Here is a 57,671-nt window from a genome sequence, read left to right as displayed (position 1 = left end):
GTCCTCGATCGCCAACCAGGTCTCCTACTTCGGGGACTTCCGCGGCCCGAGCGTCGTGGTGGACACCGCGTGCTCGGCCTCCCTGGTGGCGCTGCACCAGGCCTGCGAGAGCATCCGGCGCGGCGAGTGCTCCTACGCCCTCGCGGGCGGCGTCAACGTGGCCGTCCACCCGGATAAGTACGTGCACCTCAGCAGCAAGTCGATGCTCTCCACCGACGGCCGGTGCCGGGCGTTCGGCGCGGGCGGCAGCGGCTACGTGCCCGGCGAGGGGGTCGGCGCGGTGCTGCTCAAGCGCCTCTCGGAGGCCGTCCGGGACGGCGACACCGTCCACGCGGTGATCCGTTCGACGGCCGTCAACCACGGCGGCCGCACCAGCGGCTACACCGTGCCCAACCCGCGCGCCCAGCAGGCCCTGGTGGAACAGGCGCTGGCCGCCGCCGGGGTGGACGCCCGCACCATCGGCTGCGTCGAGGCGCACGGCACCGGCACCGCGCTCGGCGACCCGATCGAGCACACCGCACTGGCGAAGGCCTTCGCCCGGCACACCTCCGACACCGGGTTCTGCGCGCTCGGCTCGGTGAAGTCCGGCATCGGCCACCTGGAGGGCGCCGCCGGCATCGCCGGCCTCACCAAGGCGGTGCTCCAGCTGCGGCACGGCACGCTGCTGCCCACCCTGCACGCCGAGGAGCTCAACCCGGCCATCGACTTCGGCCGCTCGCCGTTCACCGTGCAGCGCGAGACCGCCCCGTGGGCGCGCCCGCAGGACGCCGACGGGCGCCCGCTGCCGCGCCGGGCCGCCGTCAGCTCCTTCGGCGCCGGCGGGACCAACGCGCACGTCATCGTCGAGGAGTACCTGCCGCCGGAGCCGGCCCCGGCCGGGCCCGGGGGGCCTGAGCTGATCACCCTGTCCGCCCGCGACGAGGACCGGCTCCGCGCCTACGCGGCGCGGCTCGGCCGCGCGCTGACCGGCCCGGGGGAGGGCGCGCCGGCGCTGCGGCTGGCCGACGTGGCCCACACCCTGCGGGTCGGCCGGGAGCCGCTCGCCGAGCGGCTGGCGTTCGTCGCCGCCGACCTCGCCGACGCCGCCGCCAGGCTCACCGCGGTCGGGCGCGGCGACGGGGGCCAGTGGCTGCACCGCGGCCGGGTCGAGCAGCACCCGCCGCTCGCGGGCCTGTTCGCCGACGGCGTCGGGGGCGAGGAGTTCCTGGCCGCCCAGATCAGGGCGGGCGACGACGACCTGCTCGGGCGGATGTGGGTCTCCGGCATCACGCTCGACTGGGACCTGCTGCACCGGCTCCGCCCGGCCGCGCGCCGGCGGGTGCCGCTGCCGACGTACCCGTTCGCGCGGGTGCGGCACTGGCTGGACGCAGGCCCGGAGGTCTCGGCAACGGTCCCGGCCCCCGTCCCGGCCCCCCTCCCGGCGGCCCCGGCCCTGCCCGCCGGCCCGTACGGGCGGACGCTGCCGGCCGGTGCGCCGGAGCTGCGCGACCACGTCGTCGACGGGCGGCCGATCCTGCCGGGCGTCGGCCACCTCGACCTGGTCGCGCGGGCCTGCGGCGGGCTCACCGGCCGGGCGTTCGCGGACGTCCGCTGGGTCTCCCCGCTGGCCGTGGAGGGCGACGGCGCCAGGGTGTCGGTCGTCTTCGACGGCGACCGCTACGAGGTGCGCGGGCCCGACGACGCGGTCCGCTCGTACGGCCGGCTGACGGACGCCCCCGCGGCGCCCCCGGCGGTCGACCCGGCGGAGCTGACGGCCCGGCTGGAGCAGGGCCCCGGCCAGGACGCCTTCTACCGGCTGGTCGCGGACCAGGGGCTCGACTACGGGCCGTTCTTCCGCAGGGTCCGCCAGGTGTGGACCGGCGAGGACGAGGTGCTCGGCCGGCTCGGCGCCACCACCGCCGGCACCGACTCCGACATCGACACCACCACCACCACCGACACCACCGCCGAGGCCGACGCCGCGTACGCGCTGCACCCGGGCGTCCTGGACGCGGCCCTGCACACCGTCGCGGCGCTGCTGGCCCGGCGCCGGGGCGGGCGGCGCCGGCCGCTGCTGCCCTTCGCGGCGGACCGGGTCGAGGTCTTCGGCCCCGTCCCGGCGGCCGGCTGGTCGTACGTCCGGGAGACCGGCACCGACCGCTGCGACGTCCTGGTGCTCGACGCGGCGGGCGCGGTGCGGGTCCGGTTCACCGGGCTGACGTACCGGGAGGCGAAGCCGCCGACCGTGCTCGTCCACCGGCCGGTGTGGACCGCGCGGTCCGCCGAGGGCACCGCCGGGCCCGCCCGCCGGGTGCTGCTGGTCGGGCCGGCGACGGACGCCGCCCCCGCCGCGGCGATCGCCCGCGCGCACGGGGACGCGGAGGTGTGGCGGCTGTCCGTCGGGGCCGGCGGCCTCACCGACGCCGAGCTCGACCGGGCGCTGACCCGGTCCGGCGGCCCCGACCTGGTCTACTTCCTGGACGCCGGGCCGGAGCACGACCCCGCCGACCGGGCCGCCGTGCGCGCCGTCATGGACCGCGGCGTGGTCTCGCTCCACCGCCTGGTGCGGGCCCTGGACCGGCACGGGCTGCTCGACCGGGAGCTGCGGCTGAAGGTCGTCACGACGGACGGCCACCCGCTCGGCGCCGACGACGCCTCCGCCCCGTGGCCGGCCGGCCTCACCGGCCTGGCCATGGTGGCGGCCAAGGAGTGGCCGAACCTGAAGGTCGCGCTGGTCGACGTGAGGTCGGCGGAGGCCGCGGCGAGCGCCGGGGCGGTCGTCGCCGAGCCGTTCCCGGCCCGGCCGGTCCCGGTCTCCGTCCGGGCCGGCGTGCGGCGCGAGCGCGTGCTGGAGCGGGTCGAACTGCCCGCGGCCGCCACCCGGTTCCGGGAGGGCGGGGTCTACCTGATCGTCGGCGGGCTGGGCGCGGTCGGCCGGGACACCTGCCGCCACCTGGCGCGGACGTACCGGGCGAAGCTGGTCGTGGTCGGGCGTTCGCCGCTCGACGAGGCCCGGCGGCGGACCGTCGCCGAGCTGGAGGCGGCCGGGGCCGAGGTGCGCTACCTCGCGCTGGACGCCAACGACCCGGACGAGCTGGCCGGGGCCGTCCGCCTGGCCAAGCGCGAGTTCGGGGCCCTGCACGGGGTGATCAACGCCGCGATGGTGCTGGTCAACCGGGTGATGCGGGAGCTGCCTGAGGCGGAGCTGCGAGCGGCGCTGGAGTCCAAGGCCGACTCGGCCTGGAGCGTGCTGCGCGCGGTCCGCGAGGAGTCCCCCGACTTCGTGCTGTTCTACGGCTCCGGGGTCTCCTTCGAGGGCAACCACGGACAGGCCGGCTACGCGGCGGGCTCCACCTTCGCCGACGCCTACGCCCTGCACGCCGCCCGGACCCTGCCCTTCCCGGTGCAGGTGCTCAACCTGGGCTACTGGCACGCCGGCGGGGACGCGGAGCGCGCGCGGGTGCTGCGCCGCTTCGAGGCGGCCGGGCTGCGGCCGCTGACGGCCGAGCGGGGCATGGCCGTCGTCGAGCGGACGCTGGGCTCCGGAGTGCCCCAGGTGTTCGCCCTCGACGCCGACCGGCCCATCCTGGACGGGCTGGGCGTCGACCCGGACCGGACGACGACCGTGCGCGCCGGCCACGACCCGGTCCGGCTGCCCGAGGTGCAGGTCGCCCGGAGCTCGGCCGGCGACCGCGGACTGATGGCGTACCAGCTCGCCGTGGCGGAGGCGGAGGAACTGGCCCACCGCCTGCTGGCGGCCGTGCTGCGCCGGGCCGGCGTGTTCGAGCAGGCCCCGGGGAGCCACGACCGTGCGGAGCTGGCCGCCAGGGTGGGCGTCACGGCCGAGCACGCCCGGCTGTTCCAGGCGCAGCTCGACCTGCTCGTCGCCACCGGACACCTGCGGGTGGACGGTGACGGCCTTCGCCCGGCGGGCCGGCCGGCGGAGGACGAGGCCGCCGTGGTGCGGGAGCTGGAGGCGCTGATGGACCGCCACCCCGGCATCGTCCCGGTCGCCGCGCTGCTGCGGGACTGCCTGGCGGTGCTCCCGGAGGTGCTCACCGGCCGGACGGGCGCCATGGACGTCCTCTTCCCGCAGGGCTCCTCGGAGCGGGTCGCGGCCGTCTACCGGGGCGACCCGGTGACCGACCACTGCAACGCCGAGGTGGCCCGGCTCGTCGTCGGGCAGGTCGAGGCCCGGCGGTCCGCCGAGCCCGGCGCCAAGGTGCGCGTCCTGGAGGTGGGCGCGGGCACGGGCGGGACGACCGCGACCGTGCTGGCCGCCCTCGCCCCCTACGCGGACGCGGTCGAGTACGTGTTCACCGACGTGTCCCCGGCCTTCGTCCGCCGGGCCAGGCAGCGGTTCGCCGCGGACCACCCCTTCGTCCGCTTCGAGACGCTCGACATCGAGGCGGAGCAGCCCGGCCGGGGCACGCCGCCCGGCGTCCACGACGTGGTGCTCGGCACGAACGTGTTCCACGCCACCGGCCGGCTGGCCCACACGCTGACCCGGGCGAAGTCGCTGCTGCGGCGGGGCGGTGTCCTGCTGCTCACCGAGGGCACCCGGCCGCAGAGCCGGCTGGCGCTGGTCTTCGGCCTGACGGCCGGGTGGTGGCTGTTCGACGACGCCGACCACCGGATGCCGCACTCGCCGCTGGCGGGCGAGCGGCAGTGGCAGGACGTGCTGGCGGCCTGCGGCTTCCGGGACGTCAGCGTCGGGTCGCCGACGACGGAGGCCGGGCCGGCCTTCCAGAGCGTCATCGCGGCGGTGAGCGACGGCATCGTGCCCGTGATCCGCCCGGCCCGCACCGGGACGGCGGGCGCGGCGGGCACGGCGGTCGGGGTAGCGGCGGAGGCCCCGGCCCCGGCGGTGGTCGCGGCGGTGGTCGCGGTCCCGGCCGGGCCTGCTGCCGGGCCCGACGCGCTGGAGCAGGTGACGGCGGTCTTCGCCCGGGTGCTGGAGATGACCGCCGACCAGCTGGACCCCGACCTGACCTTCGAGAACTACGGGGTGGACTCGCTGGTCACGCTCGAACTGACCCGCGCGCTGGAGGTGTTGTACGGCCCCCAGCCGGCGACCCTGCTGTTCGAGCGGATCACCATCCGGAAGCTCGCCGAGCACTTCCGGACCGCGGCCCGGCCGGCCGCCCTGGTCGTTCCGGCTGCCCCGGCTGCCGCTGCTGTTCCTGTCGATCCAGCAAGCCCGCCGGCGCCGGTGGCCCCGGCCCCGGCCGAGGCTCCGGCCCACGTTCCGGATCCGGTCCCGGTCCGGTCCGACGCGACCGCGGTGTCCGGTGAGGCCGAGCGCCTGGTCGCCGGCCTGTCCGACGAGGCCGTCGACGAGCTGCTGGCCGAGCTGCTCTCCCCGCGTGGCGGGTCCGAAGGAGGCGCACGATGACGGCCGAGCCGTTCAGCTGTGTGGTGATCGGCGAGGAACCGCTCCTCGTCGAGTGCACGAGGCTGCTCCTCGCCCGGGGACACCGGGTGGCCGCCGTGGTGTCGCCCGCCGAGGAGCTGATCTCCTGGGCGGAGGGCGAGGGGCTGCCGGCCGTGCGGTTCGGCGGGGACCTCGCCGGCCGGCTGGCGCCCCTGGAGTTCGACTACCTGTTCAGCATCGCCAACCTCCGGATGCTCCCGGCGGAGGTGCTGGCCCTGCCCGCGCGGCTGCCGGTCAACTTCCACGACGGGCCGCTGCCCCGGCACGCCGGCCTCTTCGCCACCAGCTGGGCGATCCTGGACGGCGACAAGGAGCACGGCGTCACCTGGCACGTGATGACCGACGAGGCCGACACCGGTGACGTGCTCAAGCAGCGCGACGTCCCGGTCGGTCCGGCCGCCACGGTGCACGAGCTCGACGTCGCCTGCTTCGACGCGGCCGTCGAGTCCTTCGCGGAGCTCGTCGACGAGCTGGCCGCCGGCACGGCCACCCGGACGCCGCAGGACCTCGACCTGCGGACCTACCACGGGAAGTACGACGGACTGCCGCGCGGCGGGGTGGTCGACTGGCGGCGGCCGGCCGCCGAGCTGGACGCGCTGGTGCGCGCGACCGCGTTCGGGCACCGCCGCAACGACCTCGGGACCCCCCTGCTGGCCCTCGGCGGCCGGCTGCTGGCGGTCCGCGGCGCCGAGGTGTCCGACCGGCCCTCCACCGAGGCGCCCGGCACGGTCGTCGGCGCCGGCCCGGACGCCCTCACCGTGGCCACCGCCGACCGCGACGTCCGCCTCACCGACCTCACCGACCTGGCCGACCCGGCCGGCGAACGGCTCGACCCGGCGGCCGTCGCCGACCTCCTGGCCAGCGACCACGGGGGCCGCTTCCCGCACCCCGCGGACGACGCCGTGGCGGAGCTGGAGCAGGCCGGCCGGGCGGCCCACCGGCAGGAGCGGCACTGGCTCGGCGTCCTCGGAACGCTGGACCCGCTGCTCCCGCCGAGGATCGGCCGGCTCCCGGAGACCACGGCGGCGGCCGGCCCGGTCGCGCTGCCCGGGGCCCTGCGGGCCACCGGCGCCGAGCCCGCGGCGGTGGCCCTGGCCGCCGTGCTCGCCCTGCTGGCGCGGCTCACCCGCGGCGGCGAGCGGGACGTCGCCCTGACCACCGCCCAGACCACCGCCGGAACCACCGCCCCGGCCGACGGCCCGGCCCGGGGGCTGCTCGCCGCCGAGGTGCCGCTGCGCGGGCCGGAGGGGCTGCTCGACCGGACGCTGCCGGAGCTCGCCGGGACGGTCGCCGCCGCGGTCGCCGCCGTCCGGACCCGCTCGCCGTACCGGCGGGACGTCCTGCTGCGGCACCCGGGCCTGGCCACCGCCCGTGCCGGGCTGCCGGTCGCGGTCGTCCTCCCCGACGCCGACGCCGACACCGGTACCGGTATCGACACCGACGCCGGTACCAGTACCGCGGCCGGCACCGGCGCCGGGGCGGGCCAGGCCCGCGCGCTGACCGTCCGCATCGACGCGGAGGGCACCGTCGGCTTCGAGCCCGGCGCCGGGTTCACGGACCGCCAGGCCGCCTGGACCGCCGACCGCCTGCGGCTGCTCCTCGCCGCCGCCGCGGCCGAACCGGGCCGGCCGCTCGGCACCCTGGCCCTGCTCGGCGCCGAGGAGCAGCGGCTGCTCCGGGACCGGTGGAACGACACGGCCGAGGAGTACCCGAGGGAGACCACGGTCAGCCGGCTCGTCGCCGACCTGGCCTGCGCCGCCCCCGCCGCCACCGCCGTCCGCTTCGAGGACCGCACGCTCGGCTACGCCGAACTGGACCAGGCGGCCGACCGGCTGGCCCGGCGCCTCGTCGGCCTGGGCGCCGGCCCCGGCACCTTCGTCGGCGTCTACCTGGAGCGCTCCCCGGAGCTGCTGGTCGCCCTCCTCGCCGTGCTCAAGAGCGGCGCGGCGTACGTGCCGATCGACCCGATCTACCCGCCCGGCCGGATCCGCCACATGCTGGAGGACTCCGGTGCCGCCCTCGTGCTCACCGACGCCCGCCTCGGCGGCACCCTGGCGGACGTCCGGGTGACGGTCGTCCCGGTCACCCCGGCCGAGGCCGGCGGGGAGCCGCCGGCCGCCCCCCTCGACCGCTCGGACCCGGACGCGCCCGCGTACGTCATCTACACCTCGGGTTCCACCGGGCTGCCCAAGGGCGTCCAGGTCGGGCACCGCGCGCTGGTCAACTTCCTCTGGACGATGGCCCGGTACCCCGGCTTCGGGTCCGGGGACTCGCTGCTGGCGCTCACCACCGTCTGCTTCGACATCGCCGGGCTGGAGCTCTACCTGCCGCTGACCCGCGGCGGCACCGTGGAGCTCCTGCCGGAGGCGGTGGCCGCCGACGGCTTCGCCCTGCGGCAGCGGATCGAGCGGTCGCGCCCGACGGTGCTCCAGGCCACGCCCACCACCTGGCAGATGCTGCTGGCCGCCGGGTGGGAGGGGGACCGGGAGCTCCGGGCGCTGTGCGGCGGCGAGCCGCTGCCCGCCGAACTGGCCGACCGCCTCGCCGGCCGGGTCGGCGCCCTCTACAACATGTACGGCCCCACCGAGACCACCATCTGGTCCACCGTCGACCGGGTACGGGCCGGCGAGCCGGTCACGATCGGGCGGCCCATCGGCAACACCCGCTGCCACGTGCTCGACGAGCGCGGCCTCCCCGTCCCCCCGGGCCTCCCGGGGGAGCTGTACCTCTCCGGGGACGGCGTCGCCGACGGCTACCTGGGCCGCGCGGAGCTGACCGCCGAGCGCTTCGTCACCGCCCCCGCGCCCGGCGCCGGCCGCGCCTACCGCACCGGCGACCTGGTGCGGCACCTGCCGGACGGCCGCCTGGAGTACCTGGAGCGGATCGACGGCCAGATCAAGCTGAACGGCTACCGGATCGAACTGGGCGAGGTGGAGTCCGCGCTCCGCCGGCTGCCCGGTGTGACGGCCGCGGTGGCGCTGGTCCGCGAGGACCGGCCCGGCGAGCGCCGCCTGGCCGCCTACGTGGCCGGCGGGGACGGGCCGCTGCCGGAGCGCGCCGGACTGCGGGCCGCGCTGCGGGAGCGGCTGCCCGCCTACATGGTCCCGGCCGCGGTGACGGTGCTGCCGAAGCTCCCGCTCACCCCGAACGGCAAGATCGACCGCAAGGCGCTGCCCGCACCGGACCTCGCCGGCCCGGCGGGCGTGCCGGCCGGCACCGAGCTGGAGCGGCGGATCGCCGGCGTCTGGTGCGAGGTGCTGGGCCTGGAACGGGTCGGCGCCGAGGACAACTTCTTCGACGTGGGCGGGGACTCGCTGCGCCTCACGTCGGTCGCGGCGCTGCTGCGCGAGCGGCTCGGCCTGCCGGTCACCCGCCTCGGCATGTTCCGGCACCCGACCGTCCGCGCGATGGCCTCGGCCCTGGCCGGGCCCGCCGACGCCCCCGTGTCCGCCCCCGCCCCGGCCGGGACGCCGCAGCGGCGCTCCCGGGACGTGGCGGCGCTGGCGGAGCGGCGCAACCGAAGGGGGCGGCGGTCCTGACCGGTCCCGGCACCACCCGCAGCGCGGACTCCCGCACCGCGGACACCCGCACCGCAGACAGATCCCAGACGGCCACCACGGGGGTTCCCATGTCCACATGCCAGGTCTGCTCGCTCAAGGCCGACCACCCTGGAGTCGTCCTCGACGACCAGCAGGTCTGCAATCTGTGCAACATGGACTTCGCCGAGGACCTGCTGGTCAACTACCGCTACACCAGCGAGGTGTTCGCCGAGTTCCAGCAGGCGCCGCCGGCCTCCGGCGCGTACGACTGCCTGTTCATGTACAGCGGCGGCAAGGACAGCACGTACATGCTGGACAAGTTCGCCAACGAGTACGGCAAGCGGGTCCTGGCGTTCACCTTCGACGTCCCCTTCGAGAGCGTGCACGCGGCGCAGAACATCGCGCTCGCCCGGGAGAAGATCCCGGCCACCTTCGTCCTGGACTCCGATGATGACAACATCAAGCTGATGATGCGCGAGGTGTTCAACCGCCCCGCGCCCAGGAAGCCGGGCAAGTACCTCGACGAGAAGCTGCCGTGCGTCTCCTGCCGCACGTTCTTCGTGCTGCGGGCGATCCTGATGGCCTACCGCCAGAAGATCCCGTACATCGCGCTGTGCGCGGACCCGCAGCAGATCCTCACCATGGAGTCCAACGTCCGGGAGGTCGTGCGCGACTTCTACAAGACCTTCGGTGAGCGGCTCACCGACACCCTGTTCGGCGGACAGCTGGAGGAGCTGCTCTTCGAGGAGGAGGAGAACCTCCCGAAGATCGTCTTCCCGTTCATCGCGATGCGCCACGACTACGAGCCGGACCGCATCGTCGAGGAGCTGCGCGCCAAGGGCCTCTACCAGTCGTCGCCGCTGGAGACCCACTGCACCCTGCTGCCGCTGCTGAACTACTACTCGTTCAAGAACTGGGACTGCATGTTCTACAAGCTCAATGCGTCCAGTCACGTGCGGTCGGTGCGGCGCAACGCCGAGTACGACCGCAGCACGTTCAGCATCAAGTTCCCGCGCTCGCTCGAACTCGGCGAGGTGGAGGAGCGGTTGGGGAAGGTCGTGCTGGCGATCGCGGCCGGGGAGGGCGAACGGGCCGACCACGAGCGGGAGCTCGTCGACCTGTTCCAGCGCATGGGGGCCACCGGGGACGCCGCGGCCTTCGTCTCGCGCAGCTTCCTCGACATGCGCACCGTCGCCGCCGACCTCGGCATCCGCCTGAGCTGAGACCCGACCAGGGAGTACGTCATGACCTTTTCCGACTCCGACGTGGCCATCATCGGGATGGCATGCCGCTTCCCGGGCGCCGACTCCCCCGAGAAGTTCTGGGACGTGCTGCGCGAGGGCCGCGAGACCCTGGCCCGGTACACCGACGAGGAGCTGCTGGCGGCCGGCGTCCCGGCCGCGAGCCTGGCCGACCCGCACTACGTGAAGGCCGGGCAGGGCATCCCGGGCGTCGACCTGTTCGACTCCGAGCTGTTCCGGTTCACCCACGACGAGGCCGAGATCCTCGACCCGCAGCACCGGGTCTTCCTGGAGTGCGCCTTCGAGGCGCTGGAACGGGCCGGCTACGACCCCGACCGCGCCGACGGCCAGATCGGCGTCTACGCCGGCGCGGGCATGAACCACTACCTGCTGCACAACCTCGCCGAGCGCCACCGGACGGGCTCCACCGTCGACCGCTACCGGCTGATGCTCGCCAACGACAAGGACTTCCTCGCCACCCGGCTCTCCTACAAGCTGGACCTGCGCGGCCCCAGCATCAACGTCAACACGGCCTGCTCCACCTCGCTGGTCGCCGTCAACACGGCCTGCCTGGCGCTGCTCGGCGGCGAGTGCGACGTGGCCCTGGTGGGGGCGGTGCACCTCAACCCGCCGCAGCAGGGCTACCAGTACCGGGACGGCATGATCTTCTCGCCGGACGGCCACTGCCGGGCCTTCGACGCCGAGGCGCGCGGCACCGTGATCGGCAGCGGCGCCGGCGTGGTCGTCCTCAAGCGGCTCAAGGAGGCGCTGGCCGACGGCGACTGGATCCACGCCGTGATCAAGGGCTCGGCCGTCAACAACGACGGCTCCGGGAAGGCCGGTTACACCGCGCCCAGCATCACCGGGCAGGCCGCCGTCATCGCCGACGCGCAGGAGATCGCCGACGTCGAGCCGGACACCGTCGGCTACGTGGAGGCGCACGGCACGGGCACCCCGCTCGGCGACCCGATCGAGGTCGCCGCGCTCACCGAGGCGTTCCGGCAGGGCACGGACCGGACCGGGTACTGCGCGCTCGGCTCGGTGAAGTCCAACATCGGGCACCTGGACACCGCCGCCGGCATGGCCGGGCTGATCAAGACCGTGCTGATGCTGGAGCACCGCACCCTGGTGCCGAGCCTGCACTTCCGCACCCCCAACCCGGAGATCGACTTCGGGTCGAGCCCGTTCTTCGTCAACACCGGGACCACCGCGTGGGAGGAGGGCGACGCCCCCCGCCGGGCCGGCGTCAGCTCCTTCGGGATCGGCGGCACCAACGCCCACGTGATCCTCCAGGAGGCCCCGGCCAGAACGGCGGAGCCGGCCGGGCACGGCCCGGAGCTGCTGGTCGTCTCCGCCCGGACCAAGACCGCGCTGCGGCAGGCCGGCGCCGCGCTGGCCCGCCACCTCAAGCAGCAGCCGGGGCTGGACCTCGGCGCGGTCGCCCAGACCCTGAGCCTGGGCCGCCGGGCCTACCCGCACCGCTTCGCGCTGGTCGCCCGCAGCACCCGGGAGGCGGCGATGGCGCTCGCCCTCGGCGACGAGGAGCGGCTGCGGCCCGGGGTGGCCGGGGACGAGCCGAGCACCCCGGTGTTCGTGCTGACCGGCACCGTGCCCGACGCCGCCGACAGCGCCGAGCTCCTCCGGTCGGTGCCCGCCTACCGCGACGCCGTCGACGCCTGCGCCGCCGCCGTCGGCCTGGCCGGCGAGGCCGGGGCGCTGCTCGGATCCGGCGGCACGCGGGCCGCCTTCCTCCACGAGTACGCGCTCGCCACCACCCTGGCGGCCTGGGGCGTCACCCCGGCGGGGCTCGCGGCGAGCGGCACCGGCCTGGTCGTGGCGGCCGTGCTGGCCGGGGCCCTGCCGCTGGCCGACGCGCTCGCGCTGGCCGACGGCACCGCGCCGGCCCGGGTCGCACCGCCGCGGCTTCCGGTCCTCTCCGCGCGCACCGGCCGCTGGCTGACCGAGGAGGAGGGGCTGCAGGCGGCGAGCTGGGTCCCCGGCCCCGAGGAGCTGAGCGGCCTGGCCGGGCTGCTGGCGGGCACCGGCCGGCACCAGCTGCCGCTCGCCCCCGGGGAGGGGGAGCCGGCCGGCCCGGCCCACCTGCTCACGCTCGTCGCGGACCAGTGGCTGCTCGGTGCGGACGTCGACTTCGCGGCCGTCCACGCCGACGGCGGCCGGCGCCGCGTCCCGCTGCCCGTCCGCCCCTTCGAGCGGCGCCGGCATTGGGCCGAGCCCGCCGGCACCGCGCACGTCGCCGCCGCCACCGAGCGGCTGGTCGACCGCTTCGACCCGGCCGACCCGGGCCGCAGCGTCGAGCTGATCACGGACTACCTGGTCGAGGAGGTCGGGAAGGTGCTCGGCGGCCGGGACCAGGTCGGCCTGGACGCCCGCCTGTTCGACCTGGGCCTGGACTCGCTGGTGCTCATCGAGGTCGGGGCCAAGCTCGGCGAGGAGCTGGAGTTCGAGGTCCCGACCACGGCCTTCCTGGAGTTCCCCACCATCCGCTCCTTCGTCCACAACCTCGCCGAGCTGCTGGACCTGGCCCCGGCCCCCGGTCAGGGCCCCGACGACGCAGGCGCCGCCGCCGGGCGCACCTCCCGGCGGGCCCAGCGCGCCGCCGGGCGGCACGGCGGCACCGTCTGAGCCGACCGCCCGGCAACCGGCACCTCCCCACGGCAGTACGCCCCGGCCCGCAGCGGCCGCACCGATGACCTGTGAGAGAGAGAACCGTGGACGACAAGCGAAAGCTGCTGCTGAGCCTGCTGAGCCGGGCCGCCGCCCCCGCTCCGGCTCCGGCCCCGGGGAGCGCCGGCGTGGCCGTCGTCGGTGTCGCCGGCCGGTACCCGCTGGCGGGGACGGTCGACGAGCTGTGGGACAACCTGGCGGCCGGCCGGCACTGCATCCGGGAGGTGCCGGCCGACCGCTGGGACGCCGACGCGCACCACGATCCGCACGGGACGCACGGCGGTTACAGCAAGTGGGCCGGATTCGTCGACGACGTCGACCGGTTCGACCCGCTCTTCTTCCAGATCTCGCCCGCCGACGCCGAGGCCATGGACCCGCAGGAGCGGCTGTTCCTGCAGACCGCGGCCGCCGTCCTCGACGACGCGGGCATCCCGGCGGCCGAGCTCGCCGCGCGGGGGCCGGTCGGGGTGTTCGCCGGCGTGATGAACAACAACTACGAGTGGATGGGCGGCGAGGCCACCGCACGCGGGGTCCGCACGGACGCCCACTCCAACCACTGGTCGATCGCGAACCGGGTCTCCTACACCTTCGACTTCACCGGCCCGAGCCTGGCGGTGGACACCGCCTGCTCCGCCTCGCTCACCGCCGTGCACCTGGCCTGCGAGAGCATCAGATCGGGCGAGTGCCACGCCGCGATCGCCGGCGGCGTCAACCTGATCCTGCACCCCATGCACCTGCGCATGCTCGCGGACCGCGGGATGATCTCGCACGGCGACCGGCTGAAGAGCTTCGGCGCGGGCGCCGACGGCTTCGTCGACGGCGAGGGCGTGGGCGCCGTGCTGCTCCGCCCGCTGGAGGCGGCGGTCGCCGACGGGGACCGCATCCTCGGGGTGATCCGCGGCTCGGCCGTCAACGCGGGCGGCAAGACCGGCGGGTACACGGTGCCGAGCGCGGCCGCGCAGACCGAGGTGGTCCGCGCGGCCCTGCGCCGGGCCGGCGTCGCACCGGAGACCATCGGCTACGTGGAGGCGCACGGCACCGGCACGCCGCTCGGCGACCCGATCGAGATCGCCGGCCTGACCGAGGCCTTCGGCGGCCGGATCACGCCGGAGCAGCGGGCCGGGCGGCCCGCCGTCGCCGTCGGCTCGGTGAAGTCCAACATCGGCCACCTGGAGTCGGCGGCCGGCGTCGTCGGCCTGACCAAGGTGCTGCTCCAGTTCCGGCACGGGATGCTGGCGCCCTCCCTGAACGCGGCCGAGCGCAACCCGGACATCGACTTCGGCACCACGCCCTTCACGGTGCACCAGACCCTCGGGCCCTGGACCGGCGTGCAGGACGACGCCGGCCGGCTGCCGCTGCGCGCCGTCGTCAACTCCTTCGGCGGCGGCGGGGCCAACGCCTGCGTCGTCGTGGAGGAGTACCGCGAGGCCGCCCCGGCGCGGCCCGTGGCGCCCGGCGACCAGCTGCTCGTCCTCTCCGCCAAGAGCGAGGAGCGGCTGCGCGCCTACGCCGCCGACCTCGCCGCCCACCTCCGGCGGGCCGCCGCCCCGGCCGGGCCGGCCCCGGCCGGCGACGCGGCCGCCGGCCTCCGGGAGCGCTGCCTGCGGGCGGCCGCCGAGACCGCCGGGGTCGGGCCGGAGCTCCTCGACCCGGGCACGGACCTCGCGGAGTACGGCTTCGGCGTCGTCGAACGCGCCCGCTTCCACGCGCTGCTGACGGACGGGCTGGGCGGCGAGCCGCCCGCCGCCGTCGCCACGGCGCGCACCGTCGACGACGTCGTCCGGGCGGTCGAGGCGGCCGCGCGGCCGTCCGCCGGTCCGGGCACCGCCGGCACCGCGGACACCGGGCGGGAGCCGCTGCGCCTCGCCGACGTCGCCCACACGCTCCAGGCCGGCCGGACCGCGTACGAGTTCCGGCTCGCCCTGGCAGCGGATTCGGCGGACGGGGCGGCCGGGCTGCTGGAGCGGTACGCCGCCGGTGACGGCGACCCGCGGGTCCGCACCGGGCGGGCCGCCCGCGTCCGCGGCGACCTGGCCGGGAGCGGGGCGGAGGCGCTGGAGCAGGCGCTGACCCGGCGTGACCTGGCCGCGGTGGCCGGGCACTGGGTGGCCGGCGCCCGGATCGACTGGAGCCGGGTGACGCCCCCGGAGGCCCGCCGCGTCCGGCTGCCCGGCTACCCGTTCGCCCGCAACCGGTACTGGATCCCCGAGCCGCCGCCGGCGGCCGCCCGGCCCGTGCCGGAGAGCGCCGGGGTGCCCGCCGGGGTGCCCGCCGAGGCGGTGCCGGACTTCTACCACCCGCTCTGGGTGCGCGCCCAGGAGCCGGCCCCCGGCCCCGCGCCCCGGGCGGAGCGCGTCGTCGTGCTGGCGACCGCCGCCTCACGGTGGCTCGCCGAGGCGGTCGCGGCCCGCCACCCGGGCCCCCGGGCGGAGGTCGTGCGGATCGACCGGGAGCCCGTCGAGGCGTGGCAGGCCCGCGCCGCCGACGCCGACCTCGTCGTGCACCTGGGCGGGGTGGGCGGCCGGATCTCCGAGGGCGTCGGCCTCGGCCAGGTCTGCGAGCAGACCCGCGACGGCTCGCTGTCCCTCTTCCACCTGGTCCGCTCCACCCGGGCCGCCCGGGTCGTCGTGGTCACCAGCGACGTCTTCGGCGCGGCGGGCAGCAGCGTGACGAACCCGCTGGCCGCGGGCCTGCACGGCCTGCTCCAGGTGGTGTCGAAGGAGCGCCCCGGACTCCGGGTGGCCTCGCTCGACTTCGCCTCCGCCGAGGTCCACGCCGAGGCCGGCGGCGAGGACGCCGTCCGGGCCCTGGCCGACGCCGTCCTGGCCGAGCCCGGCACCGGCCGGGACCGGACCGTGGCCCTGCGGGCCGGCGTCCGCTACGTCCGCCGGCTCGGCCGGGTCGACCTGCCGGAGGCCGACGGCCCGGTCTTCCGCGACGGCGGTGTCTACCTGCTGGTCGGCGGCACCGGCGGCATCGGCCGCGAGCTGAGCCTGCACCTCGCCCGCCGGCACCGGGCCCGGCTGGTCTGGTTCAGCCGCAGCGGGCCGGGGGCCGAGCAGCACGCCGCGATGGCCGCGATCCGGGAGTGCGGCGGCGACGTCGTCCACGTGCCGGGCGACGCCTGCTCCGCCGAGGACCTCGCCGCCGCCGTGGCCGAGGCCCGCCGGCGGTTCGGCGCCCTGCACGGCGTGGTGCACGCGGCCATGGTGTTCGACAACCACCCGCTCGCCGAGCTCGACGAGGCCGCGTTCACCGCCGCCACCCGGGTCAAGACCGAGGGGGCCGTCGCGCTGGCCGCCGCCGTCGCCGACCAGCCGCTGGACTTCCTGGTCTACTTCTCCTCGGCCGGCTCCTTCGGCAACTTCGCCGGCAACGGCGCCTACATCTGTGCCTCGGCCACCGAGGACGCCTACGCGCTGTTCCTCCGCGAGCGGCTGCCGTTCCCGGTCACCGTGATCAACCAGGGGTACTGGGGCCGGGTCGGCTCCGGTGCGGTGCCCGGCCTGGAGGAGATCTTCGACGGCCTCGGCATCGAGGGCTTCAGCGTCGCCGAGGGCATCGCCGCCGTCCGGCGCATCCTCGGCAGCCGGCTGCCGCAGGTGCTGCCGATCCGCGCCGGCCGCCGGGCCCTGGAGGCCATGGGCCACGACCCGGCGTTCGACGGCGAGGCACTGCCCGGCGGCCACCCGGCCGGGCTGGCCGCCGCCGCGCCGCGGCTGCTCGCCGGGACGGCCACCGCCCCGGCCGCGGCCCGGGTGGTGGCCGGCTACGAGGAGCTGGAGGCGGTCTCCGCCCCGGTGCTGCTCGGCGTCTTCCAGCGGATGGGCGTGTTCCGGCGCTCCGGCGAGCGGCACCACGCCGAGGAGCTGCGCCGCCGGATCGGCGTCCTCGACCGGTTCCGGCGCCTGCACGAGGCGCTGCTCAACATCCTGACCGCGGCCGGCTACCTCACCCGCGACGGTGACCGGATCACCACCACCGCGCCGGTCGACGGCGTCGACCAGGCCGCGTCGGCCGGGCACTGGGAGGCGGAGTTCGACCGGATCGCCGCGGCGTACCCGGACATCGAGGCGACCGTCACCCTCAACCGGCTGTTCCTGCAGAGCTATCCGCAGATCCTGCGCGGCGAGGTCGGCGCCACGGAGATCATGTTCCCGGGCTCCTCGATGAAGCTCGTCCAGAACTTCTACAAGGGCAACCCGCTCACCGACTCCTTCAACCTCCTGGTCCGCGACACCGTCCGGTGCTTCCTGGACGCCCGGCTGCCGCACCTGCCGGACGGTGAAGCGATCCGGGTGGTCGAGCTGGGCGCCGGCACGGGCGCCACCAGCGAGCGCGTGCTGCCGGTCCTGGCCGGGCACCCGGACCGGGTCGGCTACACCTTCACCGACATCTCGCCCCGCTTCCTGGAACACGGCCGCGAGCGCTTCGCCGCGAGCTACCCGTTCACCCGCTTCCAGGTGCTCAACCTGGACCGCCCGCTCGCCGAGCAGGGCTTCGAGCACGCCTGCGCCGACCTGGTGGTGGCCACCAACGTGGTGCACGCGACCAGGAACCTGCGCGGCACCCTGCGCAAGGCCAAGGCCCTGCTCAAGCCGGGCGGCTGGCTGGTGCTCAACGAGCTGACCTCCGTCCGGCCGCTGCTCACCATCGGCGGCGGCGTCCTGGAGGGCTGGTGGGCGTTCGAGGACGGCGGGCTGCGGCTGCCCGACTCCCCGCTCGCCTCGCCCGAGGGCTGGACGCGGATCCTGCGCGAGGAGGGCTACGGCCCGGTCCGGGCGCTCGGGGCGGAGGACGGCGGCCTGGGCCAGACGGTGCTGGTCGCGGAGAGCGACGGCGTGCTGCTCGCCGCCGCGCCCGCCGCGCCCGCCGTGCCGCCCGCGGCCGTACCCGCCGCCGCGCCCCCGGCGGCCCCGGCCGCGGCGAGCGCCGCCGACACCGTCGGCGAGCGCCTGCGCGAGCTGGTGGAGCGGGTCCTCAAGCTGGACGAGCGGATCGACCCCGACCGACTGCTGGCCGACTACGGCTTCGACTCGCTCAGCGGCATGAAGATCGTCTCCGCCGTGGACGAGGCGTTCGGCGTCTCCGTGCCGCTCGGCGACTTCTTCGAACGGCCGACGCTGCGGGAGCTGACCGCCCACCTGACCGAGAACTGGCTCGCCGACGCCGTCGTCGCCGCCGCGCCCGTCCCCGCGCCCGTCCCCGTCCCCGTCGCGACGACCGTGTCCGCCGCGCCGGTCCCCGCGGCCCCCGTACCCGCCGCTGCCGCGGCCGCCGCCGCAGTGGTCCTGCGGCCCCGGCGCGACCTGGAACAGGGCACCCACCGGCTCTCCGAGGGCCAGCGCGCGCTCTGGGTGATCGAGCAGATCGCGCCCGGCACCTACGCCTACAACCTCCCGCTCGCCCTCTGGCTGGCCCCCGGCCTCGACGTGCTCGCCCTGCGCGTCGTCCTCCAGGACCTCCTCGACCGGCACGACGCGCTGCGCGCCACCGTCCGGACCGGCGAGGACGGCCCGGCCGTCCACATCGCGGCGGAGCCGGAACTCCCGTTCCACCAGGTGTTCCTCACCACCGTGGCCGAGGCCGACCTGCGCGACCGGATGGCCGCCGACCTGCGCCGCCCCTTCGACCTCGCCGCCGGCCCGCTGGTGCGGGCCACGCTGTACACGCTCGGCGACGGCCGCAACGCCCTGCTGCTGGCCTTCCACCACCTGGTCTTCGACGGGGTCTCCATCGCACTGCTGCTGGCGGAGCTCGAACGCGGCTACCGCGCGGCCGTCACCGGCGCCCCGCTGCCGGGCGCGCGGCCCGCCCGCAGCTACGCCGACTTCACCGACTGGCAGCGCGAGCTGCTCACCGGCGCCGAAGGCAGGCGCCAGCTCGCCTACTGGACCGAGCGGCTCGCCGGGCGGACGACCACCGTCCCGCTGCCCCTCGACCGGCCCCGGCCGGACGTCCCGGGCTTCCACGGGGCGAGCATCGACGGGCACATCCCGGCGGCGGTCGCCGACCGCGCCCGCGCGCTCGCCGCCGCCCAGCAGAGCTCGCTGTTCTGCGTGGTGCTCGCCGCCTGGTTCGCGCTGCTCCAGCGCTACGGCGACCAGGAGGACGTCGCCGTCGGCACCCCGACCATGAGCCGTCCGCCGTCCGGCTACGACGACGTGCTCGGCTACTTCATGAACATGGTGGTGCTGGCCGAACGGGTCGACGGCCAGGAGGAGTTCCGCGGCCTCGTGCGCCGGCTGCACCGCACGGTCATGGAGGCGCTGGACCACAGCACCTACCCGCTGATCAGCCTCGTCGAGGAGCTGCGGCGGGAGGACCCGCAGGCCGCCCTCGACTTCAACGTCGCCTTCTACTTCCAGAACTGGACCCGGGACGCCCGGCACGACGGCGACGGCGTGGTGCTCGGGCCGGTCGAGGGCGTCCACCAGGAGGGCGAGTTCGACCTGACCCTGGAGGTGGTCGAGCAGGCCGACGGGTGCCGCTACACGCTGAAGTACGACCCGGACCTCTTCGACCGGGAGACGGTCGAGCGCCTCGGCACCCACTTCGCCACCCTGCTCGCCGCGGCCGTCGACGCGCCCGCCGCCAAGGTCGACGACCTGGACCTGCTGACCGGCGACGAGCACGCGCAGCTCGCCGGACCCGCCGCCGACTACCCGGCCGACACCCTGGTCTGGGAGCTGGTGCGCCGCCAGGCCGAGGCCCGGCCCGACGCGGTCGCCGTCCGCCACCGGGGCACCGAGCTGACGTACCGCCGGCTCGCCGGGCGGGTGGAGGCCCTGGCGGCCCGGCTCACCGCCGCCGGCGTCGGCCGCGGGCGGACCGTCGGCGTGCTGCTCCCGCGCGACGCCGACCTGCCGGCCGCCCTGCTCGCCGTCCAGGCCGCGGGCGGCGCCTACGTGCCGCTCGACCCCGCCTACCCGCAGCAGCGGCTCGCCTACATGGCCGAGGACGCCGGGCTCCACCTGATCCTCACCCACTCCGGGGTCGACAGCGGGTACGCGGCGGTGCCGCGGCTCTGCGTCGACACCGACCGGCAGCCGCCCGCGCTCCCCTCGCCGGGCCCCGCCACGCCCGCCGACCCGGCCTACGTCATCTACACCTCCGGGTCGACCGGCCGCCCCAAGGGCGTGGCCGTGCCGCACCGCGCGCTCACCAACCTGCTCTGGTCGATGGCGCGCGAGCCCGGGTTCGGGCCGCGCGACACGCTGCTGGCCCTCACCACGGTCTGCTTCGACATCTCCGGCCTGGAGCTGTACCTGCCGCTGATCACCGGCGGCACCGTGGAGATCGTGCCGACCGAGGACGCCCGGGACGGCCTGCGCCTGCGGGAGACCCTGGAGAGCAGCGGCGCCACCGTCGTCCAGGCGACCCCGTCCACCTGGACCATGCTGCTGGCCGCCGGGTGGGAGGGCGACCCGGCCCTCACCGTGCTGTGCGGCGGCGAGGCCCTGCCCGGAGACACGGCGCAGGCCCTGATCGCCCGCAGCCGTGCGGTGTGGAACCTCTACGGGCCCACCGAGACCACCATCTGGTCCGCGGCGAGCCGGCTGCGCGCGGGCGAGCGCGTCACCATCGGCACCCCGATCGCGAACACCCGCTTCCACGTGCTGGACGGCTCCGGCCGGCCGGTCCCCGGCGGAGTGGCCGGGGAGCTGTACATCGGCGGCGACGGCGTGGCCGACGGCTACCTCGGCCGGCCCGAACTGACCGCCGAGCGCTTCCTGCCCGACCCCTTCGACCCGGACCCGGCGGCGCGCGTCTACCGCACCGGCGACCTGGTACGCCGGCTGCCCGACGGCCGGACCGAGTACCTCGGGCGGATGGACTCGCAGGTCAAGGTCCGCGGCTTCCGGGTGGAGCTGGAGGAGATCGAGGAGACCCTGCGCGGCCTCGACGGCGTCCGCGAGGCGGTAGTGGTGGCGCGCGGCCAGGCGGCCGGCTCGCACACCCTGCTGGCCTGCTACGTGCTCGCCGACGGCGCCGCCGAACCGACCCGGACGCAGCTGGGCGCCTGGCTGCCGGACCACATGGTGCCGGACGCGCTGGTCCGGGTGAGCGGGTTCCCGCGCACGCTCAACGAGAAGGTGGACCGCTCCATGCTGGCCACCCTGCCGCTGGCCGAGGTCCGGGCCCGCTTCGGCGTCGGCGCCCGATCGCAGTCGGACGGGGCCCCGCCGCAGCCGGACGGGGCCCTGCACACCGCCGCCCCGGCGGGCCGCGAGGAGGCGCTGGTCGCCGACCTGGCCGGCATGGTGGCCCGCCTGACCGGGCAGCCGGCCGGGTCCATCGGGGCGCACACCCCGCTCGGCGAGGCGGGCATGAACTCGGTGGGCTTCACCGCGCTCAGCACCGAGCTGCGCAAGGCGTACGGCATCTCCGTCTACCCGACGCTGTTCTACCGCCGGGGCACCCTGCACGCGCTGGCCCGGCACCTCTGGGAGGAGCACCCGGCCGAGCTGGCCGCGCGGTACGGCACCGCCGCCGCCACCGCCACGCCCCTCGCGGTTGCCGCAGCGGCCGGGGACCAGGGCACGGCGCCCGGGGCGGCCCCGGCCGCGCGCGGCGGCGACATCGCCGTCATCGGCATGGCCGGCCGCCTCCCCGGCTCCGCCGACCTGCGGGAGTTCTGGGACCACCTCGCCGCCGGCGACGACCTGGTCGGCGAGGTCCCCGCCGACCGGTGGGACTGGCGCGACCAGCCCGGGGCCCGCCCCCACCGGGGCGGCTTCGCCCCCGGGACCGACCGCTTCGACGCCGCCTTCTTCGGGATCTCCCCGCGCGAGGCCGAGCTCATGGACCCCCAGCAGCGGCTGATGCTGGAGGTCGTCTGGTCCGCCGTCGAGGACGCCGGCTACCGGCCCTCCGACCTGGCCGGGAAGCGCGTGGGCGTGTTCGTCGGCGTCACCAACTCCGACTACCTGGAGGTGCAGCGGGCCGCCGGGCGTGGCACGGAGGGGCACACCCTCACCGGCGCCGCCCTCTCGATCGTCCCCAACCGGGTCTCCTACCTGCTGGACCTGCGCGGCCCGAGCATGGCCGTCGACACGGCGTGCTCCGGTTCGCTCACCGCCGTCCAGCAGGCTTGCGCCGCGCTCCGCGACGGCACCTGCGAACTGGCCATCGCCGGCGGCGTCAGCCTGATCCTCTCGCCCGGCGTGTACGAGGCGCTGAGCCAGGGCCGGATGCTGAGCCCGGACGGCCGCTGCAAGGCCTTCGACAGCCGGGCCGACGGCTACGTCCGGGGCGAGGGCGCGGGAGTCGTCCTGCTCAAGCCGAACGACCGGGCCGTGCGCGACGGCGACGCCGTCCACGCGGTGATCAAGGCGGTCGCGCTCAACCACGGCGGCCGGACCACCTCGCTCACCGCACCCAACCCCGACGCCCAGGCCGACCTGCTGGCCGAGGCCTACCGGGCGGCCGACGTCCCGCTCTCCACCGTCGGCTACATCGAGGCGCACGGCACCGGCACGGCCCTCGGCGACCCGATCGAGACGGTCGGCCTGAGCGCCGCCTTCCGCCGGCTGCGCGCCGAGCGCGGGGAGGACGCGGCGGCCACGGCCTGCGCCATCGGCTCGGTGAAGACCAACATCGGCCACCTGGAGGCGGCCGCCGGCATCGCCGGGCTGTTCAAGGTCGTCCTCGCGCTGCGGCACGGCACCATCCCGGCCAGCCTGCACTTCCGCGAGCAGAACCCCTACCTGGAGCTCGACGGCGGCCCGTTCGAGGTGGCCGCCACCGCCCGGCCCTGGCTCCGGCCGACCGACGCCGCCGGACGGGTACTCCCGCGCCGCGGCGGCGTCAGCTCCTTCGGCTTCGGCGGGGCCAACGCGCACATCGTGCTGGAGGAACCCGCCATGGCCGACACCCGTGACGAACAGCCCGACGGCGAGCAGCTGTTCGTGCTCTCGGCCCGCGACGAGCAGGCCCTGCGGAGCTCCGCGCAGCGGCTCGCCGAGCACCTGGAACGGCAGGACGTGCCGCCCGCGGACCTCGCGTACACCCTCCAGGTGGGCCGCGAGCCGATGAGCCACCGGCTCGCGCTGGTCGCGACCGGCACCGCCGTGCTGCGCGCCGAGCTCGCCGCGTACGCCGCCGGCCGGCCCTCGGCCGTCCGCACCGCCCGGACCGAGGGCACCCCGGCCGTCGCCGCGGCGGCCGCCACCGACGGCCCGGACGCCCTCGCCGACGCGTGGCTCCGCGGCGCCGGGACCGACTGGCAGGCGCTGCACCGGGGCGCCGACCGCCGGCGCGTGCACCTGCCCGCCTACCCGTTCGCCGGCCCCCGGCACTGGGTCGCCCCCGGCCCGGCGGCGGCCCGGCGGCCCGCGCCGGCGCCGCACCGGACGCCGCTGCACCGGACGCTGCTGGACGCCGAGGTCCCCGGCTCCGGCGGGCGGAAGTTCACCAAGACGCTCACCGGCGACGAGTACTTCCTGCGCGACCACGTCATCGGCGGCGAGCGGGTGCTCCCCGGCGTCGCCTACCTGGAGATGGGCCGGCTGGCCGGCGAGCTCGCCGCCGGCGCCCCGGTCCGCCGCGTGGACGACCTGGTCTGGGCGGCCCCGGTCCGCCTCCCGGCCGGCGCCGACGGCCACCCGCTGGTCGTTTCGGTGACCGGTGACCGCTCCGGGGCCACCTTCGAGGTGCGCGGCGGCACGGAGGGGGCACCGGTGCACGCCGGCGGCACCCTGGTGTTCGGCGAGCCCGGCGACCGGCCCGCCGACGTCGACCTGGACGCCGTCCGGGCCCGCTGCCCGCGGGTCCGCAGCGGGGAGAGCTGCTACCAGGACTTCGTCGGGGTGGGCTTCGCCTACGGGCCGGGCTTCCGGGTGATCGAGGAGATCGCCGAGGGCCCGCAGGTCGCGCTGGCGGCGCTGCGGCTCCCCGAGGCGGTCCGGGCCGACGCCGACGCGTACGTCTTCCACCCGTCGCTGCTCGACGCCGCCCTCCAGGTGGCCGGCCGGCTCCGGGCCTCCGCGGACGGGCCCGGGGGACCGGCGGCCCACCTGCCGTTCTCCGTGGGCTCGGTGCGGCTGTACGCCGCGCTGCCGGAGCGGGTGCACGCGTACGCCACGCCGTCGCGGCGGCCCGCCCCGGCGGGGGCGTCCGGCTTCGACGTCGCCCTGCTCGGCCCGGCCGGCGAGGTGGTCGCCCGGATCGAGGCCTTCACGCTGCGGGCCGTGGCCGGGCCGGAGCCGGTGGCCGCGTTCGAGCCCGTCTGGCAGCCGGCCGCACTCCCGGCGGACGGCGGCCCGCTCGACGGCACCGTGCTCCTGCTCGGCGCCGGCCACGGTGCGGCCGAGGTGCGGGCCGCGCTGGCGGCCGTCGGCACGGACGTCCGCCCCGTCCCGCTCACGCCCGGCTTCGACGCGGCCGCGGCGGTGCGCGCCGTGCCGTCCGGGCCCGTCCACGTGGTGCACCTGGCCGGTCCGGAGACCGCGTCCGAGGGCGCCGTCGAGCACGGCTTCCACACGGCCGGGGCCCTGCTCCGGGCCTGGCAGCGGGAGCGGGGCGGCGCGCTGCGCTACCTCTTCGCGCACCACGACCCCGCCGGGTCGCCCGCGCACCCCGCGATGGCGGCGTTCGCCCGCTCGGTCCGCCTGGAGATGCCGTCGGTCGCCTTCGGCGTGCTGGCGGCCGCGCCCGGGCTGCTCGCCGACGCGGTCATCGCCGAACTCCGTGCCGAGCACGGGCCGGGGACGGAGGTACGGGTCGACGCGGCCGGCCGGGCCCGCCGGGGCTGGCGGCAGGCCGGCCTGCCCGCGGCCGGGCCGTCCGCCTTCACCGGCCCGGGGGCGCACCTGGTGACCGGCGGCGCGGGCGCGCTCGGCCTGCACGTCGCCGAGCACATCGCCGCCGCCCGGCACGCCGCCGGGGTGAGCGAGGGCGGGATCGTGCTCGCCGTGCGCAGCGCCCCGGGGCCGGAGGCCAGGGCCCGGATCGAGGCGATCGGCGCCCGCCTCGTGCGGGCCGACGTCGCCGACCCGGCGGGCGTTGAGGCACTGGCCGGCGAGGCCCGGCGCGCCTTCGGGACGGTGAGCGGCGTCGTCCACGCTGCCGGCGTCCTGCGGGACGGCCTGCTGCGCGGCAAGCGGCGGGCGGACGCCGAGGCCGTGCTGGCGGCCAAGGTCCGGGGGACCGAGCTGCTCGACGAGGCGACCCTGGACGACCCGCTGGACTACTTCCTGCTCTTCTCCTCGGCCGCGGCGGAGTTCGGCAACATCGGCCAGACCGACTACGCCTTCGCCAACGCGTTCCTCGACCGCTTCGCCGAGCAGCGCGAGCGGCAGCGCCTGCGGGGCGCCCGCCGGGGCCGTACCCTCGCGGCCGCCTGGCCGGTCTGGGCGGACGGCGGGATGCGGGTCGACGCCGAGGCCGAGACGTACATGTACCGCGTGCTCGGGATGCGCCCGGTGCGGACCGGGCCGGCGCTGGAGGCCCTGGAGCGCGCACTGGCCGGCACCGCGCCGGTCCTGCTGCTCGCCCCCGGCGACCCGGCCCGGATCGCGGCCGCGCTCGACGCGGGCCGGGGCCGCACCGGCACCGCGGCGGCGGCGCGCTCGGCTGCCGCGCCCGCCCCTGCCGCCGCGTCCGTGCCGTCGGGCGGGGCGGCCCCCGCGGGCACGGATGCGGGGACGGGCGCGGGGACGGACGCGGACGTGTTGCAGCGGGCCGAGCGGCTGGTGCTCCGGCTGCTGGCGGAGGAACTGAAACTCCCCGAGGCCGAGATCATCGCCACCGAGCCCTTCGACCGCTACGGCCTGGACTCGCTGATCACGATGAGCATGACCAGCCGGCTGGAGGAGCACGTCGGGCCGCTGTCGAAGACCCTCTTCTTCGAGCACGTGACGGCCCGGGAGCTGGCCGGCCACCTGGCCGGCGCGCACCCGGCGGCGTTCGCCGGCCCGGTCGCACCGGCTGCGCCTGTCGCGCCTGTCGCGTCGGCCGCCCCGGCGCCCGCCCCGGCGCCCGTCCCGGCGTCCTCGGCCCGGTCCTCCCACGGTGACGACATCGCCGTGATCGGCGTCGCGGGCCGCTACCCGCAGGCCGACGACGTGGAGGAGTTCTGGCGCAACCTGCGCGAGGGCCGGGACAGCGTCGAGGAGATCCCGGCCGACCGGTGGGACCACGGCGTGTTCTACGACCCGGACAAGTCCGCCTTCGGCAAGACCTACGGCAAGTGGGGCGGCTTCGTCCGCGGCGCCGACCGCTTCGACCCGCTGTTCTTCCAGATGTCGCAGATCGAGGCCGAGCACACCGACCCGCAGCTGCGGGTGTTCCTGGAGACCGTCTGGCACCTGCTGGAGGACGCCGGCACCACCCGCGAGCGACTGCGCGGCTCCCGGACGGGCGTGTTCGTCGGCATGATGTACGGCCACTACCAGCTGTACGGGGTCCAGGAGGCGCTGCGCGGCACGGGCGTCGCGACCTCCTCGTCCTACGCGTCGGTGGCCAACCGGGTGTCGTACTTCTTCGACTTCACCGGCCCCAGCGTGGCCCTCGACACCATGTGCTCGTCCTCGCTGGTGACCGTCCACCAGGCCTGCCTGGCCATCCGCAACGGCGACTGCGACGTCGCGGTCGCGGGCGGCGTGAACATCTCCAGCCACCCGGTGAAGTTCCTCCAGCTCGCGCAGCGGGGCTTCCTCTCCGAGGACGGCCGCTGCCGCAGCTTCGGTGACGGCGGCACCGGCTACGTCCCCGCCGAGGGGTCGGGCGCGGTGCTGCTCAAGCGGCTCGACGCCGCCCTGGCCGACGGGGACCGGATCCTGGCCGTGGTCAAGGCCTCCACCGTCAACCACGGTGGCGCCGGCCGGGGTTACAGCGTGCCGAACCCCAAGTCCCAGGGCGACCTCGTCCGGTCCGCGCTGGACCGCGCCGGGCTCCGCCCCGGAGACCTCGACTACCTGGAGGCGCACGGCACGGGTACCGCGCTCGGCGACCCGGTCGAGGTGAACGGCATGCTGCGGGCCTTCGAGGGCGACCTGCCCGAGCGGCTGCCCGTCGGCTCGGTCAAGTCCAACATCGGCCACGCCGAGTCCGCGGCGGGCATCGCCGCGATCACCAAGGTGCTGCTCCAGTTCCGCCACGGCGAGCTGGTGCCCTCGCTGCACTCCGACCGCCTGAACCCGAACATCGACTTCGCCGCGACCCCGTTCGAGGTCCAGCGGGAGCGGGCGCCGTGGCCGCGCCGCGTCCTCGCCGACGGGACGGTCCGGCCCCGGACCGCCGGGGTGAGCTCGTTCGGCGCGGGTGGCACCAACGCCCACATCATCCTTCAGGAGTACGTCGGTGCGCCCGCCCCGGCCGGTGATGCCGCGGCCGGTCCGCAGCTGGCCGTGCTCTCCGCGCGGGACGCCGGCCGGCTGGTCACCCAGGCCCGCCGCCTCGCGGCCCACCTGCGGGCCGGGACCGGCGGGCCGGATGCCCGGCAGGTGGCCTGGACGCTGCAGACCGGGCGCGAGGCGATGGCCCACCGGCTGGCCGTGCGCTACCGGGACCTCGCCGAACTCGTCGACCGCCTGGAGGAGTTCGCCGCCGGCGGCGCGCCCGCTGACAGCTGGACCGGCGTCGTCGACCCGCGCCGGCCGGCCGCCGGCGAGGCCCCGCCCGCCGACCCGGCCGCGTACGCCGTGGCCTGGACGGCGGGGCAGCCGGTCGACTGGGCGGCGCTGCACCCCGGTGCCCGGCCCGGCCGGGTGGCACTGCCCGGCTACCCCTTCGAGGGCGACCGGGTCTGGCTGGCGGCGGCGGACGCCGAGCTGGCCGCCCTGTCCGCGCCGGCCCGGGGCGGGCACGCCGCCCAGGAGCGGCCGTCGCCGCAGCCGTCGTCCGTCGCCGCGGCACCGCTCGCCGCGCCGGTGGCGGTGCCGGCCGCGCCGGCCGTCGACCCGGTCCTGCGGGCCGTCGACGCTGTCTCCCGGTGGCTGCTCGACCGGATCGCCACCGACCTGGGCTTCGACCGGGACAAGCTCGCGGGCGACGTACCGGTGCACGACTTCGGCATGGACTCGATCATGGTGTCCCAGCTCGCCCAGAACGTCGCCAAGGAGCTGGACGCGATGGTCGACCCCTCGGCGCTGCTGGAGTACCCGACGGTCGACGGGTTCGCGGCCTACCTCGCCGAGGAGCACCGCGCGGAGCTGCTCGCCGCCTTCGGAACGGAGGCGGCCGGGGACGAGGCGCCGGAGGACGCGGCACCACAGGACGCGGCGCCCGAGGCCGACGCGGCACCCGAAGCCCCGGCCCCGGCGGCCCCCGTCGCGGCCGTGCCGCGGAGCGCGCCCGACCGCAGCGGGGACATCGCGGTGGTCGGCCTCTCCTGCCGGTTCGCCGGCGCGGGCTCGGCCGACGAGTACTGGGAGCTGCTGCGCAACGGCCGCTCCGCGCTGCGGCCGATCCCCGAGCAGCGCTTCGGCCGTCCGCTCGGCTACCACGCGGGCCTGCTGCCCGAGGTCCTGCGCTTCGACCCGGAGGCGTTCCTGCTCTCCGAGGCGGACGTCGCGGCGATGGACCCGCAGGCGCTGCTCCTGCTGGAGGAGGTCGACCAGGCCGTCCACCACGCCGGGTACCGCCCCGCCGAGCTGAAGGGGCGCCGGATCGGCGTCTACGTGGGCGGCCGGGCCGCGCACCTCCCGGACCCGGCCCGGCTGGAGGGGTCGGTGAACCCGGCGATGGTCACCGGGCAGAACTACTTCGCGGCCAACGTCTCGCAGTTCTTCGACTTCCAGGGGCCGAGCCTGGTCGTCGACACCGCCTGCTCCTCCGCCCTGGTGGCGATGGACATGGCCGCCCGGGCGCTGCGGGCGGGCGACATCGAGTCGGCGGTGGTCGCCGGCGTGAACCTGCTCGCGGACGACCGGGCCTACCAGGTCTTCGGCTGGCGCGGGCTGCTCAACCCGGGCGAGGAGTTCCACGTGTTCGACCGCCGGGCGGCAGGGCTGATGCTCGGTGAGGGCGTGGGCGTGGTCGTCCTGAAGCCGCTCGCCCGGGCGCAGGCGGACGGCGACCGGGTGCTCGCCGTCCTGCGCGGCATCGCGGTGAACAACGACGGCCGGACGGCCGGTCCGGCCACGCCGAACCCGCGTGCGCTGCGGAGCGTGATGACCGAGGCGCTGGCGCACAGCGGCCACGGTCCGGGCGACATCGGCTGGGTGGAGACCAACGGCTCCGGGGCGAACATCACCGACCTGCTCGAACTCAAGGCGGTGGAGGGCGTCTACCGCTCCGGCGAGGACCGCGCGACCGCCCTGGCGCTCGGCGCGGTGAAGCCCAACATCGGCCACCCGCTGGCCGCGGAGGGCATCGCCGCGTTCATCAAGGTGGTCCTGATGCTGCACCACCGGGAGCAGGTGCCGTTCCGGTCCGGACAGCAGCCGCCGGCCCACTTCGACGTGGACGCCTCACCGCTGTACTTCCCCCGGGAGGCCCGGCCCTGGCCGGCCACGGCCGAGGTCGCGGCGGTCAACTGCTTCGCGGACGGCGGCACCAACACCCACGTGCTGCTGGCTCCCGCCCCGGCGGGTCACGGCGGCACCCGGGCCCCGCTGCCACAGCCCCCGCTCGACCGCAGGACGGTGATCCGGGGCGCCGCCGCAGCCGCGGCACCTGCCGCACCCGCCCAGCCTGCCGCGCCCGCCCAGGACACCCCGTCCACCCTGCCCACCCCGTCCACCCCGTCCGCCGAGCCCGTCGCCGCGGGCCTGTTCTGGGACAGCTACCGATGACCGAACCGTTCCCGGGCACCCTGCCCGTCGTCTTCGCCTTCTCCGGGCAGGGCTCCCAGTACTACCGGATGGGCCAGGAGCTCTACGACGACAACGCGGTGTTCCGCGCCGCGCTGGACCGCCACGACGCCGTGGTGGCCGAGGAGTTGGGCGAGTCGGTGCTGGCCCGGGTGTTCGACCCGGCCAGGCGGAAGAGCGACCCGTTCACCGACACCCGGCTCAGCCACCCGGCGATCGTCATGATCGAGCTGGCCCTGGCGGAGACGCTGCGGGCGGCCGGCGTCGAGCCCGACTACGTGCTCGGCGCCAGCCTCGGCGAGTACGCGGCCGCGGCGGTCGCGGGCAGCATCGCGACCGATGCGTGCCTGCGGTTGCTGGTCCGCCAGGCGGAGGCGCTGCGCCGGGGTCCGCGCGGCGGCATGCTGGCCGTCCTCGACCGGCCGGACGTGCTGGACCGGGTGCCCGAGCTGCGCGGGTGCGAGGTCGCCGCCCGCAACTATCCCGGCCACTTCGTCGTGGCGGGCGCGGACGACCTCCTCGACCGGGCCGAGTCCGCGCTGCGCGCCGCCGACGTGCTGCACCAGCGGGTCGCGGTCGAGTACGCCTACCACTCCAGCCTGATGGACGGCGTCGCCGACGGGTGCCGGGCCGCCTTCGCCGCCGTGGAATTCGCGCCACCCCGCATTCCGTGGATCTCCTCGGTGGACGGCGGGCTGGTCGGGCGGCCGACCCCGGAGCATTTCTGGCAGGTGGCCCGCAGGCCCATCGAGTTCGAGCGGACCATGACCGCGATGCGCGACCGGGGTGATTTCCTCTATCTGGACCTCGGCCCCTCGGGCACCCTCCACAATTTCGTCTGCGGCAACCTGCCGGAAACCACGCGTTCCCGCTCGTTCCCGCTCCTGAGTCCATTCGTGTACAACCCGGATCTGCTGGAAAGGATCCGCACGACAGTCACCCGGACGAAACCGACGGCAGCAAGGAAGGCGCACGGCATGAAGGTCTACGGATTCCCCGGCCAGGGCTCCCAGCAGCGGGGAATGGGCGGGGAACTGTTCGCCAGGTTCCCTGCCGAGACCGCGATCGCGGACCGCGTGCTCGGCTATTCCATCGAGGAATTGTGCGTTTCGGACCCCGGCCGCCGGCTGGGCCGTACCGAATTCACCCAGCCCGCCATCTACGTGGTGAGCGCGCTGTCCTACCTGGACCGGCTGGCGGAGGACGACACCCCGGCGGACTACCTGGTCGGCCACAGCCTGGGCGAGTACGTGGCGCTGTTCGCCGCCGGCGTGTTCGACTTCGAGACCGGGCTGCGGCTGGTGCAGCGGCGCGGCGAGCTGATGGCCGCGGCCGGCGGCGGCGCGATGGCGGCGGTCGTGGGCGTCGACGAGGCGGTGGTCGCCCGGACGCTCGCCGGGGCGGGCCTCGACGGCCCCGACGGGCTGGACCTGGCCAACCACAACGCCCCCGACCAGTTCGTGCTCTCCGGCCCCGCCGACCGGATCGACGAGGCGGTCGCCGCCTTCCAGGCGGCCGGCCACCGGGCCGTCCGGCTCAACGTCAGTGCGCCGTTCCACTCCCGCTACATGCAGGACACCGCCGAGGAGTTCGCCCGGTTCCTGGACGGATTCACGTTGCGGGCACCGGCCGTCCCGGTCCTGGCCAACGTGGACGCGCTGCCGTACACCGCCGACGGCATCAAGGCGACGCTGACCGCCCAGATCGCCTCCCCGGTCCGCTGGACCGAGACCGTGCGGCGGCTGATGGGCGGCGGCGACTTCGAGTTCGTCGAACTGGGGCCCGGCCGGGTGCTCACCAAGCTGGTCGCCAGGATCCGGGAGAACGCCGAGGCCCTTCCGCTGCCCCCGGCGCCCGTTGCGCCGACTGCGCCCGCTGCGGCCGCGGCACCCGTTGCGTCCGCACCCGTGCCCCCGGAGCCGGTCGCGGTGCCGGCCGGCGCGGGGGCGGCGGTCACCGCCGAGGCGCTGGGCGCGGCGGGCTTCCGCGAGCGGTACGGGCTGCGGCACGCCTATCTGCTCGGCGGTCTCTACGGCGGCATCTCCGGGCCGGAGATGCTGGGCGCGGCGGCCAAGGCCGGGCTGCTCGGCTTCCTGGGGACCGGCGGGCTCACGCCGGAGGAGGTGGACCGTCAGCTGCGCGGCCTGGTCGGCGACCTCGGCCTCGGCGGGGCCTTCGGGGTCAACCTGCTCTACCGGCACGGCGCGCCGCAGGAGGAGTCCGCGCTGGTGGACCTGCTGCTGCGGCACGGCGTCGACCTGGTGGAGGCCTCCGGCTTCCCGCTGATCACCCCGGCGCTGGTCCGCTTCCGGCTCAAGGGCGGCCGGATCATCGCCAAGGTGTCCCGGACCGACGTCGCCGCCGAGTTCCTGGCCCCGCCGCCGGAGCGCCTGGTCGCGCGGCTGCTGGAGGCGGGCGAGGTGACCGCGGAGGAGGCCCGCGCGGCCGCCGGCCGGCCGATGGCGGACGACCTGTGCGTGGAGGCCGTCGGCGGCTGGCTGAGCAGCACCGCCGACCTGCTGACGCTCCTTCCCGGGGTGCTCAGGCTCCGGGACGGGGCGGCCCCGGCGGGCCCCCGGGTGCACGTCGGCTGCGCGGGCGGGATCGGCACCCCGGAGGCCGCCGCGGCGGCGTTCCTGCTCGGGGCGGACTTCGTGCTGACCGGATCGGTCAACCAGTGCTCGGTCGAGGCGGCCACCAGCGCCGCGGTGAAGGACCTGCTCCAGGAGGCCCGCGAGTACGACGTGGACACCGCGCCGTGGGGGGAGCTGTTCGAGCTGGGGGTGCAGGCCCGCTACCTCAAGCGCGGGCTGTTCTTCCCCGCCCGGGCGTCGCGGCTGTACGAGCTCTGGCGCCGGCACGCCTCGCCCGCCGACCTGGACGACGCCACCAGGGCGCAGGTGGCCGACCGGTACCTGGGCGGCGAGGCCGTCCCGGCCGCCCTGCCCGGCGCGGACCCGAAGGCCGAACTGGCGGAGCTGTGCCGGGCGTACTTCGCCCGCGGCCGCCGGCTCGCGGCGGCCGGCGACGAGCGGACGAGGGTGGACTTCCTGGTCCACTGCGGGCCCGCGATGGGCGCCTTCAACCAGGTCGTCGCGGGGACCGGGCTGGCCTCCTGGCGGGCGCGCACGGTCGACGCGATCGCCACGCTGCTGATGGAGGGGGCCGCCGCCGAGGTGGACTCCCGCCGGCGCGCCCTGCTGGGCGTGGTGTAGTGGCGCCGGCCGGTCCGACGGACCGGCCGGGGGCGGCCGGGAGGGCCGGCGGACGGGCCGGGCGTCACGGGGAGCTTCCGAGGCGCCCCGTGCCGCCCGCGGGGCCGTCCGGCCGGAAAGGCCGTACGAGCCCGTCGTTCGAAGGATTCCGGCGCCCGTTTCCGCCGACCGGGCCGACGAGTCCCGGCCACTCTCCGTCACGCAAGGTTCTGAGCAGTCACTTTTTCATTGCTTTCGGGCCGTCAATCCCGGTAGGGTCAGCGACAGTCGGGTGTGTGCGGCCATGCCAAGTGTTCGGTTGAGGTCCGGGCCCGACAAAGGGGTGACAGTTGCGAGCTACGGGGGTATCGCGCACAGGATTCGCTTCGCCCGGGGAGACTTCCCCCGGTGTTCTGGAAACATGAGTTGATTCACGCCGTTCACCCCAGCCGGGCCGGCTGATATCCGGTCGGTTCCCGGCAGAGGCCGGAGTTTCTCCGATCCGGCCCCGCCCAGTGAATCTCGGTAATTCCCCCGGAGCCGTTCCGCTCCGGACGCATTGCTTCGACATGCCCTCCGCCGCGGGTTCTGCCGTCGGTACGACGCTGTTGTGGGATGGATATACCGATGACCGATACGCCCATGTTCACCGAGACGTTCAACGTCACCTCAGACAACCCATTGGTCATGGGTCACGTCGTGCACGGCCGCCCCCTCATGCCGGGCGTCGGCCATGTGGAACTGGTGCTGGAGGTCCTCGCCCGCCACGGGTACCCGATGGCGGAGACCCTGCTGCGCAGCCTGACGGTCCTGGCGCCGCTGGCGGCCCTTCCCGGCGAGCCGGTCGCGGTCACCATCGAGGGGCGCGCCGCACCGGCGGGCGGTGTGCGGGTCGAGGTCCGCGGCCGCCCGGTGGGCGGCGGTGCCGAGGCGGTGTACGCGACGGCCGCCGCCGAGCGCCGCGCGCCCGGGGGCCTGACGGCCCGGCCGGCTCCGGCGGCCGACCCCGCGACCGCGACCACCTCGCTGGACGAGATGTACGCCTGGTGCCGCGAGCACGACCTGGTCCACTCCGGTCTGATGAAGCCCCTCGGCACCGTCCGCCGGCGCCCCGGTGAGTGGACGGCGGAGGTCGAGCTGGGGGCGGAGCACCGTGCGGGCGCCGGCCGCTTCCTCTTCCACCCGGCGCTGTTCGAGGCCGCGCTGCTGAGCGGCGGGGTGGCGACGGGCCTGCTGGAGCGCGGCGGCGCACCGGGGGCGGGGGAGGACGGGCAGGAGTTCTACCTGCCGCTGGCGTTCGAGTCCTTCCGGGCGACGGGGCCGCTGGGCAGCCGGTGTTCCGTCAGGATCCCGGCCGACTCGGTGCACCGGACCGACGAGCTCATCCGGATGTCGCTGGAGTTCTACGACGCCGCAGGCCGGCCGGTCGCAGAGCTGGGCGGGTACGTGGCCAAGCGGGTGCGGGCCGGGGCGGGGCTGCCCCCGGCCGGGCAGAGCGAGCAGACCGGGCAGACCGGGCAGACCGGGCAGACCGGGCCGCGCCGGGAACGTGCCGTGGGTGCGGCGGGCGTGGGGGGTGCGGCGGGCGCCGGCGGCACCTCGCGGGGGGAGCTGCTGGAGCTGCTGCGCGAACTGGTCGCCGCGCGCCTCGGGGTGGCCCCCGCCGAGGTCGGGGCGAACGCCGGGTACTACGAACTCGGGCTCGCCTCCGCCGCCCTGGTGGACCTGGTCGTCGAGATCGAGGACCGGATCTCCGTACCGCTCCCGCTGACCGTGGTCTTCGAGCACACCACCATCGCGGAGCTGGCCGCCTGGCTGGAGACCCTGCTCGCGGAGCGGGGCGGCCGCCCGGCCGGCGCCGAGGCCGCCGTCGGGGCCGACCGCGCCGCGGAGCTGACGGCCGGGCTGAGCGACGAGGTGGCGGCCCTGCTGGGCCTGCCGGTCGAGCAGGTGGACCCGGACACCGAACTCGCGGAGCTCGGCTTCGACCTGGTCGCCCGCTCCGCCTTCGTCGAGCGGCTGAACGACCGCCACGGCCTCGCGCTCACCGCCGCCGTCCTCTCCGCGCACCCGACCGTGCGGGCCCTGGCGGCCCACCTGCTCGCGCAGCACGGCGACCTGGTCGCCCCGGCGGCCGCGCCGTCGCCGACGGCGGGCCGGGACACCGCGGACCGGGGCCGTCCGCACCCGATGCTGCACCGCGCCGTACCGGCCGGGGACGGCGCCGTGTACGAGACGCACTTCGACGGCGACGAGCCGTACCTGCGGGACCACCGGGTGCGCGGCGCCCGGCTGCTGCCCGGGGTCGCGCACCTGGAGATGGCCAGCGCCGCGGCCGCCGCCGCGCTGGGCGCGCCGTCGGCCCACGCGGTGCGGCTGGAGGACGTCGTCTGGCTGCGTCCCGCGGTCTGCGGACCGGACGGGCTGGACCTGCGGGTCGCCGTGCGCCGGGCGGGCGACGGGGCGGCCTTCGAGATCACGGTCGCGGGCGACGACGGCACCCCGTGCTGCCAGGGCCGGGTGCGCCCGGCGGAGGGCACCGGGCGCGAGCTGCCCGCGCTGGCGCAGGTCCGGGCCGACTGCGCGGGGGAGGAGATCCCGGCGGCCCGTGTCTACGAGCTCTACGCGGGCGCCGGGCTGGAGTACGGTCCGGCCCAGCGCGCCCTGACCGCCCTGCGGCCGGGCACCGACGCGGCCGGAAACCCGCAGGTGCTGGCCGAGTTGAGGCTGCCGGCCGAAGCCGGCCCGGCGGCGGGCTGCGTGCTGCACCCCGCCGTCCTCGACGGCGCACTGCAGGCCATGGCGGGCCTCCGGCTCACGGCCGGCGGTGCGGCGGGCGACGGTACAGCGGGTGACCACGGGGCGGGCGGGGCGGTCCGGGCCGCGCTGCCGTTCGCCGTCGCGCGGGTGGACGCTCCCGGCACCGTCCCCGCCCGCGCCTTCGCCTGGCTCCGGTACCGGCCGGGCAGCGGCCCGGACGCGGCGCAGCCGCAGCTGGACGTCACCGTGTTCGACGAGGCGGGCCGGGTCTGCGCCGACCTGACCGGGCTGAGCACCCGCGCCCTGCCGCCCGCGCCCGGAGCTGCCCGGCCCGGGCCGGCGGCGAGCGCGCAGGTCGTCGAGGCCGGCCCCGAGGACGGCGCCACCGGCACCGACACCGGAACCGGCAATGACACCGGCACCGACATCGCCGTCATCGGCGTCGGCGGCCGCTACCCGGGCGCGGCGGACCTGGACGAGTTCTGGGAGAACCTGCGGTCCGGCCGCGACTCGGTGCGCCGGCTGCCGCCCGGCCGCTGGCTGCGGCCCGCCTGGGCGGGGGCGGACGGCGCCGGCCTGCCCGACGTCCGGGGCGGCTTCCTCGACGGCATCGACCTGTTCGACCCGCTGTTCTTCCAGATCTCGCAGCGCGAGGCGGAGTACCTCGACCCGCACGAGCGGCTGTTCCTGGAGTGCGCGCACCACGTCCTGGAGGACGCCGGGTACACCGGGGAGCTGCTGAACCGGACCAGCGGCGGGGTCGGCGTGTTCACCGGCGTGATGTACCAGGACTACCAGCTCTACGGCGCGCAGGCGCAGCAGCAGGGCCTGCCGGTCGCGCTGTCCGCGAGCGCCTCCTCGGTGGCGAACCGGGTGTCGTACGTCTACGGGTTCACCGGGCCGAGCCTGGCCGTGGACACCATGTGCTCGTCCTCGCTGACCGCCGTCCACCTGGCCTGCGAGGCGATCCGGAGCGGGCGGTGCGGTGCGGCGATCGCCGGCGGCGTGAGCCTGACCTCGCACCCCGCCAAGTACCTGATGCTGGGGCAGCGCAACTTCCTCTCCAGCGACGGCCGCTGCCGCAGCTTCGGCGCCGGCGGCGACGGCTACGTGCCCGGCGAGGGCGTCGGCGCCGTGCTGCTCAAGCCGCTGGCGCGGGCCCTGGCCGACGGGGACCACATCCACGCCGTGATCAAGGGCACCGCCGTGAACCACGGCGGCCGCACCACCGGCTACACCGTCCCCAGCCCCGCGGCCCAGGGCCGGGTGGTCGGCGGGGCGCTGGCCGCGTCCGGCATCGACCCGCGGGCGCTCGGCTACCTGGAGGCGCACGGCACCGGCACCGCGCTGGGCGACCCGATCGAGATCGCGGGCCTGGTCCGGGCCTTCGAGGAGGCGGGGGCCGCGCCGGAGCACTGCGCGATCGGCTCGGTGAAGTCCAACATCGGCCACGCCGAGAGTGCGGCCGGCATCGCCGGGATCACCAAGGTGCTGCTCCAGCTGCGGCACGGACAGCTCGCGCCCAGCCTGCACGCGCGCACCCTCAACCCGCACATCGACTTCGCCGGCACGCCCCTGCGCGTCCAGCAGAGCCTGGAGCCGTGGCAGCGGCCCACCGTGACGGACGGCGGGCGGCGCCGGACCCTCCCGCGGGTGGCCGGCGTGTCCAGCTTCGGCGCGGGCGGCACCAACGCGCACGTCCTGCTCGCCGAGTACGAGCTGCCCGCCCCGCCGCCGGCCGCGGGCGGCCGGCCCGCGCTGCTGGTGCTCTCCGCCCGGAGCGAGGCCCAACTGGTCGAGCAGGCCCGCCGGTTGCGGGACCGGCTGGCGGAGCTGGGCGAGGACGACCTGCCCGGCGTCGCCTGGACGCTGCAGACCGGCCGGATGGTCCTGGAGGAGCGGCTGGCGTTCGCGGCGGGTTCGGTGGCGGAGGCCTCGGCCCTGCTCGCGGAGTTCGCCGCCGGGCCGGGGACGGACGGCGGCTGGGTGCGCGGCACCGTGCTGACGGACCGGGCGCCGGCCGAGGCGGAGCTCGCCGCCGCCCTGGACGCGTGGGCCGGCCGGGGAGCCACCGACCGGCTGCTGCGGCTGTGGGCCGGGGGGACCCCGGTCCCGTGGGAGACGGTGCAGGAGGCCTACCGGGCCGGCGGCGGCCCGGCAGCGCGCCCCCGCCGGGTGCCGCTGCCCGGCTACCCGTTCGCCCGCGAGCGCTGCTGGATCGAGCTCGACGGCATCACCACGGGCGGCGAGCCCTGGCCCGTCACCGGGGAGGAGCCGGCGCCCGTCGCCGGGGAGGAGCCGGCGCCCGTCGCCGTGGAGGAGCCTGCGCCCGTCACCGTGGAGGAGCCCGCGCGCCGCGCCGACGCGGAGCGGCGGGAGGCGCCCGAGGGCGAGGTGGTGCTGCTGCGGCCGGGCTGGGCGGCCGATGCGGCGGCGCCCGCCGGCGGGGCCGGGCACGGGTTCGCCGCGCACCACGTGGCGGTGGTCGGCACGCTGACCGCGGACGAGCGGGAGACCCTGCGGGCCGCGCTGCCGGCGGAGGCCGACTGCACGTTCGTCGAGCTGGTCGACGGCCCGTCGGACCGTCAGTACACCGAGGCCGTGCGCGCAGTGTTCGCCCTGGTCCAAGAGGTCATGCGGACCGGGGTGCCGCGCCCGGTGCTGTTCCAGGTCGCGCTGGCGCACCCCGCGGCCGCCGGGCCCGAGCGGGACCGCCTCGCCTGCCTGCGCGGCCTGACCGGGCTGCTGCGGTCGGCCGGCCAGGAGAACCCGCAGCTGCGCACGCAGCTGGTGGACTGCCTCGACGGCGCAGGACCGGCCACCGTCGCGGCCCGGCTGGCCGCCGAGGCCGGGCCGGAGCCCGCCGCCGAGGTGCGGCACCGCGACGGCCGCCGGTACACGGCGGTGCTGGGCGAGGTCGCCGCCGCCGGAGCCGCGGCCGTGCCCTGGCGGGAGGACGGCGTCTACCTGGTCACCGGGGGCGCCGGCGCCCTGGGCCTGATCGTGGCGCGCGACCTCGCCGCCGCCGTCCGGCACGCCACCGTCGTCCTGGTCGGCCGCTCGGCGGCCGGCGAGGAGGTGCGGGCCGCGCTGGACGCCCTGCGCGCCGCCGGGCTGACGGCGGAACACCGGCGTGCGGACGTCGCCGACCGGGCCTCCACCGCCGCCCTGCTGGCCGGGGTCACCGCCGACCACGGGCCGCTGACCGGCATCCTGCACGGCGCCGGGGTGATCGAGGACCGGCTGATCGTGACCAAGTCCCCGGCCGGGCTGGAGCGCGTCCTGGCGCCCAAGGTCGCCGGGGTCGTCCACCTCGACGAGCTCAGCCGCGAGGAGCCGCTGGAGTTCTTCGCGTGCCTGTCGTCGGCGAGCGGCGCCTTCGGCAACCTCGGCCAGGCCGACTACGCCGCCGCCAACGCGTTCATGGACACCTACGCGGTGTACCGCAACCTCCTCGTGGCGGCCGGGGAGCGCAGGGGCAGGACCGTCTCCGTCGGGTGGCCGCTGTGGGCCGAGGGCGGGATGGGAACGGGAGAGGCCGTCACCGGGCGGCTGCGGGCGATCGGCCTGGCACCGCTGGACACCGAACGGGGGTTGGACGCTTTGCACCGTGCACTGACCGACGACGACGCCACCGGGGACGGCCGGGTGATCGTGCTGGCGGGGCAGCGGGAGGCGCTGTCCCGGATCACCGGGCAGACCGTGCCGGTGGAGGACACCGGGCCGGCCGCGCCGGCGGCGGACGCCGGGCCCGCGGCCGACGCCGGGCGCGTGGACGACGCCGGCCGGCTGCTGGCGGAGCGGGCGGTGGGCCTGCTGCGGCGCACCCTCGCCGAGATCCTCAAGCTCGCCCCGGAGCGGCTGAACCCCGGTGTCGCGCTGGAGCGGTACGGCATGGACTCGGTGCTGGCGGTCACCGCCGTCACCCGGCTGGAGGAGGCCTTCGGCCCGCTGGCCCGGACGCTGCTGTTCGAGCGGCCGACGCTGAACGAGCTGGCCGGCTACTTCGCGGCCGAGCACCCCGCGGAGCTGCGCGCCGTGCTGGGCGAGCCGGTCCCGGCCCCCGCCGCGTCGGCGGCGCCCGCCCCCGCTCCGGCCCCCGCGGCGCCGCCGGTCACCGCCGTCACCGCCGTCCCGGGCACACCCGCGCCGGAGCACGCGGCCGCGCCGCGGCCCGCCGACGACCGGGCCGGCTTCCGGGACATCGCGGTCATCGGCATGGCCGGCTCGTACCCGCAGGCCGAGGACCTGGACGCGTTCTGGGCGCACCTGCGGGCCGGCCGGGACTGCGTGACCGAGCCGCCCGCCGGCCGCTGGGACGGCGCGGACGGCTCCGGGGCCTGGGGCGGGTTCCTGGACGGGATCGACCGGTTCGACCCGGCGCTGTTCGGCATCGCGCCGCGCGAGGCGGCCGTGATGGACCCGCAGCAGCGCCTCTTCCTGGAGACCGTCTGGCGGCTGCTGGAGGACGGCGGCGTCACCCAGGAGGTCATCGAGCGCCAGTACGGGCGACGCGTCGGCGTCTACGTCGGGGCGGCCTACCAGCTGTACCGGGCGGACGCCTCCGACCCGGCGCTCGCGGCGCTCACCGCGACGGCCTCGTTCAACCTCATCGCCAACCGGGTCTCGCACTTCTTCGGCCTGGAGGGGCCGAGCCTGGCCGTGGACAGCATGTGCACCTCCTCGGCCATGGCCATCCACCTCGCCTGCGCCGACCTGCAGCGCGGCGAGAGCGAGCTGGCCGTCGCCGGCGGGGTGAACCTGGCCCCCACCGCGGACAAGTTCCTCGCGCTGTCCGAGATGCGGATGCTGGGCAGCCACCCGGGCAGCCGCAGCTTCCGGGACGGCGACGGCTACCTTCCGGCGGAGGCCGTGGGCGCCGTGCTGCTCAAGCCGCTGGACGCCGCCCTGCGCGACGGGGACACCGTGCACGCCGTCATCAAGGGCACCGCCTCGCTGCACAGCGGCCACGCCAACGGGTTCCTGACGCCCAGCCGGCGCGCCCAGGTCACCGTCATGCGCCGGGCGCTGGAGCGGGCCGGCACCGCGCCCGGCTCGATCGGGTACGTGGAGTCGTCGGCCAACGGCACGGTGCTCTCCGACGAGATCGAACTGAGCGCCCTGCGGGAGGTGTTCGACGGGGCGGCCGAGCCGGTGGTGGTCGGCTCGGTGAAGTCGAACCTCGGGCACCCGGAGGCCGCCTCCGGCGTCGCGCAGCTGACCAAGGTCGCGCTGCAGTTCCGGCACCGCGAGCTGGCCCCGCTGACCGGGGTCGGGAAGCCCAACCCCAACCTCGACCTGGCCGACGGGCCGCTGGAGCTCTGCGAGCAGCTGACCCCCTGGGAGCAGCGGCCGGACGCGGACGGCCGGCCGGTGGCCCGCCGGGCGCTGATCAACTCCGTCGCCGCCGGCGGCAGCCACGTCACCCTGGTGGTGGAGGCCCCGCCGGAGGCGGCCCCCGAGCCGGCCGGGCCGGTCGTCGTCGGGACGCAGGTGGTGGTGGTCTCCGCCGGCAGCCGGGCCCGGCTGCGGACGACGGTCCGCCTGCTGGAGGAGCACCTCGGCCGGACCGGGGAGACGGACCTCGCCGGCGTCGCGTACACGCTCCAGCTGGGCCGGGAGGCGATGGCCGAGCGGCTGGCGGTGGTGGCCGGCGACGTCGGGGAGCTGCGCGCCTCCCTCGCCGCGTACCTGGCCGGAACGGACGGGGCCGACGGGACCGGTGCGCCGGGTGCCCCGTCCGGAGGCGCCCTGTACACCGGCAACGCCGAGGCCGGGGCGAGCCCGCTGATGGCGGTGTTCGAGGGGGCCCGCGGCGCGACGTTCCTCTCCGCCCTGGTCGCCGACCGGGACCTGGAGCGGCTCGCCGAGCTGTGGGTGAGCGGGGCCAGGATCCCGTGGAGCGGGCTGCACCCGGGGCGCCGGAGCCTGGTGTCGCTGCCGGGGACGGCCTTCGAGCGGAAGAGCTACTGGCTCGACCGTCCGGGCCCGGCCGCGCCCGCGGCACCCACGGCCGTGACGCCCGCCGCACCCGAGGCCGTAACGCCGGTGGAGCCCGTTGCGGACACGCCCGCTGCCGCCGCGCCTGCCCCGGCGGCGCCGGCCGGCAAGGACCGCACCGTCCTCACGGCCTGCGCCGAGCTGCTCGGCTACGGGCCGGACGAGCTCGGCCCCGAGGACAGCTTCCTCGCGCTGGGCGGCCACTCGCTGCTCGCCTACCGCTTCGCCGCGCTGCTGCGCGAGCGCGGCCTGCGCTGCGAACCGCCCGTCATCCTGCGGGCCCGCTCGCTCGCGGAGGTCGCCGAGGCGGCCGAGGAGCTGCCGGCGGCCGCGGAGGGCGCGTCCCGCCCGACCGGAGCCGGGGCCGCGGACGCCGCGTCCGCCCCGGCCGGGATCCCCGAGGGCACCACCCACGTCACCCCCGCGATGCTGCCGCTGGTCCGGCTCACCGAGGACGAGGTGGCGGCGGTCGTCGCCGCCGTCCCCGGCGGAGCCGCGAACCTCCAGGACGTGTACCCGCTCGCCCCGCTGCAGGAGGGCATGTTCTTCCACTACGTCAGGGAGGGCGAGCACGACCCGTACGTCTCCTCGGGCCTGTTCTCCTTCGCGGACCGCGCCACCCTGGACCGGTTCGCCGCCGCCCTGGCGGCCGTGGTCGCGCGGCACGACGCGCTGCGCACCGTGATCCTCTCGGACGGCCTCGGCACGCCGGTGCAGGCCGTGCTGCGGCAGGTGGACCTCACCGTGGAGGAGACCGCCCTGCACGCCGGGACGCCCGCTGCGGAGCAGCTCACCGAACTGCTCCGCACCGCCCCGCGGATGCCGCTGCACCAGGCCCCGCTGATCCGCCTGCGGGCGGGCCGGCACCCGGACACCGGGACGTGGCACGCGGCGATGAGCCTGCACCACGTCGTCCACGACGCGTCCTCGCTCGGCCTGCTGTTCGCCGAGACCGTCGCGCACATGGAGGGCGGGCAGGACGCCCTGCCGGCCCCGGTGCCCTACCGCGACTTCATCGCCCACACCCGGCGCCGGCCGGCCGACCTCGATCCCGCCGCCTTCTTCACCGGGATGCTCGGCGAGGTCTCCGAGCCGACCGTGGTGTTCCGGCTGGACGACGTGCACGGCGACGGGCAGCAGGTCGTCGAACTGAGCCGGCCGCTGGACGAGGGGCTGGGCCGCCGGGTCCGCGCCCTCGCGGCGGAGCTGCGGACCAGCCCGGCGACCCTGTTCCACGCCGGCTGGGCGCTGACCGTCGCCGCCTGCGCCGACCGTGACGACGTGGTGTTCGGCACCGTCATGTCGGGCCGCCTGCAGGGGCCGGCCGGCATGGAGCGGATGCTCGGCAGCTTCATCAACACGCTGCCGATGCGCCTCGACCTCGCGGGCCGCAGCGTGCGCGACCTGGTCCGGGAGACCGAGGAACTGCTGCACCAGCTGGTGCGCCACGAGCAGATCCCGCTCACCGAGGCCCGGGCGTGCAGCGGGCTGCCCAGGCCCGAACTGCCCCTGTTCAACGCGATCTTCAACTACCGGCACCTGCCCGGCGACGCCGGCCTCGACAAGCTGCTCGACCGGGTCGGCATCACCCCGCTGTCCGGGGTGCACGAGCGCAGCAACTTCCCGGTGACCGTCTCCGTCGACGACCTCGGCGGGGCGTTCCGGATCGACGCGCTGATCCACCGGGCGCAGAGCGCCGAGGTGGTCGTCGACTGCCTGGAGGCCGCCGTGGCCGCCCTCGTCGACGCGCTCTCCGACGAGCGGCGCGCCGACGGCGCGGCCGTCGGACTGTCCGTGCTGCCGCCCGCGATGCGGCACCGCGAACTCGTCGCGGACGCCTGGACCCCGGCCACCGCCGAGGAACCCGGGGCCGGCTCGGAGCAGCACGTGCACACCTGGTTCGAGGAGGTGGTCCGCCGGGCGCCCGACGCGGTGGCGCTGCGCTGCGAGGACCGCGAGCTGACCTACGCCGAGCTGAACGCGCGGGCGAACCGGCTGGCCCGGTACCTGCGGGAGCTGGGCGTGGGCCCCGACGAGCTGGTGGCGCTCTGCCTGCCGCGCAGCGAGTGGATCGTGGTGTGCGCGCTGGCGGTGCTCAAGGCGGGCGGCGCGTACGTGCCGCTCGACCCGACGGCGCCGGCCGAGCGGCTCGGCCACGTGGTGCGGGACAGCGCCCCGCGGGTGCTGCTGGTGGACGGCGCGGTGCCGGAGGGGCTGGACGCGGGCGCGGCCGTCGTGGTGGACGTCCCCGCCGACGCCGCCCGCTGGGAGGGCCTGCCGGACGGCGACCCGGAGCCGCTGCCCGGCTCCTCGCCCGCGAACCTCGCGTACGTGATCTACACCTCGGGCTCGACCGGCCTGCCCAAGGGCGTGATGGTCGAACACCGCAACATGGCACGGTACTTCCTCGCCATGCAGGAGTGGTTCGGCTACCGCCCGGACGACGTGTGGACGCTCTTCCACTCCATCGCCTTCGACTTCACGGTCTGGGAGATCTGGGGCGCGCTGCTGAACGGCAGCCGGCTGGTGGTGGTCACGCAGGACGTGGCGCGCAGCCCGAAGGACTTCTACCGGCTCCTCTGCGAGGAGGGCGTCACCGTGCTGGGCCAGACGCCGACCGGGTTCGGCCAGCTGATCGCGGCGCAGGGCGAGGACGGCACCCCGCACCGGGTGCGGTCGATGGTGGTCGGCGGCGAGGAGCTGGACGCCTCCCCGCTGCGCCCCTGGTTCGAGCGGCCGATGAACGACGGGACGCTGCTGGTCAACATGTGGGGGACCACCGAGACGACGGTGGTCAGCACCTACCGCGAGATCGTGGTGGGCGACACCGTCCTGTCGACCAGGCCGATCGGCGGGGCGCTGCCGGGGCTCGGCGTCTACGTGCTGGACCGGCACGGGAACCCGGTGCCGACCGGCGCGGTCGGCGAGCTGTACATCGGCGGTGAGGTGGTCGCCCGCGGCTACCTGAACCGGCCGGAGCTCACCGCGCAGCGCTACCTGGACGACCCGTTCCGCGGGCCCGGCGCCCGGATGTACCGCACCGGCGACCTCGGGCGCCGGCTGCCCGACGGCTCGCTGGAGTTCCTCGGCCGCAACGACGACCAGGTCAAGATCCGCGGCTACCGGATCGAGCTGGGCGAGATCACCGTGCGCCTCAACGAGCACCCCGCCGTCGACGACGCCCGGGTGGTGGTGCGCGGCCAGGGCGACGACCGCCGCCTGGTCGGCTACGTGGTGCCCTCCGCCCGGCAGGCGCCGGACGAGGAGGTGCTGCGGGAGGAGCTGGACGCCGCGCTGCGCGCCGTGCTCCCGCCGTACATGGTGCCCTCCGGCTACGTCGCGCTGGAGCGGCTGCCGCTGACCGGCAACGGCAAGCTCGACACCCGGGCGCTGCCCGAACCCGCCGCCCCGCAGCGGTCCGACGACCACGGCTCGGCCCCGGGCACCGAGGCCGAGCACACCGTCGCCGCGGTCTGGGCCGAGCTGCTGCGCGCCGACGCCGGGGTCCTCGGCACGGCGAGCGACTTCTTCGCACTCGGCGGCAACTCCCTGCTCGTGACCCGCATGATCAACCTGATCAAGCAGCGCACGGGTGTGGAGCTGAAGGTCCAGGCGGTCTTCGCGGCCCACACGCTGGGTGCGCTGGCCGCCGAGGTCGCGAAGGGCGTCCCCGACGCCGCGGCCGTCCCCGAGCTCGACCTGGACACGATCCTGGACAGCATCAGCCTGGTCGAGAACATGACCGACGCGGAGCTGGACGCCCTGGACATTGACAACGCCGTCCTCGACATCGAGAGCTGAGCAGAGAGACCGATGATGAGCACACCGCACCCCGAGAGCGGCCACGAGCTGATCCGGAAGATCCAGGCGATGCCCGCCAAGCGGCAGCGCGCCGTGATCGCGCTGCTGAGGAAGCAGGGCGTGGACCTCTCCGCGCTGGACATCATTCCGACCCTGCCGCGTTCCCCGGAGCAGCCGCTCCCGCTGTCCTTCGCGCAGCAGCGGCTCTGGTTCCTGGCCCAGCTGGAGGGCACCAGCACCACCTACAACGTCCCGATGGCGATGTGGCTGCGCGGGCCGCTCGACCGCCCCGCGCTGCGGCTGGCGCTGGCCCGCCTCGTCCGGCGGCACGAGGCGCTGCGCACCCGCTTCGAGGAGCGCGCCGGCGTCCCGTACCAGGTCATCGACGACGGGACCGGCTTCGCCGTGCGCGAGCAGGACCTCGGCGACCCGGCGGACCTCTCCCGGATCTGCCACGAGGAGGCGGTCACGCCGTTCGACCTGGCGCGGGACCCGCTGATCCGGGTGCTGCTGCTGCGCCGGAGCGCCACCGAGCACGTCCTGATGGTGACGATGCACCACACCGTCTCCGACGGCTGGTCGGTCGGGGTGTTCTTCCGCGAGCTGGCCGCGCTGTACGAGGCGGCCTGCGAGGGGCGCGACCTCGAACTGGACCCGCTGCCGGTGCAGTACGCCGACTTCGCGCACTGGCAGCGCGAGTGGCTGGCGGGCGAGGTGCAGACCCGCCAGGTCGACTACTGGAAGGCACAGCTCGCCGGCGCCGACGCCACGCTGACGCTGCCCGCCGACCGGGCCCGCCCGCCGGCGCGCGACTACGCGGGCACCCGGGAGTTCTTCCGGTCCACCCCGGAGCTCCTCGGGAAGCTCCGGGAGCTGGGCGAGCGGCACGACGCCACCCTGTACATGACGCTGCTCGCCGCCTACTCGGTCGCGCTGCACCGCTACACGCAGCAGACCGACATCGCGGTCGGCACCGTGGTGGCCAACCGCAACCGGGCCGAGGTGGAGGGGCTCATCGGCCTGTTCGCCAACACCCTGGTGATGCGCAACGACCTGTCCGACGACCCGACCTTCGTCGAGCTGCTGGCCCGTGTGAAGCGGACCGCGCTGGAGGCCTTCGACCACCAGGACGTGCCCTTCGAGGCCGTCGTGGACGCCCTCCAGGTGGAGCGCAGCCTCAGCCTCTCGCCGGTGTTCCAGACGGTGCTGGTGCTCCAGGAGGAGCAGACCGAGCCGCGGCTGACGCTGGGCGGCCTGGAGGTCGCCCCGGTCGAGTTCGACTTCGACATCACCAAGTTCGACCTCACGCTGGACCTGCGGGAGACCCCGGACGGCCTGTCCGGCGCACTGGAGTACAGCACCGCCCTGTTCGACCGGGAGACCGTCCAGCGCTTCGTGCGCCACTTCCTCACCCTGCTCGGCTCCGTCGTCGAGGCGCCGGAGGAGCGGATATCCCGGCTGGGGCTGCTGGACACCGCCGAGCTGGGCGCCATGATCGACGAGTGGATCGCGCTGCCCGGCGACGCCTCCGCGCAGGGCCGGTCGCTGCACGGCTGGTTCGAGGAGCGGGTGCGCGAGGCGCCGGACGCGGTGGCGGTGCGCTCCGGGGACGTCGAGCTGAGCTACGCGGAGCTGAACGCGCGGGCCAACCGGCTGGCCCGGTACCTGCGGGTGCTCGGGGTGAAGCGCGAGTCCCTGGTGGCGCTCTGCCTGCCGCGCAGCGAGTGGCTGGTGGTGTGCGCGCTGGCGGTGCTGAAGGCGGGCGGCGCGTACGTGCCGGTGGACCCGTCGGCGCCGGCCGAGCGGCTCGCCCACGTCCTGGCGGACAGCGCCCCGCGGGTGCTGCTGGTGGACGGCGCGCCGCCGGAGGGGCTGGACACCGGCGCGGCCGTCGTCGTGGACGTCACCGGGGACGCCGGCCGCTGGGAGGGGCTCCCGGAGGGCGACCTGTTCCCGGCCGCCGGGGCCTCGCCGGCCGACCTCGCGTACATCATCTACACCTCGGGATCGACCGGCCTGCCCAAGGGCGTGATGGTCGAACACCGCAACGTGGCACGGCTGTTCACCGCGACCAGGGAGCAGTTCGGCTTCGGCGCGGACGACGTCTGGACGCTCTTCCACTCCTTCGCGTTCGACTTCTCGGTCTGGGAGATGTGGGGCGCGCTGCTGCACGGCGGCCGCGTGGTGGTCGTCCCGCAGGAGGTGGCGCGCAGCGCCCGGGACTTCTACGCGCTGCTCTGCGCGGAGGGCGTCACCGTCCTGAACCAGACGCCGAGCGCCTTCGGGCAGCTGATCGCGGCGCAGGGCGAGGACGGCGCCCGGCACCGGCTGCGGACCGTGGTGTTCGGCGGCGAGGCGCTCGACACCGCGGCGCTGCGCCCGTGGTTCGCCCGGCCGGAGAACGCCGGGACCGGGCTGGTCAACATGTACGGGATCACCGAGACGACGGTGCACGTCACCCACCGCGTGGTGACCGGGGCCGACACCGAGCGGTCGACCAGCCCGATCGGCGGCCCGCTGTCCGACCTCTGCGTGTACGTCCTGGACCGGCACGGCAACCCGGTGCCGACCGGCGCGGTCGGCGAGATGTACGTCGGCGGCGAAGGCGTGGCCCGCGGCTACCTGAACCGGCCGGAGCTGACCACCGAACGGTTCCTGGAGGACCCGTTCCGCGGCGTCCCCGGCGCCCGGATGTACCGCTCGGGCGACCTGGCCCGCCGGCTGGCCGACGGCTCGCTGGAGTACCTCGGCCGCAACGACGACCAGGTCAAGGTCCGCGGCTACCGGATCGAGCTCGGCGAGATCTCCGCCCGCCTCGGCGACCACCCCGGGGTGCGCTCCTGCGCGGTCGTGGTCCGCGAGGACCAGCCCGGCAACCGGCAGCTCGTGGCCTACGTGGTGCCGGCGGCCGGCCAGGACGAGCCGGAGCTGCGCACCGGGCTGGACCGGCTCGCGCGGCGCTCGCTGCCCGAGTACATGGTCCCCGGCGCCTACGTGGTGCTGGCGGCGCTGCCGCTGACCACCAACGGCAAGCTCGACCGCGCCGCGCTCCCGGCCCCCGGCATCGAGGCCTACGCCCGGCGCGAGGAGCGGGAGTACGTCGCCCCCGCCCCCGGAACCGAGCAGACGCTCGCCGCGGTCTGGGCCGACCTGCTCGGCTTCGAGACCCACGAGATCAGCGCGACCGACAACTTCTTCACCCTGGGCGGCCACTCGCTGATCATCACCGTCCTGGTGGCCCGGCTGCGCGAGTCCGGGCTGCACCTCGCCGTCCGCGACCTGTTCTCCGCGCCCACCCTGGCGGGCCTCGCGGAGCGGATCGACGCCGGTGCCGCGGGCGGCGCGGACGGCGGGACGGGAACGGCCGGCGGCGCCCCCGGCTACACCGTGCCGCCGAACCTCGTCCCCGAGGGCTGCGAGCGGCTCACGCCCGACCTGCTGCCGCTGGTCCGGCTGGGCCAGGACCACCTCGACGCGATCGCGGACCGCGTCCCCGGCGGCGCGGCCAACATCCAGGACGTCTACCCGCTGGTCCCCTCGCAGGAGGGCATCCTCTTCCACCACCTGATGGACCCGGAGAACGACCCGTACGTGATGTCCGTGGCGTTCGTCGCGGACGACGAGGCGGCCTGCACCGCCTTCACCGGGGCGCTCCAGACCCTGATCGACCGGCACGACGTGATGCGCACCGCGGTGCTCACCGAGGACCTGCCGGAGCCGGTCCAGGTGGTCCACCGCACCGTCGCCCTCCCCGTGGCGCACATCGCCCTCGACGCCGGCACCGACGCCGAGGAGCAGGTCCGCGCGCTGCTGGACCACCCGTCCGCCCTGCCGCCGGACGAGGCGCCGATGCTGAAGGTGCGGGTCGCCCCGGACCCGGCCTCGGAGCGCCGCTTCCTCGTGGTCAACTTCCACCACCTCATCGAGGACGCCACCTCGCTGCGGCTGATCATCGACGAGCTCGTCGCTCACATGGCCGGGCGCGCCGACCTGCTGACCCCGCCCGCGCCGTACCGCGACTTCGTCGCCCACACCCTGCACCAGCTGCGGACGGGCGACGCGGAGCAGTACTTCCGCACCGCGCTCGGCGACGTCACCGAGCCGACGGTCCCGTTCGGCCTGACCGACGTGCGCGGCGACGGCCGCCGGACGCGCAAGCCGCGCCGCTCGCTGGACGCCGGGCTCACCCGGCGGCTGCGGGCCGAGGCCGGCCGGCTCGGCCTGAGCCCGGCCTGGCTCTTCCACGCCGCCTGCGCCCGGGTCGTGGCCGCGGGCAGCGGCCGCGACGACGTGGTGTTCGGCACCGTCATGTCGGGCCGCCTGCAGGGCGTGCCCGGCGTGGAGCGGATGCTCGGCAACTTCATCAACACCCTCCCGCTGCGGGTGCGGCTGGCCGGCCGGACCGTCCGCGAACTGGTCGACGAGGTGGCCGCCGGGCTGCGCGAGCTGATCGTCCGCGAGCAGTCCTCGCTGAGCCTGGCCCAGCGCTGCAGCGGGCTGGACGTCGACACCCCGCTGTTCAGCGCCGCGATCAACTTCCGGCACTTCGAGCCCGCGCACGACGACACCCCGGCGCCGACCCTGGAGGCCCAGGGGATCAACTGGCTCGCCTTCATGGACCGCACCAACTACCCGATGGGCATGTCGCTCGACGACATGGGGGACGAACTGTCCCTGACGGTCCAGATCGAGGACGCGGTCGAGCCCGAGACCCTCCTGACGTACGTGGAGACCGCGCTCGCGGGCATCGTCGACGCGCTCGCCGCCGACGACGGCCGCGGCACCCGCGCGCTCGACATCGACGTGCTGCCCCCGGCCGAGCGGCAGCGGCTGCTCACCGCCGCCCACGGCGCCCGCCCCGCGTACCCGCAGGACGCCTGCCTCGCCGAGCTGTTCGAGGAGCAGGCGGCCCGGCGGCCCGACGCCGTCGCGGTGCGCCACGGCGGGCAGCAGCTGACCTACGGCGAGCTGAACGCCCGCGCCAACCGGGTGGCCCACCACCTGCGCGGCGCCGGCGTCGGCCCGGACGTCCTGGTCGGCCTCTGCGCCGACCGGTCGCCGGAGCTGGTGGTCGGCCTGCTCGGCATCCTCAAGGCGGGCGGCGCCTACGTCCCGATCGACCCGGACTACCCCGAGCAGCGGATCGCCACCCTGCTCGACGGCTCCGGGGTGCGCACCGTGCTGGGGCAGTCCCGGCTGCCGGACACGCTGTTCGACCGGGTCGCCGAGGTGGTCCACCTCGACACCGGCGAGCGCGCCGACGGCCGGGCGCAGGTCCTGGCCGGCCGGCCGGCGACCGACCCCTCCCGCGCCGGGTGGGGCCTGACGGCGGACAGCCTGGCCTACGCCATCTTCACCTCCGGGTCCACCGGCCGCCCCAAGGGCGTCCTGGTGGAGCAGCGCGCCGTGGTCCGGCTCGTGACCAACCCCGACTACTTCGCCGCGGACGAGGACACCGTGGTGCTGCACCACTCGTCGATCTCGTTCGACGCCGGCACCCAGGAGGTGCTCACCCCGCTGGTCAACGGCGGCGTGCTGGTGCTGCACGACGGCGACTCCAAGGACCCGGCCCAGCTGCTGGACTGCGTCGGGCGCACCGGCGTCAGCAGCATGCTGCTGTCGGCGGCCTTCCTGCCGGCCTTCGTCGAGTCCGCGGCCGGCCGCGACCTGGCGCTGCGCTTCCTGGCCGTGGTCGGCGACACCTTCTCGGCCCGCGACGTCGGCCGGCTGTACGCGGCGCACCCCGGCCTGACCGTGGTCAACGGGTACGGCCCGACCGAGAACGGCATCGCCTCCACGTACCACGAGATCCCGCGCGACCTCGCCGGGGACGCCCGGGTGCCGATCGGCCGCCCCGTCCCGCACACCACCGCCTACGTCACCGACGAGAACCTCCGGCTGGTGCCGGGCGGCGTGATCGGCGAGCTCTGCCTGGGCGGCGCCGGCGTGGCCCGCGGCTACCTCGACGCCCCGGAGCTGACGGCCCGGCGGTTCGTGCCGGACCCCTTCGGCGACGACCCCGAGGGCCGGCTGTACCGCACCGGCGACCTGGTGCGCCGGCTCCCCGACGGCACCCTGGAGTTCCGCGGCCGGGTGGACGAGCAGGTCAAGGTCCGCGGCTACCGGGTCGAGCCGGGCGAGATCGAGACGGTGCTGCAGGCCCACCCCTCGGTGCACAGCGCCGTGGTCGTGCCGCGCACCACCGGCGAGGTCGACGCCCTCAGCGCCTACCTGCGCCCCACCGAGGAGTGGCTGGACGCGGCCGCCGAGGCGCAGACCGCCGAGCACCTCGGCCAGTGGGAGCGGCTCTTCGAGGACCAGTACTCGCGCGGCACCGGGGAGACCGTCGCCGACGACCTCAACCTGGCCGGCTGGGAGAGCAGTTACACCGGGGAGCCGATCCCCGAGGACGAGATGCGCGAGTGGATCGACGGCACCGTCGAGCGGATCCTGGAGTTCGGGCCGAAGCGGCTGCTGGAGATCGGCTGCGGCACCGGCCTGCTGCTCTTCCGGTACGCGGAGGGCTGCGAGACGGTGCACGGCATCGACATCTCGCCCTCGGCGCTGGACGACGTGCGCCGGGGCGCGGAGCGCCGCGGCTGGTCCCACGTCACGCTGCGGCAGGGCGACGCCCTGTCGGTGGCCGGGCTCGGCGGCGCGGACGGCCCGACGTTCGACCTGGTCGTGCTCAACTCCGTGGCGCAGTACTTCCCGAGCCGGCACTACCTGCAGGAGGTGATCGCCCGCGTCCTGCCGCTGGTCGAGGAGGGCGGCCGGATCCTGCTGGGCGACATCCGGAACCTGGACCTGTTCTCCGCGCACGTGGGCGCCATCGAGCGCAGCCGCTCCGGCGTCCCGGCCACGGCCGGCGCACTGGCCTCGCAGGTCCAGCGCCGCCGCCGGCAGGAGACCGAACTCCTGGTCAGCCCCAGCTACTTCACGCGGCTCCCGGAGCGCTTCGCGGAGCTGGGCGCCGTCGACATCATGGTCAAGCGGGGCCTGGGCGGCAACGAGATGCTCTCCTACCGCTACGACGTGGTGCTGACCAAGGGCGCCACGGCGCCGGAGCCGGCCCACCCGTGGCTGGAGGCCGCCGACCCGGCCGGACTGCGCGCCCTGCTGGCGGCCGGCACCCCCGACCGGTTCGGCGTCACCGGCCTGACCAACCCGCGGATCGCGGAGGACGTGCACGTCGTCACCGAGCTGACCCGCTGGGCGCCGTCCCGCCAGGTGGAGCCGCTGCCGCGCGGCGCCCGGCTCTCCGCGCGGGCCCGGGCGGAGGTCCGGGAGCTGGAGGAGGCGCTGCGGCACGCCGAGGAGCTCGGGTACCGGGTCACCCCGACCTGGTCGCAGGACCGGCCGGACGGCCTGGACCTGCTGCTCGCCCGGGGCACGGCACCCCGCGCGCTGGCCCGCTCGCCGTACCGCGCCCAGCGCCTGGCGAACGCGCCGCAGGTCGACCGGGTGGGCCAGACCCTGGTCCGGGAGATCCGGGACCACCTGGCCGAGCGGCTGCCGGACTACATGGTCCCCGGTGCCTTCGTCGTGCTGGAGGAGCTGCCGGTCACCTCGCAGGGCAAGGTCGACAAGCGGGCCCTGCCCGCGCCGGACGAGGAGGACGTGGCCAAGGAGGTCTACGTCGCGCCCCGGACCGAGGCCGAGCACACCGTGTGCCGGCTCGTCGGCGGCGTCCTCGGGCTCGACCGGGTCGGCCTCCAGGACAACTTCTTCAACCTGGGCGGGCACTCGCTGCTGGCCACCCGCCTCAACCTGCGGGTCAAGAAGGAGACCGGCGCGGACCTGCCGCTCCAGCTCATCCTGACCGCCGGGACGATGGCGGAGATGGCCGCGGCCCTGGAGCAGGCGACGGCCGCGCCGGAGCCGGCCGCCGCCGGCCGCGAAGCCACGGACCGGGGCGGCGCACCGTCGGGACCGCTCGCGGACCTGGTGCCCGCCACCCCCGCGGCGGAGGGCGACGAGGCACCGCTGTCCACCACGCAGGAGGACCTCTGGTTCCTGCGCCGCACCGCGCACCTGGGCGCCGCGCACGACAACGTCCAGCTGGCCCTGCGCCTGCGCGGCCCGCTGGACCGGGCGGCCTGCACCGGCTCGGTGCGCGCCCTGGTCGAACGGCACGCCGTGCTGCGGACCGGCTACCTGCGCCGGGACGGGGCCGTCGTCCAGCGGGTGAACGGCGCCGACGGCTTCGAGGTCACCGTCCTGGACGTCCCGCGGTCCGCGGGCGGCGGCGACGCGGCCCTCACCGAGTGGCTGCGGGCGGAGCGGCTGCGCCCGTTCGTACCGGAGGACCGGCACGTGCTCCGCGCCCACCTGCTGGCCCTCGCCGAGGACGAGCACGTCCTCGTCCTGACCCGCCCCTGGGGCGTCTTCGACGGCTGGTCCACCGGCATCGTGCTGCGCGAACTGATCGCCGCCTACGGCGAGCTGAGCCGCGGCCGGGAGCCCGGATTCGCGCCGCTGCCGCTCCAGTACGCCGACTTCGCGCGCTGGCAGCGCCGGACCGTGGACGAGGCCGAGCTCGACCGGCAGCGCGACCACTGGCGCGAGCGGCTCGCCGGGCTGCCGCAGTGCCTGTCGCTGCGCGCCGACTACCCCCGCTGCCCGGTGAAGTCCCACCAGGGCGCGGCGGTGGAGTTCACCGTCCCGACCGGGCTGGCGGAGCAGCTGCGCAAGCTCAGCGCGGACCACGGCGCGTCGCTGTACATGACGCTGCTGGCGGCCTACGCGGCCCTGCTGGCCGGCCGCACCGACGACCGCGAGCTGGCGATCGGCTCCCCGGTGACCAACCGGCCGGCGGCCGAACTCGACGACCTCGTCGGGTACTTCGTCAACGCGCTGGTGCTGCGCCTCGACGTGGCCCCGCAGCGGTCCTTCACCGAGCTGCTGGCGCAGGCCCGGGAGGTGGTGGCCGAGGCCCAGGCGCACAAGGACGTCCCGTTCGCCGACCTCGTCCGCACCCTGGTGCCCGAGCCCGATCCGGCGCACTCGCCGCTGTTCCAGACGATGTTCAACCTGGTCCCGGCCCCGACCCCGGCCCCGGCCGGGAGGGACGGCGCCCCGGAGCGGGGCGGCGCCGGCGGCCTGGACGTGACGCAGCTGCCCGGCGGCAACGGCACGGCCGGGTTCGACCTGAGCATGGCGCTGCGCGAGACGGACGCCGGCCTGGAGGGCTACCTGGAGTACAGCACCGACCTGTTCGCCCGGGGCACCGCCGAGGCGCTGGTCCGCGAGTACGTCGACCTGTTGGAGCTGATCGTCCGCCGGCCGGACGCCGACCTCGCCCGGCTGGGCCGGCGGTCCGCAGAACAGAACCTGAAGGAGAACGCGTGAGCACGCTCACGGCCACCGTCCTCGGTGACGTGGCCCTCGTCGTCCTGGTGTCCTGGCTGTTCAGCGGCCTCGCCCGGCGCTTCGGGCAGCCCACCGTGATCGGCCAGATCATCGCCGGCATCGCCCTGGGGCCGACCCTGCTGGGCCACCTCCCGGGCGACCTGTCCACCTACCTGTTCCCCGCGGGGGCCCGGCCGTTCCTGGCGATGCTCTCCCAGATCGCGATCGTGCTCTTCATGTTCGTGGCGGGCTACGAGATCGACTTCCGCACCTTCCGGGCGGGGCGCACCGCGGTGGACGTCGCGGTGGCCGCCCTGCTGGTCCCGATGGGGCTGGGACTGGCGGCCGTCCAGCTCGGCGGCGGGCTGTTCTCGGCCGTGGACCCGGCCCATGCGGGCCACCGTTCGTTCTCGCTGTTCATGGCGGTGGCCGTCTCGATCACCGCACTGCCGGTGCTGGCGGCCATCGTGCGGGAGCGCGGGGCCGCGGGCACCCGGGCGGGCACGGTGGCGCTCGCGGCGGCCGGCCTCATGGACGTGGTGGCCTGGCTGGTGCTGGCCGCGGTGCTCAGCGAGTCCGGTCAGCCGATCCCGTTCTCCTGGATGGTCGCGCTGGCCCTGCTGGCCGTCTTCACGGCGTTCCTCTTCGGCGTGGCCCGTCCGGCCATGCGCTGGTGGCTGGACCGGCCGGCCGGGCTGATGAGCAGCCCGGTGCCGGCGGCGCTGATCCTCGCCCTGGGCAGCGCCTGGGTGACCCAGTCGCTCGGGCTGCACGCCGTCTTCGGCGGGTTCCTGGCCGGCCTGGCCATGCCGCGGCGGGGCGGCGCCCCGAACGCCGACGTCCTGGAGCCGATGGAGCAGACGTCGGCCGCGCTGCTGCCGCTGTTCTTCGTCACCACCGGGCTCTCCGTCGACATCTCCTCGCTCGGCGCGAGCGACTTCGCCCTGCTGGGCGTGCTCGTGCTGATCGCGGTCGCCGGCAAGGCGCTGCCCACCTACGGGGTGACCCGGCTGCGCGGCATGGAGCCCCGGGAGTCGGCGCTGGTCGCCGTCATGGTGAACACCCGCGGGCTCACCGAACTCATCGCCCTGGACGTCGGCAGGACGGCCGGGCTGATCGGCCAGCGGCTGTACGCCGTCCTCGTCCTCATGGCACTCATCACGACCTTCATGACCGGCCCGCTGCTCCAGTTGATCGGCAAGGGGAGGGGGGACGGGCGGCCCGAGGGCCGCCCGGGGCAGCTCGAACACTCCGGAAGCACCACTGCACATTCGGCACAGACCGCCGGCGTCGGCGGCGAAGAAGCGGGAGAGAAATCAGCGTGAGCAACACCGAAGCATTTGATGTCGTGGTCGTCGGCGGCGGCCCGGGTGGTTCGACGCTGGCCGCGCTCGTGGCCAAGCAGGGGCACTCGGTGCTGCTCCTGGAGAAGGAGGTCTTCCCCCGGTACCAGATCGGCGAGTCGCTGCTGCCGTCCACGATTCACGGCATCTGCAAGCTGACCGGGGCGGCGGACGAGCTGGCCAAGGCGGGCTTCCCGCTCAAGCGCGGTGGCACGTTCCGCTGGGGCGCCAACCCGGAGCCGTGGACGTTCTCGTTCTCCATCTCCCCGAAGATGGCCGGCCCGACCTCGACCGCCTACCAGGTCGAGCGGTCCAAGTTCGACAAGATCCTGCTGGACAACGCCCGCAAGGTGGGCGCGGTGGTCCGCGAGGGCTCGGCGGTCTCGGAGATCCTCGAGGACGACGACCGGGTCACCGGCGTGCGCTACACCGACGACCAGGGCGTGAGCCGGGAGGTCTCGGCCCGCTTCGTGGTGGACGCCTCCGGCAACCAGAGCCGGCTCAACCAGAAGATCGGCGGCCGCCGGGAGTATTCGGACTTCTTCCGCAACCTGGCGCTGTTCGGCTACTTCGAGGGCGGCAAGCGGCTCCCCGAGCCGAACCGCTTCAACATTCTCTGCGTGGCGTTCGACAGCGGCTGGTTCTGGTACATCCCGCTCAGCGACACGCTGACCAGCGTCGGCGCCGTCGTCCGGCGCGAGATGGCGGAGAAGGTGCAGGGCGACCCGGAGAAGGCGCTCCGGGCGCTGATCGACGAGTGCCCGATGATCGCGGACTACCTCGCCCCCGCCACCCGGGTCACCGAGGGCCAGTACGGCCAGATCCGCGTCCGCAAGGACTACTCGTACCACCACACCGCCTTCTGGCGCCCCGGGATGATGCTGGTCGGCGACTCCGCCTGCTTCGTCGACCCGGTGTTCTCCTCCGGCGTGCACCTGGCGACCTACAGCGCGCTGCTGGCCGCCCGGTCCATCAACAGCACGCTGGCCGGGACGGTCGAGGAGGAGGTGGCGATGAAGGAGTTCGAGGCGCGCTACCGCCGCGAGTACGGCGTGTTCTACGAGTTCCTGATGTCCTTCTACGACATGCACCAGGTGGAGGGCTCCTACTTCTGGCAGGCCAAGAAGGTCACCCAGAACAGCCGGGGCGAGCTGGAGGCGTTCGTCGACCTGGTGGGCGGCGTCTCCTCCGGCGAGGCCGCGCTCAGCGACGCGGACACGGTCGCGAAGCGCCTGCACCAGCAGACCGAGGAGTTCGCCTCGGCGGTCGAGACCATCTCCGACGGCAACACCGACAACTGGGCCCCGCTGCTCGGCTCGTCCGTGGTGCGCGAGGCGATGACCGAGAGCTCCAAGATGCAGATGCACGCGGCGCTGGGCGAGGACGCCGAGGAGGAGACGCCGCTGTTCGAGGGCGGGCTGATCCCCTCGCCGGACGGCCTGTCCTGGGTGCACGCCACGGCGGGCTGATCCCCGCCGGCTCCGCGCCGGCCCCGGGGCCGCCCGGGCCGCGGGGCCCCGGGCGGCCCGACGGCCATCGGCTAAGCCACCCGCGGAAAAGCCGGGACGAATGGCAACAACACCTTAG

General features: G+C 75.8%; 10 protein-coding genes (1 of these 10 running past the window's edge). All 10 read left to right on the top strand.

Translation table 11 applies throughout. The features are described from left to right. Positions 1–5,374 carry the 3' portion of an SDR family NAD(P)-dependent oxidoreductase gene (locus ABZ885_RS02270; protein WP_360182347.1) on the top strand. Its footprint begins 962 nt before the window's first position, so 5,374 of the gene's 6,336 nt are visible here — the last part of the coding sequence; its start codon lies beyond the left edge, outside the window; it ends in the stop codon at positions 5,372–5,374. After that, positions 5,371–8,952 (top strand): amino acid adenylation domain-containing protein, encoded by a 3,582-nt coding sequence (locus tag ABZ885_RS02265; RefSeq protein ID WP_360182344.1) that lies wholly within the window; start codon positions 5,371–5,373, stop codon positions 8,950–8,952. Before ABZ885_RS02270 ends, ABZ885_RS02265 begins: the two co-directional genes overlap by 4 nt. Before the next feature lie 89 nt (positions 8,953–9,041). Further along, entirely contained in the window at positions 9,042–10,175 is a 1,134-nt protein-coding gene (locus ABZ885_RS02260; RefSeq protein ID WP_360182341.1) for an OzmP, read from the top strand. 21 nt (positions 10,176–10,196) lie between these two features. After that, positions 10,197–12,836, top strand: coding sequence for a beta-ketoacyl synthase N-terminal-like domain-containing protein (locus ABZ885_RS02255; RefSeq protein WP_360182338.1), 2,640 nt, complete (start codon positions 10,197–10,199; stop codon positions 12,834–12,836). A gap of 86 nt (positions 12,837–12,922) precedes the next feature. Further along, entirely contained in the window at positions 12,923–29,617 is a 16,695-nt protein-coding gene (locus tag ABZ885_RS02250) for an amino acid adenylation domain-containing protein (RefSeq protein ID WP_360182335.1), read from the top strand. Further along, on the top strand, positions 29,614–32,850 hold the full coding sequence (gene fabD, locus ABZ885_RS02245; protein WP_360182332.1) for an ACP S-malonyltransferase: 3,237 nt from the start codon (positions 29,614–29,616) through the stop codon (positions 32,848–32,850). Before ABZ885_RS02250 ends, fabD begins: the two co-directional genes overlap by 4 nt. A gap of 606 nt (positions 32,851–33,456) precedes the next feature. Beyond that, a complete protein-coding gene (locus ABZ885_RS02240) occupies positions 33,457–45,390 on the top strand; it encodes an amino acid adenylation domain-containing protein (protein ID WP_360182329.1) in 11,934 nt (3,977 codons plus the stop codon). 15 nt (positions 45,391–45,405) lie between these two features. Then, positions 45,406–54,741, top strand: a complete 9,336-nt coding sequence (locus ABZ885_RS02235; protein WP_360182326.1) for an amino acid adenylation domain-containing protein — start codon at positions 45,406–45,408, stop codon at positions 54,739–54,741. Further along, complete coding sequence (locus ABZ885_RS02230; protein ID WP_360182323.1) at positions 54,738–56,066, top strand: cation:proton antiporter; 1,329 nt, start codon at positions 54,738–54,740, stop codon at positions 56,064–56,066. Before ABZ885_RS02235 ends, ABZ885_RS02230 begins: the two co-directional genes overlap by 4 nt. Beyond that, positions 56,063–57,553 (top strand): tryptophan 7-halogenase, encoded by a 1,491-nt coding sequence (locus tag ABZ885_RS02225; protein WP_360182320.1) that lies wholly within the window; start codon positions 56,063–56,065, stop codon positions 57,551–57,553. Before ABZ885_RS02230 ends, ABZ885_RS02225 begins: the two co-directional genes overlap by 4 nt. Positions 57,554–57,671 lie beyond the last annotated feature (118 nt).

This window comes from Kitasatospora sp. NPDC047058, from assembly GCF_040643935.1.
GTDB lineage: Bacteria > Actinomycetota > Actinomycetes > Streptomycetales > Streptomycetaceae > Kitasatospora.
The sequence above is the reverse complement of the archived record's forward strand: the minus strand, read 5'-3'. Positions and strand labels throughout refer to the sequence as shown.

What these genes read in the sequence shown, in the direction of transcription:
- ABZ885_RS02235 (WP_360182326.1), top strand. Translation starts at nt 45,406, where the DNA reads ATGAGCACACCGCACCCCGAGAGCGGCCACGAGCTGATCCGGAAGATC.
- ABZ885_RS02260 (WP_360182341.1), top strand. Translation starts at nt 9,042, where the DNA reads ATGTCCACATGCCAGGTCTGCTCGCTCAAGGCCGACCACCCTGGAGTC.
- ABZ885_RS02265 (WP_360182344.1), top strand. Translation starts at nt 5,371, where the DNA reads ATGACGGCCGAGCCGTTCAGCTGTGTGGTGATCGGCGAGGAACCGCTC.
- ABZ885_RS02255 (WP_360182338.1), top strand. Translation starts at nt 10,197, where the DNA reads ATGACCTTTTCCGACTCCGACGTGGCCATCATCGGGATGGCATGCCGC.
- ABZ885_RS02240 (WP_360182329.1), top strand. Translation starts at nt 33,457, where the DNA reads ATGACCGATACGCCCATGTTCACCGAGACGTTCAACGTCACCTCAGAC.
- fabD (WP_360182332.1), top strand. Translation starts at nt 29,614, where the DNA reads ATGACCGAACCGTTCCCGGGCACCCTGCCCGTCGTCTTCGCCTTCTCC.